This window comes from Sporosarcina sp. P25, from assembly GCF_002743235.1.
Lineage (GTDB): Bacteria > Bacillota > Bacilli > Bacillales_A > Planococcaceae > Sporosarcina > Sporosarcina ureae_B.
The window spans coordinates 1-57,671 of the sequence record NZ_PDYV01000014.1 but is presented as its reverse complement, the minus strand read 5'-3'; the positions used below and the strand labels follow the sequence as shown (position 1 = coordinate 57,671).

Genomic DNA, 57,671 nt, shown 5'->3' with positions numbered 1-57,671 from the left:
GATTGCGAATAAAACAGGCGGCTTATCTGGACCTGCTATTAAGCCAGTTGCAATTCGCATGGTCTATGAAGTAAGCCAAGTGGTTAATATTCCGATCATTGGAATGGGTGGCGTTACATGTGTCCAAGATGTTGTGGACTTTTTGTCTGCCGGCGCAAGTGCAGTAGCAGTGGGTACAGCTAACTTCGTTGACCCATTTGTTTGTCCAACAATAATCGAGCAACTACCTGCAAAATTGGATGAACTAGGAATCAATCATATTTCAGAATTGGTTGGAAGGAGCCATCGTGTATGAACCACTCCCCAATTATCGCTTTAGATTTTGATTCAGCTGAAAAGACATTCGATTTCCTACAAGCATTTGATCACTCGGTCAATGTCAAAGTAGGAATGGAATTGTACTATAAAGAAGGACCCGCTATGATTGCACGATTGAAGGAAGAAGGCTATTCCATCTTTTTAGACTTGAAATTGCACGATATTCCGAATACAGTAAAATCGGCAATGAAAGTATTGGCTTCACTTGAAGTGGATATGGTCAACGTACATGCGGCTGGCGGGAAGACGATGATGGAAGCAGCACGTGAAGGACTTGAGGCTGGAACTGCTATGGGCGTTCAGCGACCTGCATTAATCGCAGTAACTCAACTGACATCAACAGATGACCGTCAAGTGAAGGAAGAACAATTAATTAGTGTACCGCTTCGTGAATCAGTGGAGCATTACGCAAAGCTGACTTCATTTGCGCATTTGGACGGTGTAGTTTGTTCGGTACAGGAAGCCAAAATTATTGAAGAAGTATGCGGCAAGGAATTCTTCAAAGTAACTCCTGGTATTCGCTTGGCACAAGGTGATGTCCATGACCAGAAGCGAGTGGCAACCCCGGCAAAAGCAAGGCAGGAAGGCTCTACACATATCGTAGTAGGCCGTGCCATTACAGGAGCCGATAATCCGCTTGAAGCATACAAACATGTAAAGACATTGTGGGAGGGAATTACATCATGACTAGAGAAAAAGAAGTTGCACATATCTTGTTAAATGTAGGAGCAGTAGCAATTAATCCGGAAGAGCCGTTCACATGGGCTTCGGGAATCGAGTCGCCTATCTATTGTGATAACCGCTTAACAATGGCAGATCCGGTAGGGCGCAAAGAAATTGCCGAAGGGCTTGCGGCATTGATCCGCGTTCATTATCCTGAAACTACAGTAATTGCAGGAACTGCGACAGCGGGTATCCCGCACGCAGCATGGGTTGCAGATATTCTGAAGTTGCCGATGGTCTATATTCGATCTACTGCTAAAGCACATGGTAAGAGTCGTCAAATCGAGGGCAAGATCGAGCCGAATGCGAAGGCCGTTATTATTGAAGATTTAATTTCAACAGGCGGAAGCAGCTTAAATGCAGCGAATGCATTGATTGCAGAGGACGTGGAAGTTTGCGGAATCGTCTCGATCTTTACATATGAGTTGCAAAAAGCTGACGAGAAGTTTGCGGAGGCGAAACTAACTTACCATAGCTTGACAAACTTTGCGGCGCTTGCTGAAGTTGCGAAGGAAGAAGGCGCGGTTAAGGAAGAGTCAATGAATGAATTAATGGAATGGCATACGAAGTTGAAGCTTGGTACGCTGTAATGAAAAAACGGTTCCCATAATGGGAGCCGTTTTGCTTTCTAGAAGAAAGAGTGGTGAGTGGGTGGGCAACGTTGATCGACGTTCCAGGCGGACGCTTTCCTGCGGGCATGGCTTGAGCCGCTTCCCTCACTTCGTTCAGTCCAGGGTCTCAAACTCATGCTATTCCCGCGGGAGTCGCCGCCTTCCACTTACGATCAACTGGTGTCGTTTTTTAATGTGGAACGATGATGCATTTTTAAAGAAAAAAAGACAGAACAGAAACCTATAATAATAGGAATTCACTTCTGTCTTAAGATGTTCAAAACATATAGCTATACAGTGCATTATTTCCGTAATTTACGTACTAAATCCTCGTCAGGTGTAACGAACACGGTTTTCTGTTCAAAGTAGATAACGAAGCCTGGTTTTGCGCCTGAAGGCTTTTTGACGTGGCGGATTTGTGTGTAATCGACTGGCACGGAAGAAGATTCACGTGCTTTGCTGAAGTATGCGGATAGCCCGGCTGCTTCTTCGATTGTTTGGGCGTCTGGGTCGATGTCGTGAATGACGACGTGTGAGCCTGGTATATCTTTTGTGTGTAGCCATACGTGATCCCGAGCCGCCAGTTTGAATGTCAGGTAGTCATTCTGTTTGTTATTTTTCCCAACTGAGATCGGGATACCTGTGGAAGATACGAAGGCTTCCGGTTGTGGCTTTTTCAGTTTTACTTTCTTTTTACTTCTACGAGCACGCATGAATCCAAGTTCTACTAATTCTTGACGTATTTCTTCTATGTCGATTGGAGAAGCTTGGTATACTTGCTGTCTGACCATTTCGAAGTATTCGATATCGTCTTTCGTTTTTTCAAGCTGTTCTGCAATCCGAATAAGTGCAGTTTTTGCTTTTGCGTAACGTGAGAAATAGCGTTGTGCGTTATCAATTGGTGACTTTCTTGGGTCGAGTGGAATTGTGACGGTTGTGCCTTGTTCGTAATAGTTTTCTACAGTCACTTCTTTATCGCCTTTATGCAACATGTAGCTGTTGGCGGTCAATAATTCACCATATAATTTCAATGTATCCAAGTCTTGCGCTGTTTCTTGTTCTTTTTGTAGTTTCTTTGTTTTGTTTTCCAATTTGGCAATCTCATTAGACAACCAACGTTCTAGATCAATAGCCTGAGATTTTACACGTTCCCGTTCTGCTCTGGCAAAATAGACTTTGTCGAGCAAATCCCCTAAAGTAGGAAACGATTGTGTTATGCCTTCCGCATGAGTTAATTCAATTGCGGAAAACAAAGTTTTTCTATCATTTTCTATGACAGTTGGTTTCATGGCACCCGAGCTGAAGCTCTCAAGAAACGATCGCCACACAGTAAATGATTGGTTATTATCGTCTAAACGATATAATAATTCCGCGGCTGTTAATGGTGAAAAGCCTGCGAAATGTTTTACTACATCTTTCGGTTCCTGCAGTGCACCTACCTGTGTAGTGAATTCTGCCTCGGTTACTTCAAACGGATCTAATTTATTTTGTGGAGGTGCTGGAATATAAGGTTGTCCAGGTAAAACAGTACGGTAACTGTTAACAGAAGGCGGTAAATGTTTCATGCTGTCAATAATCATATCGCGTGAAGCGTCGAGTAAAATCAAATTACTATGTCGTCCCATGATCTCAATGACTAATTTCCGTTCAATCTGGTCACCCAGCTCGTTTCGAGCCTGAACGTGAATATTTACAATCCGGTCATTCTCATGCTGTTCAATCGATGTAATCATCCCGCCCTCAAGTTGTTTGCGTAATACCATACAAAACAACGGTGGCTCAGAAGGATTCGTTAACACTTCATCAGTCAACTGTAATCGTGAAAATGAAGGATGTAGTGATACTAATAATTTATGATTTCTATTAGTGGCGCGGATTTGAAAAATGATTTCCTGTGAATTCGGCTGATGAATCTTCGAAATCCGACCAGTCTTCAGTTGCTGCAGTTCGCTTACTATTGCTTTTGTAAATAAACCATCAAATGCCATACGGATTCCTCTTTCATTTCGTTTTGTTCCATTTTAGCACTCATCGTATGATTATGGTATAATATGAACAGATTGCACACATGGACCTTTTCAGTTTAACTATAAAATTCTAGTATCTTCTGGACTTTCTTGTTAAAGTTAAATGTTAGGAAGCGTTACTAGTTGATTGAAGCGTAAGGTGGCGACTCCTAAGGGAACAGCATGCGTCTTGAGACCCTGGACTGAACGAAGTGAGGGAAGCGGCTTCCCTGGAAAGCGTCCGCCTGAAGCGTAAATCAACGGTGCGTAACAAGTATGACGTGCTAATGAATACATAACAAAGAGGGATTATATGTACAAACATCGAGGACTCCTAATCGTCCTTTCTGGTCCATCCGGCGTCGGAAAAGGAACTGTACGAAAAGAACTATTTTCAAGTCCGGACACCAACTACGAATACTCCATATCCATGACGACAAGAAACCCGCGTGAAGGTGAAGTTGACGGCGTTGACTACTTCTTCCGTTCAAAAGAAGTATTTGAAGAAATGATCGGAGAAGGAAAACTTCTCGAATATGCAGAATATGTAGGGAACTACTACGGAACACCACTCGACTACGTCAACGCAACACTCGACGCGGGTCGTGATGTATTCCTGGAAATTGAAGTAGTCGGTGCGGCTCAAGTGCGTGAGAAAGTACCAAACGGCCTGTTTATTTTCTTAGCGCCTCCAAGTTTAAGTGACCTGGAAACTCGTTTGATCGGGAGAGGTACGGAAGCATCTGACATCATTGCAGACCGTGTATTAAAAGCGAGAGAAGAACTTGAAATGATGCATCTGTACGACTATGTAGTAGAGAACGACGAGGTCTCCAAAGCATGTGATCGGATCAATGCGATTGTTACGGCAGAGCATTGCAGAAGAGAACGTGTGGAAAAGAGATACTTACAAATGTTGGAGGGAGAATAAACTATGTTATATCCATCAGTTGATTCACTAAAAGGAAAAGTTGATTCTAAATACACACTGGTTACACTGGCAGCTAAGCGTGCGCGTGAACTACAAGAAAAACATGACGAAACGCTTCATTCATACCGGTCAGTAAAAAGTGTTGGTAGGGCTCTCGAGGAAGTAGCAGCGGGCGTCTTGATCAACGTAGCGGCAGACGAATCCATTATTTATGAAGACGAAGTTTGATTTGATATAAAAAACAACTCCCTTGGAATTCAACCGTTCTCAGGGAGTTTATTATTTTTAGAAAGGACGAGAGTTCCATGAAGATAGATAATAAAAACATTTTACTCTGCGTAACAGGTGGTATTGCGGTTTATAAAGCTGTTGCACTCGTCAGCAAATTAAGTCAGGCAGGCGCGAATGTAAAAGTCGTGATGACGGATTCCGCGAAAGAATTTGTACAGCCATTATCCTTTCAAGTCATGTCACGCAATGATGTATATTTTGATACATTTGATGAAAAAGATTCTCGCGTTATTGCGCATATCGATTTAGCGGACTGGGCAGATTTAGTGGTCGTTGCGCCTGCTACGGCTAATGTGATCGGTAAGCTTGCCCATGGAATTGCAGATAATATGGTGACGACTATTTTACTTGCAACTCAAGCAGACGTTTGGATTGCACCTGCAATGAATGTACATATGTATGCCCATCCTGCTGTTATGCGTAATATTGAACAATTACATATGGATGGCTATCAATTTATCGAACCGTCAGAGGGGTTTTTAGCTTGCGGTTATGTAGGTAAGGGGCGTTTGGAAGAACCTGAAAAAATTACCGAGTTAATTACCGAGTATTTTAATGAAGTATCCTATCAACCTTTACGTGGTAAGAAAGTTGTCATTACAGCTGGACCGACTCGTGAACGTATAGATCCTGTCCGCTATGTATCTAATTTTTCAAGTGGCAAAATGGGTTACGCAATGGCAGAAGCAGCACAGCAGCTGGGTGCTCATACCGTACTAATTTCAGGACCAGTTGAGCTATCCGTTCCATCTGGAGTCCATGTGATAAATGTAGAAAGTGCCGCTGAAATGTTCGATGCTGTAATCAGTCAGTATGATGATGCATCCATTGTAGTAAAATCGGCAGCTGTTGCAGACTATCGGCCGAAAAACATACATGACCAAAAAATGAAGAAAAAAGATGGCGATGATGTACTTGAATTGGAACGGACGACCGATATCTTAAAAACACTTGGAAAGCGCAAAGAAAATCAATTACTGATTGGCTTTGCAGCTGAAACGACGGATGCGATTGCCTACGGACAAAAGAAATTAGAATCTAAAAATCTAGATTATATTATCGTCAATGATGTCACGGATCCTGGTGGCGGTTTTGGTAGTGAAACAAATGTCGTGACATTGCTATCTAGAGAAGGAGAAACTATTCCTTTTTCTGCAATGCCAAAAGTGCAACTAGCAAAGCGATTATTTGAAACCATACTTCAGCATGAAAGTAGTAAGTTGCATGATCGCTGAAGTCATTGTAGATGTAGCAGCCTATCCAATTGACCGGCCATTTGATTATGCAGTTCCTATCGATTGGGAACATGTAATGGAGCCAGGATTACGGGTAAAGGTTCCTTTTGGTCCACGAAAAGTAGCGGGCTATGTGACAGGTATCAAAGAAGAGAGCGAATTAGATCATAATAAAATTAAACCGCTCGCAGAAATTATAGATTTAGAGCCGGTGCTGTCTGCAGAATTATTAGCCTTGTCGAAGTGGATGGCAACGGAAACGATTGCCTATGAAATCGATGCACTGCAAGTCATGTTGCCTGCAGCTATGCGCGCCAAATATGAAAAGATCATGACAGTGATCAAACCGGAAGAGCTTGATGACTCATTCCGCGCATTTTTGGGGAACCGCCCGCACGTCACATTAAAAGCACTTCAAGATGCGAATTTATTAAATGAAGTAAAGAAATATAATGAGCTAGGGATTGTCGAAATTGATACGGCGATCCAGCAGAAAACTAAAATGAAAAAAGTTCGAATGATTCACGTGCCGGATGCGAAACAACTTGAAATGGCTTTGGAAGAAGTACATCCAAATGCAAAAAAACAACAAGAACTACTCCGTTGGCTATTGTTGCATCCGACAGAATCAATAGAAGCGAGTCAGATCCTCAATGAATCTGGCGTTACCGCTTCTGTTTTGAAGTCACTTGTAGATAAAGCGATAGTCGAACAATCGCAAGTGGAAGTGTACCGTGAATTAGCAACACCCCAAATGCAAGATAGCGGTAAACCGGAGCATCTAACAGACGAACAGCAAATCGCTCTTTCCGCTATTGAACAGTCGAGTGACAACAACATCCAGGAAACCTTTTTACTTCATGGTATTACAGGGAGTGGGAAGACGGAAGTTTATTTACAGGCTATCGATCATGTGTTGAAACAAGGAAAAGAAGCGATAGTGCTAGTACCTGAGATCGCATTGACACCTCAAATGACGGCCAGATTTAAAGGACGGTTTGGAGAATTAGTTGCAGTTTTGCATAGCGGTTTATCCGCAGGCGAAAAATATGATGAATGGCGCCGGATCCATCGGGGTGAAGTGAAAGTTGCAATTGGTGCACGTTCAGCCGTATTTGCTCCCTTCACAAATTTAGGATTACTGATTCTCGATGAAGAACATGAATCTACCTATAAACAAGAAGAATCACCAAGGTACCATGCACGGGATGTTGCAATCTGGCGTGCCGAATACTATCAATGTCCTGTTATTTTAGGGAGTGCGACACCGTCACTTGAGTCTTATGCTCGGGCTTCTAAAGGAGTGTATTCATTATTAACACTATCCAAACGGGCAAAGAATCAAGCTTTGCCAAGTGTGGAAGTGGTGGATATGCGAGAAGAACTTAAAGTAGGAAACCGTTCGATGTTTTCTGTAGCGCTGGCTGAAGGGATTCGCGAACGATTGACACGAAAAGAACAAATTGTCCTGCTGCTTAATAAACGTGGATTTTCAAGTTTCGTTCTTTGTCGTGATTGCGGAACAGTTGTCGAATGTCCAAATTGCGATATTTCATTGACATATCATCGAGCAAGCGAGAGTTTGAAATGCCATTATTGTGGTCATGAAGAACGAGTACCTTCCGAATGTCCGGAATGTACAAGCGAGCATATTCGGTTCTTCGGAACTGGAACACAAAAAGCACAAGAAGAACTATATAAATTAGTACCTGAAGCCCGCGTAATCCGGATGGATATCGATACGACGAATACAAAAGGCGCTCATGAACGTTTGCTATACGATTTTGGCGAAGGAAAAGCAGACATTTTACTTGGAACACAAATGATAGCCAAAGGGCTGGATTTTCCGCGTATAACTTTAGTGGGGGTATTGGCAGCCGATACATCTCTTCATTTGGCCGACTTCCGCGCCGCCGAGAAAACATTTCAATTATTGACACAAGTGAGTGGTAGAGCGGGGCGAGATCAATTGCCTGGTGAAGTGGTCATCCAGACATATGATCCGGAGCACTACGCGATTGAATTATCCAAAACACAGGATTATGTCCCTTTTTATGAAATGGAAATGGGTAGAAGAAGACAACTTGGTTATCCACCATACTATTACGTGACGGTTGTACAGTTTAGTCACGAAGATGTATTAAAAGCAGCTGACTATGCACATAAAGGCACTGAATTTATGGCGGAGCGACTATCACAAGGTACAGTTATCATAGGACCAACAGCAGCTGCCATCAGTCGCCTCAACAATAGATATCGATACCAAAGTTTGATAAAATACAAACATGAACCCGCACTTATACCGGTTCTGCAACAACTTTTAAAACACTACAAAACGAGTTGGGCAAAAGACGGCTTGGTCATGTCGATTAACCGTGAACCAACATCGATCTTTTAACCTTTCTTCGAAGAAATGAGGAAATTATTTTGACTATATTGAAAATCATCAAGCACCCATCATCTATTCTTACGACTCCATGTAAGGAAGTAACTGTATTTGACGATGAATTGGGTGTCTTACTTGATAATATGCATGAAACGATGATAGAACATGACGGCGTGGGCATAGCCGCACCACAAATCGGTAAATCGATTCGTGTGGCGATTGTAGACTTCGATGAAGGACAAGATATCATTGAAATGATCAATCCTGTCGTCACGGCAACTGGAGGATCTGAAGTAGAAGTTGAAGGATGTTTAAGTTTCCCTGGATTGTTTGGAGAAGTAGAGCGTCCTTTCCATGTAAGGATTGAAGCACAAGAACGTAATGGTAAGCTATATGAATTAGAAGCAGAAGGCTATGAAGCACGTGCCATCTTACACGAGATCGATCATTTGAACGGTGTTCTATTCGATAAGAAGATTCAACGTGTCGTTGATCCATCTGAATTCGAAGACGAAGAGGAGGATGACGAATGACAAAACTCATTTTCATGGGAACACCTGAATTTTCTGTAGGTGTTTTGACGATGCTATATAATGAGGGATATGAAATCCTAGCTGTCGTAACACAACCGGATCGTCCCGTTGGCCGTAAGCGTGTTTTGACACCACCTCCCGTAAAGGAAGAAGCAATGCGTTTAGGTCTACCTGTCATTCAGCCTGAGAAGCTTAAAGGCTCTGCAGAGTTGGAAGAAATCCTCGAACTAAAACCGGAGTTAATAGTAACAGCTGCATTTGGTCAATTGCTTCCGAATGAACTACTCGAGGCACCGAAACTCGGTTGTATAAATGTCCATGCTTCTTTATTACCTAACTACCGTGGCGGCGCACCGATTCATCAGGCGGTTATGGATGGTAAGAAAAAAACGGGTGTCACGATCATGTATATGGCGGAGAAACTGGATGCGGGTGATATCATTTCACAAGTCACCACTCCAATTGAAGAAACAGACGATACGGGGACGATGTTTACAAAACTATCTGTAGCAGGAACTACATTACTAAAAGAAACATTACCCTCTATCATTGATGGCACGAATGAGCGAACAGTTCAGGATGAGACACAAGTGACGTTTGCAAGAAACATATCAAGAGAACAGGAACGAATTGACTGGACGAGTTCAGCTAGGTCGATCTATAACCAAGTACGAGGGTTACACCCTTGGCCAGTTGCCTATACAAAGTTTGCTGGTGATCAAGTGAAAATTTGGTGGACTCAGATGGAAGAACAACCATCCAGTGCGTCACCTGGAGACATCATCGGTCTAGAAAAGGACCGTATTATTGTACAGACAGGTGAAGGTGCACTGGCAATTACAGATTTACAACCAGCCGGAAAAAAACGAATGACAGCTACCGTATTCTTAAATGGAATCGGATCAAAATGGCAAGTGGGAGACAAGTTTGAATGACAAATTATAAAAAGAAAATTTGGCGTGGCAATGTACGTGATGCGGCATTATCCATGTTGATGCAAATTGAAGAAGAGCAAGCGTATAGTAATTTATTGCTTCATAAAACGATTGAAATCTATGACCTTCAACCAAAAGACCGAGCATTATTGACGGAATTAACTTACGGTACATTACAACAACAAATGACACTGGATTATTATTTAGCACCATTTGTTAGAGGGAAACTACAACCGTGGGTACGACAGCTACTTCGTCTATCCGTTTACCAAATCATTTACCTATCTAAAATTCCTGAGCATGCCGTTGTCAATGAAGCAGTAAAAATTGCCAATAAGCGTGGACATAAAGGTGTTTCATCGATGGTCAATGGAATACTGCGCTCAATTTTGCGTGAAGGCGTACCTTCTTTAGATGAAATTGAAGACCCTGTCGCTCGTTTGTCTATTGAGACAAGTCACCCTGAATGGTTGATTCGAAGATGGATTGAGCAATACGGCATGGAGCAAGCAACCGCTGCGGCAGTTGTCAATAATCAGCCGCCGATCACAACTGCGCGTATCAATAAAACAAAAACTAATATAGGCGAAGTAATCGGCTTACTAAAAAAAGAAGGAATTACTGCAATAGCGGGTACTCTTTCTGATAGCAGTATCCAAGTAGAGTCAGGTAACCTCGCTTCTACAGAAGTGTTTAAACAAGGCTTGCTGACAATTCAAGACGAGAGTTCAATGCTTCCAGCTATCGCATTACAAGTGGAACCAGGTATGCGAGTATTGGATATGTGTGCCGCTCCTGGTGGTAAAACTACACATATTGCAGAACGTATGAAAGATGAAGGAGAAATTCAAGCACATGATCTGCACCCCCATAAATTACGTTTAATTGACCAAAATGCAGAGCGTCTCGGTTTGACTTCCATTCATACAAATAGCGGAGATAGTAGAGAGTTATTAAAAACATATGAACCTCAATCTTTTGACCGAGTACTAGTAGATGCCCCGTGTAGTGGGTTAGGGGTTATTCGTAGAAAACCTGAAATTAAATATAAGAAAACGATACAAGATATTGAAAATCTAACAGTCATTCAAAAAGAACTACTCGAAGTTGCCTGTCAGTTGGTGAAAAAAGACGGTCTCTTAGTTTACAGTACATGCACGATTGATAAATCCGAAAACGAAGAGATAGTGGAATGGTTCTTGAAAAAGCAGCCAGACTTCGCACTCGTTCCACTCCATATTCTTGAAGGCGACCATGAGTACCGCTATTTGCAAATATTACCGCACGACCATCAAAGTGACGGTTTCTTTGTAGCGACGTTACAAAGAATCAACTAACCAGACCCATTGGAATGGAGGGTAGTCTATGGAATATGAAATACGCTCAGATACAGGACAGAAACGAACTGTGAATGAAGACGAAGCAGCCGTATTCGTTCATTCTGAAAAGCAGACGATACTCGCAGTCATAGCAGATGGAATGGGCGGTCATAAGGGCGGAGATTATGCTAGTGCTACGGCGGTGCGTATGATAGGCGAGCTATTCATGTCTGCCGACAAAGAAGTCGTAACGGAGCAGGATTGGATTGACTTGTTGTATGATGCGATAGTGGATATTAACCAGTTTTTGTATACTACTGCGCAGGAAGATGACACGTATAAAGGCATGGGAACAACGCTAGACCTCGCATTGATCTTGGATGATCACTGTGTAGTTTTTCATGTGGGAGACAGCCGGATTTATCAAGTGACAGGCAAAGCAATTCGGCAAATTACAAAAGACCATTCTTTTGTTAATGTACTGATTGATAGCGGAGAAATTACGGAACAAGAAGCCGAAGTGCATCCGCAACGTAATTGGATTATGAAAGCGGTAGGTTCGGAGAAATCCATCGTACCTGACCGTTACACATTTTCATTACTGTCACATTCGTTTTTATTACTTTGTACAGATGGTTTAAGCAATAAAATCGAAAAAGAAACTATGCTTGATATTATGTTAAATGAAAATTCATTAGCAGAAAAAGCGGATGAGTTCATAGACTTAGCGAACCAGCGTGGTGGGGAAGATAATATTACTGTCATACTACTGGCTATTCCTGAAATTGAGGTGAATCCCGTATGATTGGAAAGCGAATCGGTAAACGATACGAAATTATTCGGGTGATCGGTGACGGAGGTATGTCCAGAGTTTACTTGGCACACGATATAATCCTCGACCGCGATGTGGCGATCAAAGTATTGCATTATGATTTTGCCAATGAAGAAGAGTTAAAAAAACGATTCCAGCGGGAAGCACTTTCCGCTACGAGCCTGACACACCCTCATATTGTAAATATTTTTGATGTTGGCCAAGAAGATGAACTCCATTACTTGGTGATGGAATACATAGCCGGCAAAACACTGAAAGACTATATCCATACTCATGGCGCATTGTCGGCAGAACAGGCTGTGTCTATTATGAAGCAACTTGTATCTGCTATATCACACGCTCATCATAACGGTATTGTTCATCGTGACATTAAACCTCAAAATGTATTGATGAACGGTGAGGATGATGTGAAGATAACAGACTTTGGAATTGCCATGGCGTTGAATTCTACAGCACATACGAAGACGAACTCTGTTATTGGAACTGTTCACTATCTGTCTCCTGAACAAGCTAGAGGCGGCATGGCTACGAAACGCTCAGATATATATTCACTCGGAATCGTATTTTATGAATTACTTACTGGACAGTTACCGTTTTCCGCGGAGACAGCTGTGGCGATTGCGTTAAAACACTTACAAGAAGAGACCCCATCCGTCCGGGATCAATTTCCTGAAATACCTCAAAGTGTAGAAAATGTTATCCTAAAGGCGACAGCTAAGGATTCATCCTATCGCTATGCGTCTGCAGATGATATGTATGATGATTTACTAACGGTCCTATCTCAAGACCGATTGAATGAAAGTAAATTCGCCTTGCCGTTTGATGATGACAAGACAATGGCTATTCCTGCCATTAAAGATGCTTCAAAATCCACCGTTATTGAAGACACAATGAAAGTAGATCCCGTAAAACCTGAACCGCTAGCACCTGTAAAAAAGAAAAAAAAGAAATGGCCATATGTTTTAGCGGGTAGTCTGTTGCTACTAGCATTACTGACACTGCTATTGGTGATGATGATGAAACCGAAAGAAATCATTGTACCTGAAGTAGTAGGGGAAGAAGAGCTTGTTGCTGCAGAGATACTTGAAAAAGAAGGCTTTGTCATAGATGAGCGTTTTGAAGAGACATCCGATGAATACACAGCGGGACAAGTCATTAAAACAGTGCCTCAAGCCGGAAAGAAACGTAAAGAGGGAGACGGCGTGAAATTATTTATTAGCGCTGGTAAAGATCCTATGGTGCTTAGTGATTATACGGGTCGTAACTTTGAAGCGACAAAACGCTTTTTAGATGGTTACGGATTTTTACCTATTGAATCAGTCGAAGTCTTTTCCGACGAGCCGAAAGGAACAATTCTCAGCCAGCAACCTGAAGCAGAACAGTCTGTTATTCCGGAAGAAACTAAGTTGATCTTCACTGTAAGTAAAGGCAGGGAGTTGCAATCTCTTGATGATTTGTCAGGTATGTCCGCTAAACAACTAGAAGACTATGCGAATACATCTGGACTGAAGATCCACATCGTCAGTGAAGAACATTCGGATAAAGTGGATAAAGGATATGTTATTTCACAAAAGCCTTCTAAAGGTGAAAAAATGGAAAAAGGGCAACGAGTGGATGTCGTGGTTTCGAAAGGGCCTCCGTCCAAGCCGGTTAAATTGTTGGTAAAGACTGTGACGATTCCATATGACTATCCCGAAGAACCGACAGTTGAAAATGATGAAGATGAAATAGATTCAGAAACAGACCCGAAACCTCAATCGGAAATCATTCCTCAGAAAGTCCAGATTTATATACAGGATCGCACACACACGATGAATGATCCTATGGAGGAATTTGAGATTACTGAAGATACGACACGTAAGATTACGATCGAACTTCTAGAAGGAGAGCGTGGAGGTTATAAAATCATGCGCGATCAAACAGTGATTGAGGAAGATAAGTTCAACTATGCAGATTTAGAATAGAGGAGGAGTTCGATGGCTGAAGGCCAAATCCGAAAAGCGATCAGTGGGTTTTATTACGTAGAACATAAAGGGAATTTAATTCAATGTAAAAGCCGTGGGGTTTTTCGATTAAAGAAAATTAATCCTTTGGTAGGAGACTTCGTTACGTATGTACCTGACGGAGCCAATGATGCGACGATTACAGATGTTCATCAAAGGAAAAGCGAGTTAGTTAGACCGCCCATTGCCAATGTAGATCAAGTATTACTGGTTTTTTCGGTAGTGGAACCAAATATGAGTCTTCGTTTACTAGACCGTTTCTTAACAGTCATTGAATCACATCAATTAGAACCAATTTTGTATATTTCTAAAGAAGATATCGCCAACCCTAAGACGTTGGAAGAAAACGAAAAAAATCTCGCATATTATCGACATATCGGGTATACCGTTCTACGTAATGTAGAGAATAAGCATTCTTTGCTTGAAACACTTCGCCCATATTTTAGCGGTAAAACTACCGTACTTGCAGGTCAGTCAGGTGTGGGAAAATCCACGTTATTGAATACGATATTACCTGAACTGCAACTAAAAACCGGTGTGATCTCAGATGCGCTTGGTCGAGGAAAACATACTACACGTCATGTAGAGTTATTGGAAGTGGCAGATGGCTTGGTCGCTGATACACCTGGGTTCAGTTCTCTGGATTTCGAACATATCGAAAAAGAAGAACTGCGGGATTATTTTGTGGAGATTTCAGAAGCTGGTGAAGGTTGTAAATTTAGAGGATGTCTTCATGTGAAAGAACCAGGTTGTGCAGTGAAAGCCCAAGTAGAAGAAGGCATAATTTTGGAAGGTCGCTACGAGAATTATTTGCTGTTCTTGCAAGAAATTACGGATAGAAAGCCGAGGTATTAATTATGATAAAAATTGCGCCATCTATTTTAGCTGCAAACTTTGCAAAGCTTGGTGAAGAAGTGAATGAAGTCGAAAAAGCAGGTGCTGAATTAATTCACATCGATGTAATGGACGGACATTTCGTACCGAATATCACAATGGGCCCCATTGTCGTCGAAGCGTTGCGTCCGTTGACGGGGCTACCGCTTGATGTCCATTTGATGATTGAAAATCCGGACGATTATATCGAGGCCTTTGCGACAGCGGGTGCGGATTATATTACTGTACATGTAGAAGCATGCCCTCACTTGCATAGAACATTGCAATTGATTAAATCGACAGGTGCGAAACCAGGTGTTGTATTGAATCCGCATACACCGGTTGAGCAAATCATGCATGTACTTGAAGATATTGACATGGTATTGTTTATGACAGTCAATCCAGGTTTTGGCGGACAGTCGTTTATTCATTCCGTGCTACCAAAAGTGAAGCAACTTTCTGATATGATCAAAGAACGAAATCTTTCTATTGAAATCGAGATCGATGGGGGGATCAACGAAGAAACAATTAAGCCTTGTGTGGAAGCGGGTGCGACTATTTTTGTTGCAGGTTCGGCAATTTACGGTAAAGAAGACCGTGCAAAAGCACTTCAAGCTATTAAAGCAGCCGGTGAAAGTGTGATGGCGAAATGAAATATGCCATCGTGTGTGCAGCGGGCCCTATAGATGAAGTGGTTAACTTAGCTGAATACGATCAAGAAGATACTGTGTACATCGGTGTAGATCGCGGTGCGTTGTATTTATTGGAAAAAGGTATTCAGCCCAATGAAGCAGTTGGCGACTTTGATTCTGTGACGAAAGAGCAGTTTGAACAGATTCACTCGAACGTAGAAATTGTCCATCATGTGAATGAAGATAAAGATGAGACAGACACAGAACTGGCTGTACAGCGAGCGCTTGCATATGAACCCGATTATATCGTCTTGACTGGCGTGACAGGTGGTCGCTTGGATCACTTACAGTCTGCTTTGCATTTATTGTATCGTATGCAAGCAGAAAATCGTAAAGTGAAGTTCAAAATACACAATACTACGAATGATATCCGTGTCATGCTTCCTGGTGTAAGACGTGTAAAGAAAGATTCACGCTATCCGTATACTTCCTTTTTTTCGTTCGGCCCCGTCGTGACAGGGTTGACGTTGACAGGATTCAAATATGAAACGGTGAACGAACGATTAGAAATTGGTGTAACACGTTTTACAAGTAATGAAACAGTGGCGGATGTTTGTACTATCTCCTTCCGTGAGGGCATATGCTTAATGGTAAGGAGTTCAGATTCCTGAAAGGAGTTGGGGGATTTGCGAGTATACACATTCACGCTTCCGAAGTTTGTCAGTAACATTGTAAGAAAGTGCGCAGTAGCTTTCCAAAAGGACAGCCGTACTAAAACAACCGTTGCTGCCAATCCAAAAGCCGCCAAGACAAAAAAACGCAAAAAAGAAAAATCACAAAGCGCCTAATAAGGTGCTTTGTGTTTTTTTGTTTTTAGAAAGGCAAAAAAGCGCCTTTCTGGTAATTCCTCCAACATCTGTCGAGGCTACCCAGGCGCTTTCATCTTTAGATTACATCTAGCTTCAGACGGCAACCGCTCGGGACACTTCAGGCTAGAAGATAAAGGCAAAAACCGCCTTTTTCTTCTAGCCTTCCAGTGCCTGTCGCGGCTAGACGCCGTCTTCAGCTTTAGATTATTATACTCGTTGTACTTTGCCTGATTTTAAAGCTCTTGCAGATACCCAAACGCGTTTAGGTTTGCCGTCGATTAGGATTCTAACTTTTTGAAGGTTAGCGCCCCAAGTGCGCTTGCTAGAGTTCAAAGCGTGAGAACGAGTGTTTCCAGAACGTGCTTTACGTCCAGTAATAACACATTGTTTAGCCATTTTAGTTCCTCCTCGTGAATTTATTTAGCGATTCACGTTACAATTCGCATACCATAGTACTTTATCATAAGCATCGTATCGATGCAACAATTTTTTTTGATACTTTCAAGGTTTTTTCCTTTACACTATATTTTAACGGTTTCAATACTTTCATTCCTGATGATTTCCCGTATAATGTACGTATGATGTGTCTAGAGATGGGGAGGAGAAGAGGAATGTCAATCGAACTGAAAAATGAGCATGGTACGATAGATATTACAAATGATGTAATTGCGCAAGTAGTCGGAGAGGCTGCGGTCGAGTGTTATGGAATTGTGGGGATGGCTTCCCAACACCAAATTCGCGATGGGCTTACAGAAATTCTTCGCAAAGAAAACTATTCTCGCGGCGTGATTGTACGTAACGAGGGAGATGCATTCCATATCGATATCTACGTCATCATGAGTTATGGCACGAAAATTACTGAAGTGGCCTATCAAGTACAATCCAAAGTGCAATATATAGTGAAAACCACGTTAGGTTTATCAGTAAGTTCAATAAATATTTTTGTTCAGGGAGTTCGTGTAACGAACGTGTAAAAGGAGGCCTTTAAGTCAATGACTTCAATCAATGGATTGCATTTTGCGAAGATGGTAGAAATGGGTTCGCATCATCTTCATCAAAATGCGGATTATGTGGATTCTTTAAATGTATTCCCGGTGCCAGATGGCGATACGGGAACGAATATGAATTTATCCATGACATCCGGTGCAAAGGAAACAGAAAGAAATGCTCAAGAACATATCGGTTTGACGGCACAGGCATTTTCAAAAGGGTTACTTATGGGTGCCCGTGGAAATTCAGGTGTGATTTTATCCCAGTTATTCAGAGGATTCAGCAAGCAAATTGAGAATGAATCGGAAGTAAACGTAAAGCAATTTGCGGAAGCACTTAAATACGGTGTGGATACAGCCTACAAAGCTGTTATGAAGCCTGTAGAAGGAACTATTTTGACAGTCGCCAAAGATGCAGCTAATGCGGCGGTTGAGCACGTAGAAGATGCATCGGATTTAACAGCCTTACTAGAAATTATTGTGCAAGAAGCTAAAGCTTCGCTGAAACGGACGCCTGATCTACTGCCAGTGTTAAAAGAGGTAGGAGTAGTAGATAGTGGTGGACAAGGGCTCGTATATGTGTATGAAGGATTTTTGGCATGTCTAAAAGGTGAGGACTTACCTGAGAAGGTAGTTATGCACTCAATGGATGATTTAGTGATGACAGAGCATCACCGCAGTATACAAGGTTTCATGAACTCAGAAGACATCGAGTTTGGCTACTGTACGGAATTCATGGTCAAATTGGATTCGGGTAAGTTGCTCGACAAACCATTTGATGAGGCAACGTTCCGTCAAGACTTAAGCGAACTAGGTGACTCACTGCTCGTCATTTCAGATGATGAAGTAGTAAAAGTACATATTCACACTGAAGAACCTGGAGATGCTTTATCTTATGGGAAAAAATATGGTTCATTGACGAAGATGAAGATCGATAATATGCGTGAGCAACACAGTGATATTATGGAACGAGATGAAGCGTCAATAGCAAAACCTATCCAGCATAAATACGCAATTGTTACGGTTTCGATGGGTGAAGGAATTGCAGAACTTTTGAAAAGTATCGGAGCATCTGCCGTGATTGAGGGCGGTCAGACGATGAATCCTTCAACGGAGGATATTGTCAAAGCAATTCAGGAAATCGGTGCAGAACGAGTATTGATCTTGCCGAATAATAAAAACATCATCATGGCAGCTGAGCAAGCAGCTGAAGTATTGGAAATTGAAGCGGCGGTTGTGGCGACGAAAACCGTTCCGGAAGGCTTGGCGGCTATTTTGGCATTCAACCCTGAAGCTACAGTAGAGAAGAATGCGAAAGCAATGTTACAAGCGGCATCTGCTATTAAAACCGGTCAAGTCACTTATGCCGTTCGTGACACATCGATTGATGGTGTAACGATCCGTAAAGATGACTTCATGGGAATCGCACAAGGGAAAATCACTAGCTCCAATTCTTCATTAGAGGGTGTGACAAAGAACCTCATTTCTTCTATGATTGATGAAGAAGATGAGATCGTCACGATTATTTATGGTGAAGATGTAACGCGTGAAGAAGCAGAAAAGATTAGTAGCTATATCGAAGAACAATTCGAGCATGTGGATATAGAATTGTATGCAGGAAAACAGCCGCTCTATCCATATATTATCTCTGTTGAATAAATACATTACGTTGTCCTGTAAGTAGGGGCAACGTTTTTATTATCCCGCCTTTTCATGGTAGACTAAAAAGAAGAACATTCGTTTTCTAATGAGATATGGGAAGGAGGTATTCTTCACGTGGAGAACATCTTGAAAAATAGTGTAGGTACAGTAAAAGGGATAGGGAAAACAACAACTGAACAATTCGAAAAGCTAGGAATTTTGACGATTGAAGATTTGTTATATACTTTCCCGTATCGCCATGAAGATTTTCGTATGAGAGATTTGACTGAAACGCCGCATGGTGAGCGTGTCACAGTAGAAGGCCGAGTAGAGTCCGAACCGGCAGTGTTTTATTCAGGGAAAAACCGCTCCAGAATGCAAGTTCGTTTATTGGTCGGCCATCACTTGGTGAAAGCTGTATTTTTCAATCAGCATTACTTAAAAGACCGTCTGCACACGGGAATGCAAATAAGTATTACGGGAGCATGGGATCGTGGTCGTCAGACGATTACGGTGAATCGTCTACATGCCGGTGAGCAAACTGATTTTGAGCCGGTTTATAGTTTGAAGGGGATTATGCATCAAAAAACGTTTCGTCGTTATATGCGCACAGTAATAGACTTAACAGCCCAAGACATAGAAGAGACACTACCGCGTGAGATGTTGGAAGTATACAAGCTGCCTTCTATAGCCCAAGCACTAGAGATGGTCCATTTCCCGACTAAAGCTGAAGACGTTAAGCATGCTCGAAGACGTTTTGTTTATGAGGAATTATTACTTTTTCAGTTGAAAATTCAAGGAATGAAAAAACTACGCAAAGAACAAGAAAAAGGACTTGTTATTCAATATGATTTGGATTTGCTAAAGAAGTTCATCAGTACGTTGCCATTTGAATTAACGAATGCGCAAAAACGTGTGGTGAATGAATTATGTGCAGAACTGAAATCACCACTGCGTATGAATCGTTTACTGCAAGGAGATGTGGGGTCAGGTAAGACAGCTGTCGCAGCCATAGCTCTGTATGCAGCGGTTACTGCAGGATTCCAGGGGGCATTGATGGCGCCAACAGAAATATTAGCTGAACAACACGCTGAATTATTAGCCAACTGGTTCGAACCATTCGGTGTAACTGTTGCTTTTCTTGCTGGATCTACGAAAGCGAAAGCCAGAAAGGAGTTGTTGGAACGCTTAGAAGCTGGGGAGATTGACTTGCTGATCGGTACGCATGCGCTCATCCAACCTGAAGTGCAGTTTCATAAACTGGGCTTTGTCGTGACAGATGAACAACACCGTTTCGGAGTGCAACAACGTCGTGTCTTGCGAGATAAAGGCTTAAATCCAGATGTACTATTCATGACTGCAACTCCTATTCCAAGAACATTAGCGATTACGGTATTTGGGGAAATGGATGTTTCGATCTTAGATGAACTACCAGCAGGACGAAAAGAAATTGAAACACATTGGTTGAAAGAAGACTCTTTACTGCCTGTATTACAGAAGATGGAAAAAGAGTTGCGTGCAGGAAGGCAGGCGTACGTCATTTGTCCGTTGATCGAGGAATCCGATAAATTGGATGTCCAAAACGCAGTCGAGGTGCATGCAGAATTGAACAATTATTTCGGTGGTCGCTATACTGTAGGCTTGATGCATGGTCGATTGCCTTCAGCTGAAAAGGACCAAGTCATGCGGGAATTCAGTGAAGGACAGTTAAACATCCTTGTTTCCACGACAGTTGTAGAAGTAGGTGTCAATGTACCGAACGCAACTTTCATGCTGATTTATGATGCCACGAGATTCGGTCTGGCTCAGTTACACCAATTAAGGGGACGTGTAGGACGAGGATCAGATCAGTCGTATTGTGTATTGCTCGCTAATCCGTCGACAGAAGAAGGAAAGATGCGAATGCAATCGATGACAGAAACAAACGACGGATTTATTTTAGCTGAAAAAGATTTGGAGCTGCGCGGGTCAGGAGATATTTTTGGTAAGAAGCAAAGTGGAATGCCAGAATTTAAAATGGCTGACTTGGTCCATGATTTCAAAGCACTCTCTATAGCGCGTGATGATGCGGAACGTTTGTTAAATTCGGATGCATTTTGGACAAATGACGAGTATGCAACGTTACGCGGACGTCTTGAGCAGTCGGGCGCACTCACTGATAAGCGGATAGACTAATAGACGTGAACGTAGTAAATTCGATAACCTCTTGCAATCTGATTTACCTCTTTATATACTTAGTGTTAATACCAAGTGCTAATCTAGAGGGGTGTAGTAATTGAGAGTTCCGAAACAGGAGAGGCAACAATTACTCGTAACGCTGCTTGAAAAAGATCCATTTCTAACAGATGAAGACATTGCCAGGCATTTTTCCGTGAGCATCCAAACCGTGCGGCTGGATCGGTTAGAATGTCGTATTCCGGAATTGCGAGAGCGGTTAAAATCCGTAGCATCTCAACAAATGTTAGGTACAGTGAAGTCTATGCAAGCTGAAGAAATCTTTGGAGAAATTGTTGATGTGGAATTGGATAATAAAGCGATTTCAATTTTTGATGTAAAAGAAGTGCATGTATTTAAACGAAATGGTATTGCCAGAGGTCATCATTTATTTGCACAGGCGAATTCATTAGCCGTAGCTGTCTTGGATGATGACTTAGCATTGACGGTTCGTTCCTCACTGCACTTCCAAAAGCCAGTTAGAGCTGGTGATCGGGTAGTGTCTCGTGCTACTGTACGCAAGGAAACCTTGAAAAATAAAAGTACGGTAGTCGATGTCCTGTCGACAGTGGAAAGTGAACCTGTTTTCTCGGGGGAGTTTCAAATGTATCGTACAACAAAAAAAGGCGGGTAATTACATATGATTATTGCAGTAGACGCAATGGGTGGAGATAATGCACCAGAGGAAATTGTGAAAGGAGTATTACAGAGCCTTCATGCATTTGATGACATTAGAATACATATATTTGGTGATGAGCAAAAAATGGCACCATTCCTCGAAACACATCCGCGCCTTCAAGTAGTACACTGCTCCGAAATCATTGAACCTGATGATGAGCCAGTGCGTGCAATTCGAAAGAAAAAAGATGCATCCATGGTCCGTATGGCGCAAGCGGTAAAAGATGGCGAGGCACAGGCATGTGTGTCGGCTGGTAATACAGGTGCTCTCATGGCGGCAGGACTCTTTATCGTTGGTCGCTTGGAAGGTATTCAAAGACCAGCACTGGCACCGACTTTACCGACGATTGACGGTAGCGGATTCGTGTTATTGGATGCTGGGGCGAATTCAGATAGTAAACCTTCGCAGTTGGCGCAGTTTGCCGTCATGGGCAGTGTTTACGCCGAGAAAGTTCGCGGCATTGACAAACCACGTGTGGGCCTATTAAATATCGGTACAGAGGCTGGAAAAGGTAATGAGCTGACAAAACTTGCCTTTGAAGAGTTGCAAGCTGCACCTATACACTTCATCGGTAACGTGGAGTCGCGTGACTTGTTAAATGGTGTGGCAGATGTCGTTGTCACAGACGGCTTTACGGGGAATATGGTGTTGAAAACTATTGAAGGTACGGCAATGAATGTATTTTCCATGATCAAAGAAGTGTTCATGTCTTCGTTGAAAACCAAGCTTGCGGCTGGATTAGTCAAAGATGATCTAAAAGATTTGAAGAATAAGATGGATTACGCGGAGTATGGTGGAGCGGGCTTATTTGGTTTGAACCATCCTGTCATCAAAGCACATGGTTCGTCGAATGCCAACGCACTTTTTAATGCGGTTCGCCAAGCAAGAACCATGGTACAATACCAAGTATGCGAAACAATTAAAAAAACAATCGGAGAGGAAGAGGAATCTTGAGTAAACTGGCATTTGTTTTCCCGGGACAAGGCTCACAAGCTGTAGGGATGGGGAAAGTATTCACAGAGAAGAATGAAGCATGTAAGGTATTCTTGCAAAAAGCTGATGAAGCTCTTGGTTTTGAACTGAGCTCATTGATGCTAGAAGGTCCTCAAGATGAATTGACGTTGACTTATAACGCTCAACCAGCTCTACTCACGGTGGGTGCGATGATTGCAGCGCGTTTGGAAGAAGAAGGCATTACGCCAGACTATACAGCGGGACATAGCCTGGGTGAGTATACCGCCCTTGTTGAATCCAAAGTTCTTTCATTTGAAGATGCGGTAGTTGCTGTTCATAAAAGAGGTCTGTATATGAATGAAGCGGTACCAGCAGGTAAGGGTGCCATGGCGGCCATACTTGGAATGGATCGTGATGTATTGGAGTCGATCACATCGAACATCACAGAGTCGGGACATCCTGTGCAACCAGCCAACTTAAACTGCCCTGGCCAAATTGTTATTTCCGGTGCCAAAGAGGGTGTGGATAAAGCATGTACAGCCTTGAAGGAAGCGGGTGCGAAACGTGCACTGCCATTGAATGTAAGTGGACCTTTCCACTCCGTTCTAATGCAACCAGCAGCTGGAGAGTTACAAAAGACGCTCGAAGGTATTGAAATGAAGGATGCAGTAATTCCGATCATCGCGAACGTTACGGCAGATGAAGTAACAAAGCAGAATGAAATAAAAAAATTACTGGTTGAACAACTGTACTCCCCGGTCCGTTGGGAAGAGTCTATTGAAAAATTGCTTGAATTGGGTGTTACTCGTTTTATAGAGTGCGGACCTGGAAAAGTATTGAGTGGATTGATCCGTAAAATAGACCGTACTGCTAAAGTATACCCAGTATATGATGAAGAAACGCTTGAAAAGTTGCTTGAAGAAGCGAAAGGATGGTCATGATGGGAAGATTCGATGGAAAAACGGCAGTAGTCACAGGAGCTTCTAGAGGGATTGGGCGCACGGTCGCATTACGCTTAGCTTCAGAAGGTGCAAAGGTAGTCGTCAATTATAGCGGTAGCCAAGATCGTGCAGAAACTGTAGCGGCTGAAATTCGTTCAGCGGGCGGAGAAGCGCTCGTATTCCAAGCGAATGTCTCCGATGCTGAACAAGTGAAAGCAATGATGGATGAGACGATTAAACAATTCGGAAGCATTGATATTCTCGTCAATAACGCTGGCATCACCCGAGATAATTTATTGATGCGCATGAAAGAAGACGAGTGGGATGATGTATTGTCAATTAATTTAAAGGGTGTTTTCCTTTGCACTAAGGCCGTCACGCGTCAAATGATGCGTCAGCGCGCAGGAAGGATCGTCAATATGGCTTCTGTTGTAGGGGTTGTAGGAAATGCAGGGCAAGCAAATTACGTGGCGGCTAAAGCAGGAGTTATTGGTTTGACGAAAACAACTGCAAAAGAATTGGCGGCACGTAATATTTTAGTAAATGCCGTTGCTCCAGGATTCATCACAACTGATATGACAGACGAATTGGGTGATGATATGAAAGAGCAATTATTGTCAACGATTCCTTTAGGGAAACTTGGAAGTGCTGAAGATGTAGCGGGAACTGTGGCATTCTTACTATCTGACGAAGCGCAATATATTACCGGTCAAACTATCAATGTCGACGGCGGTATGGTGATGTAAAAGAACTACTTCTTTGAAAGCACTATTTATGGTTGCGTAACGGGGGGGCTAACCTCTATAATTCAATAGTAGCTAATGAGCTGACTTTGGCCTTGAGAGGAGGTGACTATGTTGTCAACAGTACTTGAGCGCGTAACAAAAGTAGTTGTCGACCGTCTAGGCGTCGATGAAAGCGAAGTAAAACCTGAGGCTTCTTTCCGTGAGGATCTTGGAGCTGATTCACTAGATGTAGTAGAACTTGTTATGGAATTTGAAGATGAGTTTGAAACGGAAATTTCTGATGATGATGCAGAGAAAATTGCAACTGTCGGAGATGCAGTAACGTACATTACAGCAAAAGTAGGCGAATGACCTTTTTGGTGAGACACTTTCTTCCTTTCATCTGAAAAGGAGAAAGCGTCTCTTTTCGCTTTACAAGTGTGTACAGACTATTAATAGATGAGAGGCAGAGTAGTTTATGAAAAATAAAAGAACTTCTAAAGAAACGGTATCACACCCTACATTGCCACAAGCTGTACGCGAGAAATTCAGCACACTCCAGCAGAAACTAGGCGTTCAATTTCGGGATGAGAATCTATTGTATAATGCATTTACCCATTCATCCTATGTCAATGAACATCGCCGCAAGAAGTTTTCTGATAATGAACGATTAGAATTCCTTGGAGATGCTGTATTAGAACTTGGGGTATCTAAATTTCTATTCCGTACAGAACCGGCAAAAAGCGAAGGAGAACTGACGAAACTTCGTGCAGCGATTGTTTGTGAGCCATCACTTGTTAAGTTTTCAAATGAATTGAACTTTGGAGACTATATTCTTCTTGGCAAGGGTGAAGAACTAACTGGTGGAAGAATGCGTCCTGCATTATTAGCGGATGTATTTGAAGCGTATATTGGTGCGCTTTACTTGGATCAAGGCATGGAAGTCGTTGAAGAGTTCCTAAAGCGAATCGTTTTTCCGAAAATTAGTATCGGAGCTTTTTCGCATGTGACAGATTATAAGAGTCGCCTGCAAGAATTGGTGCAGCAAAAAAATAACGGACCCCTTCAATATGAAGTCATTGAAGAAAAAGGTCCTGCACATGCGAAAAAGTTTGTTACAGTCGTTAATCTTAATGAACAACGACTTGGAAAAGGAATCGGCAAATCCAAGAAAGAAGCCGAACAGGAAGCTGCCCGTCGTGCGATAGAACATTTATTGATGCAGACAACCGAAGGGGAGAACTAATCGTGTTTTTGAAGAGGCTGGAAATCGCAGGCTTTAAATCTTTCGCGGAAAAAATCCATATAGATTTCGTACCGGGAGTCACGGCGATCGTAGGACCTAACGGAAGTGGAAAAAGTAATATTATTGATGCGATTCGTTGGGTGCTCGGTGAACAATCTGCAAAATCATTGCGTGGTAGTAAAATGGAAGACGTCATTTTCGCAGGCAGTGATTCTCGGAAAGCAGTTAATTTTGCAGAAGTCACACTCATTTTGGATAATACACAAAATTTATTTCCGCTTGATTACACTGAAATCAGTGTAACTAGAAGGGTTTTTCGATCTGGAGACAGTGCGTATCTACTGAACGGTCAGACTTGCAGGTTAAAAGACATCACCACGCTATTTATGGATTCGGGATTGGGTAAAGAAGCATTTTCTATTATTTCGCAAGGTCGTGTAGATGAGATTTTAAATAGCCGTGCTGATGAAAGACGCAATGTCTTTGACGAGGCGGCGGGTGTATTAAAGTATAAAACACATAAACTACAAGCGGAACATAAATTATTTGAGACGACGGATAATTTAGATCGCGTACTGGATATACTAAAAGAAATCGATGATCGACTTGTTCCCCTAGAAAAAGAAGCAGGTCTGGCTCGTAAAGCGTCTACATTGCGTTCTGAACTTCGCGAAGCGGATGTTCGTTTACTCCATCACGACGCTTCTTCTTTGCAACAGCAGATTTCTGAAATAGCAGCAGTTGTGAAAAATGATGAAGCCGAACAGCGAAAGATTTCGGATACTCTCACACAATATGAAAAAGATCTGGATATTGATAAGAAAGGCCTTGTGAAAGTAGAGCTTCAACTGGATGAGTACCAAAACGAATTGATCAAACAGACTGCAGAAGTTGAAAAGTGGGAAGGTAGAAGATTGCTGTCCGTTGAAAAGACTCGAAATACGAAGCAACAAGTGGAGCGTATTAGACAAGAGTTGCAAACAGCGGAAGAAACTCAACGAATGGCTAAAGACAAACATCGTGCTATGCAGATGAAGCAGAAAACTGCTCAGCGTGAGCTTGAAGAAGTTACGAAAGAAAGTAAGCAAGTCACGGCTATGTTGAATAGTTCATTAAAAGAAACGGAACAGCAAATTGAACAGTTGAAATCTGTTTATATTGAGCGGCTCAATGAAGAGGCTACTGTGCGCAGTGAAATCAAGCATGTAGAAGAGCGGCTTCAGGGAGAAAAATCTTCTACAGAAAAGATTACCGTTCAGACTACTTTACTTTCCGAACGAAAACAACAACTAGCTAAAGAACAGCAGGAGAAAATCCAGCAAAAAATGACTGTTCAAAAACAGCTAGATGAGCTAGAAAATTCCGCTAAAGCTTGTCAACAACAATTAACAGCAGAAGAACAACGTTTATCTACGCAACAGCAAGTTCTACAGAAAGCATTGCGTAAACAATCCGAAATGCAAGGAAGACTTCGTGCTCTGGAAAGTCTTGAAAAGGATTTTTCAGGGTTCTATTCAGGTGTCAAAGAAGTACTTCATGCGAAGAAACAGCAACGTATACAAGGGATCGAAGGAGCTGTAGTGGAACTCATTACGACGGAACCGGCTTATACAAAGGCAATCGAAACAGCTCTTGGTGGTGCTATGCAACATATCATTACCACGACTGAGCATGATGCAAGACGGGCCATCGGTTATTTAAAAACGAAAAATTTCGGTCGCGCTACGTTTCTTCCTATGGATATCTTAAAGCCACGTGAACTTCCTATGAATAGCCGGCAAGTACTTTCTCAACAGCACGGCTTCATCGGTACAGCATTTGAACTCATTCAAACGTCCGCAGCATATGAGTCAGTTGCCAAAAATTTATTGGGTCAGACGATTATTGCTAATGATTTAGAAACTGCATCAGGTTTAGCTAAAACAATAGGACACCGCTATCGTATAGTGACACTTGATGGGGATATTATAAACGCTGGCGGTTCATTGACAGGTGGCGGTGCGAAAGGTCAGTCCACGCTGTTTTCCCGCAAGGCTGAACTGGAGACTCTTTCCAATCAACTGCAAAAAATGGATCAATCTATTCAGCAGGCTACCGCACTAACTTCAGAAACTCGCAATTTAGTTGGTGCGAGTTTACATCTTCGTGATCAATTGCGTGTAAAGTTAGAAGAAACCCAACAGAAAAAGTCCCTAATCCATGCGTCATTACAAGAAACTGAAATGGAATTGCGTTCCGTCGAAATGGAAATATCCACAATTGAAATCGGACGTACAGATACTGTCTCTGCAGAAAAGCAGTTGTCGACTAAAAAACAAGATTTACAAATCCGACATGAAGCATTGAAAAGGGAACTTCAAGAGACGTTGGAAAAGTTAGAAGGTTTAGAAAGACTAGTAGAGAATAGACGCGAAGAACAGCAGTCCTTGCAGAAGAGATTACATGACTTACAGCAAAAAAGTGCAGTATTGAAAGAGCAGAACGCCTATCATTCAAGCAGTATATTAGAAACAATCACTCAAATAGATGAATTAGACTTGATAATTAATCGTTTGCAAGAAGAACAGCATTATGTGCAGGAGTTTGTCATTGGCAAGGAATTAACACCTGAAGAAATAGAGAAGCAAAGTCAGCAAGCGAATGACACAAAAAAATACTTACAACAAACGATCGAGATGGAAAAAGCTGAGCGTGTTAAGCAAGCTAAACGTGTTCGTGATCATGAACAGCGTATTAAAACGATCAGACAACAAGTAGGTACTATTTCTGAGCGTTTGAATACACTAAGGATCCAGTTATCCAGACTCGAAACACAATATGAAACGGTCAGAGATCGATTGGATGAAGAGTATGGCTTACGGCCGAATGAATTGCATCTTGAAGCATTGGATATTCCGCTACTTCGCAAAACGGTAGAGAATTGTAAGCAACAACTAGCTAAGATAGGACCTATCAACCCGAATGCAATTCAGGAATTTGAAGAAGTTTCAGAACGTCATGAGTTTTTACAATCACAACGTAATGACTTGGTTGAAGCTAAAAACACGTTGCAAGAAGCAATGGCAGAAATGGATCAGGAAATGAAGAGTCGCTTCGAGACAACGTTTGAAGCAATCCGCAGTCATTTTCGTCGCGTGTTTAAGGACATGTTCGGTGGAGGAGAAGCAGATCTTGTATTAACGGATCCAACCAACTTACTGACTACGGGAATTGATATCATGGCACGACCTCCAGGAAAGAAGTTGCAGAATTTACGTTTGTTATCTGGGGGGGAACGTGCATTAACTGTTATTTCCTTGCTGTTCTCTATTCTAGAAGTTCGCCCCGTGCCTTTTTGCATTTTAGATGAAGTGGAAGCGGCACTGGATGAAGCGAACGTGGTACGATATAGTAATTATTTAAAGAAAGTTTCGGACCAGACGCAATTCATCGTGATCACGCATCGAAAAGGTACGATGGAAGGTGCAGACGTCCTGTACGGCATTACGATGCAAGAATCGGGTGTTTCGAAATTGCTTTCTGTTAAACTATCTGAAATGGCAGAAGAAATCAGTAGCTAAGGAGTGAAATGAATGTCTTTCTTTAAGAAGATAAAAGATAAAATATCAGGAACGAACGAAGCGGTAGCAGAGAAGTTTAAAGATGGATTGACGAAGACGCGCGATTCATTTACATCGAAAGTTAACGATTTAGTGTTTAGATTCCGTGTCGTCGATGAAGAATTTTTTGAAGAACTGGAAGAAGTGTTACTTCAAGCGGATGTTGGTTTTGAAACAGTTATGGAATTGATTGATTTGCTAAAAGAAGAAGTGCAACGTAAAAATATTAAAAACACGACAGGTATGCAGTCATTGATTTCTGAGAAGCTTGTAGAAATTTATAATTCAGGTGAAACAGTTTCCAGCGAATTGAATATCGAAGAAGGTAGATTGAACGTAATTTTGATGGTTGGCGTAAACGGCGTAGGTAAAACGACAACGATCGGTAAAATGGCTGCCCGCCTCAAAAAAGAAGGCAAAACCGTTATGTTGGCTGCTGGAGATACATTCCGAGCAGGTGCGATTGAACAGCTTGTTGTCTGGGGAGAGCGCACGGGCGTAGAAGTCGTTCGTCAGGCGGAAGGTTCAGATCCAGCTGCCGTTATTTTTGATGCGGTGAAAGCAGCTAAGAAGCGTAACGTTGATGTTTTAATCTGTGATACAGCTGGTCGCTTACAAAATAAAGTGAACTTGATGAATGAGCTGGAAAAAGTACACCGCATTATTGGCCGCGAAATTGAAGGCGCGCCACATGAAGTATTGTTAGCGTTGGATGCGACGACTGGACAGAACGCATTAATCCAAGCGCAGACATTTAACGAAGTAACAAATGTTACGGGTATTGTATTGACGAAACTAGACGGTACAGCAAAAGGCGGTATCGTGCTCGCAATTCGCAATAAGCTCGATATTCCGGTGAAGTTTGTCGGTCTTGGTGAAGGTATTGATGATTTACAACCGTTCGATCCGGAGAAATATGTCTATGGATTATTTGCGAACGGATTAGAAATGGAAGAAACTGAAGAACATGGAAACGAAATCGAAGAAGACAAGTAAAATCACTTGACAGCAATACGTGTGCGCGATACTATATAATAGTGACTGAAGGAGGTCGTGATCTTGCTTGAAAAAACGACAAGAGTGAACTTCCTCTTTGATTTTTATCAATCATTATTAACTGACAAACAACGTTTATATATGCAATTATATTATTTAGATGATCTTTCTCTCGGTGAAATCGCTGAGCAATATGGCGTATCGAGACAGGCTGTGTATGACAATGTGAAACGGACTGAGGCTATGCTCGAAGATTACGAGAAGAAACTCAATTTGTTTGAAAAGCATGAAGGTCGACTTGAAATTGTAGAGTTGCTAGAAGAAATGGTACCTACTGAAAATTCAAATCGCTTCATGAAATTGCTACATACCTTAAAAGACTTTGAATAGGGGGGATTGTCTATGGCATTTGAAGGTCTAGCCGAACGCCTGCAAGGAACAATGAATAAAATTACAGGCAAAGGTAAAATTAACGAAGCTGACGTAAAAGAAATGATGCGTGAAGTGCGTTTTGCGCTAATTGAAGCAGACGTTAACTTGAAAGTCGTTAAACAATTTGTCAAGACGGTCAGCGAGCGCTCAGTAGGTCAGGACGTAATGAAAAGTTTGACACCTGGTCAGCAAGTAGTGAAAATCGTAAAAGACGAATTAACGAATCTAATGGGTGGAGAACAAAACCCCATTCAATTCGCACGTAAATCACCTACAGTCATCATGATGGTAGGTTTGCAAGGTGCTGGTAAAACAACAACTACCGGTAAATTGGCTACAGTTTTACGTAAAAAACATAATAAGAAACCTTTGCTTGTGGCAGCAGATATTTATCGCCCAGCAGCGATCCAGCAACTCGAAACTTTGGGAAAACAGATTACCGTACCTGTATTTTCTATGGGCACCGATCAGTCACCTGTTGAAATTGCCCGCAAAGCAATGGAAGAGGCGGAACGTGAGCATAATGATGTGGTAATCATTGATACTGCAGGTAGACTCCATGTGGATGAAGCGCTCATGCAAGAATTGAAAGATATTCGTGAGTTAACTAATCCCGATGAAGTATTTCTCGTAGTAGATGCCATGACAGGTCAAGATGCAGTCAACGTGGCAAAAAGTTTCGATGATACAATCGGAATCACTGGCGTCATTTTGACAAAACTTGATGGGGACACACGTGGTGGTGCGGCGTTATCGATTCGTACCGTTACAGAAAAACCTATCAAATTTGTCGGTATGGGCGAGAAGATGGATGCACTTGAACCATTCCATCCAGAGCGTATGGCGTCACGGATACTTGGTATGGGCGATGTCATGTCTTTGATTGAAAAAGCACAAGAAAACGTGGACGAGGATAAAGCGAAAGAGTTAGAGCAGAAATTGCGCACTCAAAGCTTTACACTTGACGACTTTCTTGATCAAATGCAACAGGTAAAGAAGATGGGACCACTCGACGAAATCTTAAAAATGATGCCGGGCGCGAATAAGATCAAAGGACTCGACAATGCCAAAGTGGATGAGAGTCAAATGGGTCGTGTAGAAGCAGTTATTTATTCCATGACGCTTGCTGAACGCGAGAACCCAGAAATTATTAATGCGAGCCGCAAAAAAAGAATTGCTGCAGGATCTGGAACTTCTACACAGGAAGTCAACCGTTTGCTAAAGCAGTTTGAGGAAATGAAGAAAATGGTTAAGCAAATGACCAATATGCAACAAAAAGGTAAGAAGAAAGGTAAAATGCCTGGTTTTGATGCGTTTTTTAAATAAAATAGAGGGTGTTAAGAAAAAAACCTTTACAAACAAATAAAACCTTGGTAATATACTATCTTGTGTGAAACTATTCGGAGGTGTAGATAATAATGGCAGTTAAAATTCGTCTAAAACGTATGGGAGCTAAGAGATCTCCTTTTTATCGTATTGTAGTAGCTGATGCACGTGCACCACGTGACGGCCGTCAAATCGATCAGGTTGGTACATACAACCCGCTTACAAAGCCAGCAACAGTTGAAATCAACGAAGAATTGGCTTTGAAATGGCTTCAAGATGGAGCAAAACCATCTGATACAGTTCGTAACTTGTTCTCAGAACAAGGTATCATGGAAAAATTCCATAACGCTAAATACAGCAAGTAATTTGGAGGGGTGGACATGAAGCAGCTGATTGAAACAATTGTAAAACCGTTAGTCGATTACCCGGACGACGTGAAAGTGGTATCTGAAGAACAGTCTCAACGAGTCGTTTATCGGTTATCAGTGAATGCGGAGGATATGGGTAAAGTGATCGGGAAGCAAGGTCGTGTGGCAAAAGCGATCCGTACGATTGTTTACTCAGCAGCAGGCAGCCACCACGGCAAAAAAGTGTATTTGGATATCTTGGATTGATCCAAAAGGAAGGAGCCCCGGTTCCTTCCTTTTTTGCACGTATAAATACTTTTATTCATATAATGGAGGCGAAATAATGGAATGGTTTAATGTAGGCACGATTGTTAATACGCATGGTATTAAAGGTGAGGTTCGTGTGATGTCCAAAACAGATTTCCCGGATGAGCGATATGAAGTGGGAAGTGAGCTCGCGATCTTCATGCCGAAAAGCAAAGCACCTACGTTTGTGAAAGTGATCAGTCATCGTAAACATAAAAACTTTGATTTACTGATGTTTGAAGGCTATCCGAATATTAATGACGTCGAGAAGTTCCGAAATGGCGTGATCAAGGTCTCGGAGAAAGAATTGACGGAACTAGAAGAAAATGAATTTTATTATCATGAAATTATTGGCTGCCGTGTGATTACAGAAACTGGAGACGAGATCGGTACGGTTTCAGAAATTATCGAAACAGGTGCTAATGACGTATGGGAAGTAACGCCTGCTGAAGGCAAACCACATTATATCCCGTATATCGAAGATGTTGTAAAAGATATCGATATAGATAAGCAGATTATCACAATTGAATTGATGGATGGTTTGCTTTCATGATGAAAATCGATGTGCTCTCTCTGTTCCCAGAGATGTTTGAGGGTGTACTCCATTCTTCAATCATGAAAAAAGCGCAAGAACAACAAGCCGCATCGTTTAAGGTTACAGATTTTCGTGATTACGCAACAAACAAACATAGAAAAGTCGATGATTATCCGTACGGTGGTGGTGCGGGAATGGTACTAAAACCCGAGCCTCTCTTTGCGGCTGTAGATGCTGTCACTAAACAAAGCACTAGCAAGCCACGTGTTATCTTAATGTGTCCGCAAGGCGAACGGTTCACGCAGAAGAAAGCGGAAGAACTTGCGAAAGAGCAACATCTTGTTTTCATTTGTGGTCACTATGAAGGATACGATGAGAGAATTCGTGAACATTTGGTTACGGATGAAATCTCACTTGGCGACTTTGTATTAACGGGCGGAGAAGTGGCTTCTATGGCCATCATTGATAGTGTAGTACGGTTACTCCCTGACGTTCTAGGTAATAATCTGTCAGCTGTCCACGATTCATTTTCAACGGGTATGCTGGAACATCCACAATACACTCGACCCGCTACATTCAACGGCCTTGAAGTGCCTCCTGTGCTGTTGTCGGGCAATCATGCAGAGATTGATAAGTGGAGAGAAGAGCAGGCATTTCTTCGCACGGCACAACGCCGTCCTGAACTATTGCGAGAAGCACCGTTAACTGAATATCAAAAGAAACTTTACGAGCAATGGTTACAAAAAAGAGACTAAATTTGCTTGATTCGTTAACAGGCGTGTGCTATGATTTATTAAGCGCTTTTTAAGAGCGCCTATTTTACTGTTGTTCCGCTGCAAAGCAAAACGTGCAAGAGCATCAGAAAAGAAGGAGAGAAAAAACATGCAAAAACTAATTGCAGATATTACAAAAGATCAGTTACGCACTGAACACCCTTCATTCCGTCCTGGCGATACACTTCGCTTGCACGTGAAGATCATCGAGGGAACTCGTGAGCGTATCCAGTTATTCGAAGGTATTGTTATCAAACGTCGCGGTGGCGGAATCAGCGAAACTTTCACTGTACGTAAAATTTCAAATGGTGTTGGAGTGGAACGTACATTCCCATTACACACGCCTAAACTAGCTCAAATTGAAGTAACTCGTCGCGGTAAAGTTCGTCGTGCGAAGTTGTACTACCTACGTAAACTACGTGGTAAAGCAGCACGTATTAAAGAACTCCGTTAATAAGATAAACAGAAACGAAGGGGGCCTTGCACTTGGCCTCCTTTCTTTTTGCTCAGAAAGACAATTGGCTGTACAATAATAACAGACAGGGCAGGAGGCTGGATTGATGGAAGAGAAAAAAACGAGAAGTGAAGGACTGGAATGGATCAAAGCATTGTTAATCGCGTTTGGATTGGCCGCCATTATTCGTATCTTTTTATTCACACCAATCGTCGTTGACGGTATTTCTATGATGCCAACATTGGAACATGGTGACCGCATGATCGTTAATAAAATCGGCTATACAATTGGTGAACCGCATCGTTTCGATATAGTAGTATTCCATGCACCTGAACAGAAAGATTATATTAAACGTGTAATTGGACTGCCAGGGGATACAGTGGAGTATAAAGACGATGTACTATATATAAATGATGAGCCGTATGAAGAGCCGTACCTTGATCAATATAAGTCGGAAGTACAAGATGGTACGTTGACGGAAGATTTTACACTGCAGGATGTACCGCAAATCGATGCAAAAACAGTGCCTGAAGATCACATATTTGTAATGGGTGATAACCGTCGGAAAAGTAAAGATTCTAGACATATAGGTGTTGTAGCAATCGATGAAGTCATCGGCAGTACCAGTGTGGTATTCTGGCCAATTAAAGATATTGGTCTTGTGAAATAATGAAAGGAGACGATTCGAATGACTATTCAATGGTTTCCGGGCCATATGGCGAAAGCGAGACGAGAAGTCTCAGAAAAACTCAAGTTAGTTGATATAGTATTTGAATTAATTGATGCTAGACTGCCGCTTTCATCACGTAATCCCATGATAGATGAAGTAACGCATCAGAAACCAAGATTGCTTATTTTGAATAAAATGGACTTGGCGGATGAAGTACAAACTAAACGATGGATTGCCTATTTTGAAAAGCAAGGCTTACGAACAGTTGCGATCAATTCATTCGAAGGTAAAGGTCTCCAAACAGTCACCAAAGCTGCCAAAGAGATTTTGCAACCGAAATTTGACCGCATGAAGCAGCGAGGTATACGTCCTGGAGCAATCCGCGCAATGATTGTCGGCATTCCCAATGTCGGAAAATCTACTTTGATTAACCGATTAGCGAAGAAGAACATCGCTAAAACAGGAAACAAACCAGGTGTAACTAAAGCGCAACAATGGATTAAATTTGAGAAAGAATTAGAGCTCCTTGATACACCAGGAGTGCTGTGGCCGAAGTTTGAAGACCAGCAAGTAGGTTATAAGCTGGCGTTAACAGGTGCAATTAAAGACTCTGTATTGAATATGGAGGAATTAGCAGTATATGGATTACGATTTTTGGAGTCCCATTATCCTGAAAGACTGGCACAGCGCTATGAAATGATAACAGTGGGGGATAATGTTCAATCATTGTTCGATAAAATCGGTGAACGTCGAAAAGTATATACTGTTGGTGGAGAAATTGATTATGACAAAGTAGCAGAAATGATCGTACAAGACATCCGTGACCAGCAAGTAGGTAAGTTAACATTCGATTTCCCTGAAGAATTCGAATAAACCAGAAGCAACGATTTGGAACTCTGTTTCCAAAACGTTGCTTTTTTGTCGAAAAAATCATTTAGAAACCGATATAATACTTAGATAATCATAATTCAGATGGACAGGTGAAGAAATTGACAACGATACAGCAAATAAAGCATCAATTAATGGAGTTACAAGAACCGAATGATTGGCTTATAGAACTTGAAGCCGACACGAGAAAAGGCGTCCAGCAAGCGATTATTCAATGGCGCGCCCGCTACGAAAAAAAACAAGCGCTTATTCAAGAATTTCAAAAGAAAATCGCATTTGATGACTCATATAGATCCTCACGCGTTTTATTTGTTGCGGGAATTGACGAAGCGGGAAGAGGACCTTTAGCGGGGCCAGTAGTTACAGCTGCGGTTATACTACCTGAGGATTGTTCCGCCCTTATTGGATTGGACGACTCGAAAAAAGTTTCTAAGGAGAAAAGGCAGGAATTTGCCCGACTGATTAAAGAACAAGCTGTGGCGTACGCTATACACGTGCAGCCTGTTCAAGTAATTGATGAATTGAATATATATCAAGCAACAAAGCAATCGATGGAGATAGCTATAAGTGAACTTGAAATAGCGCCACATGTAGTTATAGCAGACGCTATGAATCTACATACACCGTGCCTATGCTACTCCGTCATAAAAGGAGATGAAAAAAGCTTAACTATCGCGGCTGCTTCTATATTAGCTAAAACAACTCGTGACGCACTGATGAATGAATTACATGACGAGTTTCCTTGGTATGCATTTAATGAAAATGCGGGATATGGAACTGCGAAACATCTACAAGGACTTGAAACGCATGGACTTTGTGAACATCATCGCAAATCGTTCGAACCGATTAAAACGATGTGGAGGGATCGACAATGAATTTACATTCATTAGCTGCTTCATCTACAAGGACTACCATGGAAACTCAACCGCTATCCCTGAAAGAAGGACAAATGATTCACGGAAAGATTACACAATTATTTCCTGGTCAAATGGCGCAAGTACAAGTTGGAAATCAGCAGTTATATGCTAAATTGGAAGTGTCCATGCAAGCAGGAGATAATTATTACTTCAAGGTCAACGGCACTGAACCTGAGTTACAGCTGCAGATCATTTCTGGTCCGATGCGCGGTGAAGGCCAGTCGGCACAACTGAACCAGTTAATGGAGTCGTTAAATGTACCCAAAACACAGGAAATGAAAGATATTCTCGCGACGATTATTAAGCAAAAAATTCCTATGACAAAAGAAAATATACTAGAAGCTGTCAATCTTCTGAAATCATTACCGGATGGAATGAAAGCAGAGGCACTAGCGACACTCGGTAAAATTGCTGAAGCAAAACTACCATTTACACCAGCTGTATTTCAGTCGCTCCTACAAGCGCAGACGAGCACGATTACGCAGCAACTGACAACATTGCTAGCTTCTATACAAAGCGACGCTAATCTTCCTTCAGCGATGCGTGAGCAACTCCTATCGACCATTCAATCTCTTTCTTCTCCTTTAAGTCAAGTGATAGGGAAAGAACTGCTTAATCAAAGTTTATCTCAATTGCTAAATCCACAAGCTACTCAAGCAGATCGATTTGTAGCTCTGCAGTTATTGAAAAGTTCTGCTATACTACCCGCACAAACATCGTTGGCCAACTTGCCTCAAGTGTTAGTTGATTTGGTCACGAAAGTGAGTACGGGACCTACCAATGCTACTAGCAACATGATGAATCAAGCAGACCAGGGTAAAGCGATACAGTCTATAATCAGTCAACTGGGTCAAACGCCTGTTACAAATCAACAAACAATAAAAGCGCTCGTACAAAATGTCACGCAGCAATTACCCAACCAAGTACTACCGGAATCTGTAAAAAACGCGTTGCAGACTGTGATTAATCAGTTAACTCAACAACCGATGACAGATAGCTCTAAAGTTGCAGTCGTTGAGCAATTCAGTAAATTATTTACCCAAGCTCAAGCTGCAATTACTCCGGCTACGATGCAAACAGTTCAAAGTACAATTAGTCAAATTAGCCAATCAGCGGTAACTGACCAAGAATCAATTAAAGGGAACGTGCAAAACCTGACACAACAGCTAAGTAGTACTTCAGCTTTACCCGACTCGATGAAAAAAGCATTACAAAATGTATTGGGTCAATTTGTGCAGCAACCAATGACAGAGGGGGCAAAAACAGCACTAGTCGAACAACTCAGTCAGACATTGGTCCAACAAGCGAGTAGACAAGATGTGCCATTACAGCAACAAACTGTGATGAAAGAAGTACAACAGTCAGTTCCATCGCTCATAGTGTCGCTTGATAAAGTGGATGAAGCCATGCGTGCATTAATGCAAATGGCTGAAAAGTCGGAGAATAGTCAAGTGAAACGATTGCTTCAGACAGCCGAAGCTCAAGTATCACAGACGATGAATGGAGTTGTCATGAAAGAGGCTATACAAAACGTATTCAGTACATTAGGTGTGAATTACGAGGCGATGCTCGGAGGGAAAGAACCTGATATAGCGAATTTGGCAAGCGCATTAAAACCACAATTACTGGCTATGCTACAGGATCCGTCGCTTTCACCGCCACTGCGTGATGCAGCGGAAACAATGGTACTTCGCCTGAATGGAACATTACTACAATCAGGGGATACAGGCGCGCAACAACAGCTGATCATGCAACTACCACTAGAAATGTTTGGCAAAAAGATCGATGCTACGTTGCAGTGGAATAGCCGAATGAAAGAAAATGGGAAAATTGACCCGGCTTTTGCGAGGATATTATTTTATTTGGAATTGGAATCACTGTCGACAACCTTGGTTGATATGCATGTGCAAGACAAAGTTGTAAACTTGACGATTTTTAATGATTTGCCTTCTTTAAAAACGGTGGGACCCGCTTTTCAAGATCAATTAAAAGACGGCCTTGAAGGAGTTGGCTATAAACTGTCGGGCATTACTTTCAAGCCGTTCATGGAAAAACAGCTAGATGTCAAAATAACAGCTGGCGCATTCCCGTTGGATGAGGGAGGAGTAGATTTTAGGATATGAGAGAAGAACAACGTTTTACTAGAAAAGAAGCTGTTGCGCTGTCCTATGACCCTGAAGTTTCAGATGCTCCAAAAGTAATAGCCAAAGGAAAAGGACAAATTGCCGAGAATATTCTTCAACGTGCGCAAGAACATTCAATTCCCATACAACAAGATCCGAGTCTGCTGGAATTACTTGGACAATTAAATGTCAACGAAATGATACCTGAAGAACTATATTTAGCCGTATCGGAGGTATTTGCTTATGTCTATCGTTTAGATCGTGAGAAAGGTGGTATGAATTAAAAGTAGGCTAAGTTGTTGGAAATTAAAGAATTTTGATTTGCAATAGCGATTCTTGGACAACGTGTGACAGTTTGATTACAATAAAACAGTAGTTGAACTTCAAGCAATTGTAAAATGAATGGAGGCAGTACGTATGAACATCCATGAATATCAAGGGAAGCAGTTATTGAGAGATTACGGAGTAGCTGTTTCAAAAGGCCGTGTCGCGTTTTCTCCAAAAGAAGCAATGGCAGTGGCAAAAGAGATTGGTACAGTACCTATTGTGGTAAAAGCCCAAATCCATGCAGGTGGACGAGGTAAAGCAGGCGGAGTCAAAATTGTAAAAACTCTTGACGAAGTGCGTTCAGTAGCAGCCGATTTAATTGGTAAGCAACTCGTAACACACCAAACAGGTCCTAAAGGACAAGAAATAAAGCGTCTTCTCGTTGAAGAAGGAATTGATATCGAAAAAGAATTTTATATTGGTCTTGTCGTTGACCGAGCAACAGATCGTGTAACATTGATGGGATCTGCAGAAGGCGGCGTAGAAATCGAAGAAGTGGCAGAACATAGCCCTGAAAAGATTTTCTATGAGGTAATCGACCCAGTAGTTGGATTGGTTCCTTTCCAAGCGCGTCGTATGGCGTTCAATATGGAAATTCCTAGCAACCTAATCAATAAAGCAGTCAGCTTTTTCTTAGGTTTATATAAAGTGTTCAGCGAAAAAGATGCATCTATCGTTGAAATTAATCCACTTGTTGTTACAAAAGACCAGCGTGTACTTGCGTTGGATGCGAAATTCAACTTTGATGACAATGCTACATTCCGTCATAAAGATATTATGGAATTACGCGATTTTGATGAAGAAGATCCTAAAGAAATCGAAGCATCCAAGTATGACTTGAGCTATATTTCTCTTGACGGCAATATCGGCTGCATGGTAAATGGAGCCGGTTTAGCGATGGCTACAATGGATACGATCCATTTCTATGGCGGAGAACCCGCTAACTTCTTGGATGTTGGGGGCGGTGCAAAGAAAGAAAAAGTAGCAGCCGCTTTCAAAATCATCTTATCCGATCCAAAAGTTAAAGGTATTTTTGTTAATATCTTTGGTGGAATCATGAAATGTGACGTAATTGCTGAAGGTGTTATTGAAGCAGCTAAAGAAGTTGGTCTTCAAGTACCTCTTGTCGTACGTCTTGAAGGAACGAATGTAGAACGCGGGAAAGCCTTGTTGCAAGAATCCGGCATCAATATCGTTGCAGCGGATTCCATGGCAGAAGGCGCGAAAAAAATCGTTGAGTTGATAGGATAAGAAAGGCAGGTACAAATCATGAGTATTTATGTAAATAAAGATACAAAAGTAATTGTACAAGGAATAACAGGTTCCACTGCCCTGTTCCACACACAGCAAATGTTGGAATATGGTACGAAAATTGTCGCTGGCGTAACGCCTGGCAAAGGCGGTCAGACGGTGGAAGGAGTTCCAGTATTTGACACTGTGGATGAAGCAGTAAAAGAAACAGGTGCAACAGTTTCCATTATTTACGTACCTGCACCATATGCGGCGGACGCAATTATGGAAGGCGTTGATGCGGGACTAGAAATGACTATCTGTATTACAGAGCATATTCCGGTCTTAGATATGATCAAAGTGAAACGTTATATGGAAGGCAAAAAGACACGATTGATTGGCCCGAACTGTCCAGGTGTTATTACGGCAGACGAGACGAAAATCGGTATTATGCCAGGCTATATTCATACTAAAGGGCATGTGGGCGTAGTTTCCCGTTCAGGTACACTAACTTATGAAGCGGTTCACCAGTTAACACAAGAAGGCATTGGTCAAACTACAGCTGTCGGAATTGGTGGAGACCCGGTAAATGGTACGAACTTTATCGATGTCTTGAAAGCATTCAATGAAGATCCAGAAACATATGCAGTGGTCATGATCGGTGAAATTGGTGGTACTGCAGAAGAAGAAGCGGCTGCTTGGATTAAAGAAAATATGACGAAGCCTGTAGTAGGCTTTATCGGCGGTCAGACTGCACCTGAAGGTAAGCGTATGGGACACGCAGGTGCTATAATTTCCGGGGGTAAAGGTACAGCTGCTGATAAAATCAAAGCTCTAGAAGAAGCTGACGTTCAAGTCGCAGATACACCTTCAGTCATAGGTGAAACGTTAATTAAAGTCTTGAAAGAAAAAGGACTATACGAGAAATGTAAAACGAAGTAAACTGAAAGGAGTAGCTTAATTGCTACTCCTTTTTTCGTGCTCATGCTTGTAGTGTCGAACAGAGGAGAATTCGATGCTCTATACCAATCAGCACCTACATTTACTGTATGTCCATTATATCCATCCGGTACCCTTTAATCGTTTTTCGAAGATTTTGGACGAGAACCCTTTACTAGAAAATTTACATTCATACTCAGCTCTTCAATGGTCGCATATTTTTAATTTGCCTGTAGAAAAAGTGAAGCAATTCCCAGAGAGATATGAAGAAATTTCCCGTCTTCCTATAGTAGAAATACTGAAGAAAAACAATGTGATCCCGATCACATATTTTCATTCGGATTATCCCGAAGAATTAAAGCAATTATGCGATCCGCCATCGGTTCTTTATACTAAAGGGAATAAGCTTTTATTGAAAAAACATCCTCGTGTTGGCATAATCGGCTCCCGTACAGCTACGGGTTATTCTCAAAAGGCGCTAGAATTTATTGTGCCACCGCTTGTTGATCGTCAGATTCCAATTGTTTCAGGATTAGCCGCTGGAGCTGACACGATGGCTCATCAAGCTGCTATCGACTTTGGCGGGGAAACAATTGGTGTATTGGGTCATGGGTTTTCTCACATGTATCCGAAAAGGAATCAAAAAATAGCTGAAGAAATGGCCGAAAATCATTTACTTGTGACAGAGTATCCACCGTACTTTCCGCCAGCAAAATGGACATTTCCTATGCGAAATCGGATTATCAGTGGTTTGTCTAGCGCACTAGTCATTACAGAATCTGTCGAAAGAAGCGGAACGATGAGTACAGTCGAGCATGCTCTTGATCATGGAAAAGAAATATTTGCAGTTCCTGGTGCTATAGATTCCCCTCTTTCTGCGGGCCCCAATAAGCTGTTGGATGAAGGAGCCAAGCCGTTGTGGAGTGGTTATCAAATTGTAGATTCTTTACTATAAATCGGCATATCCTCTTTTTGTAAAATGTTTAAAAGGTTGCTTTATTTGAAAAACTGTTATACATTTTGCAACAGATATTCTTTTGCTGAATAAATATAAAGAAATCTCTCTGAGGAGGGAACGATATGGCAGATTACTTAGTAATAGTGGAATCGCCTGCGAAAACGATTGAACGTTACTTAGGAAAGAAGTATAAAGTTAGTGCATCACTTGGTCATTTACGTGATTTACCCCGCAGTCAAATGGGTGTAGATACCGAAAATAATTATGAACCGAAGTATATTACCATCCGAGGAAAAGGACCGATACTTCAAGATTTAAAAAAAGAAGCAAAAAAAGCGAAGAAAATTTTCCTCGCAGCTGACCCGGATCGTGAAGGGGAAGCGATAGCTTGGCATTTATCACATCAGTTAGGTGTAGATATCGAGTCAGATTGCCGCGTAGTCTTCAATGAAATTACAAAAGAAGCAATCAAAGAATCTTTTAAACACCCTCGTCCTATTAACATGGATTTAGTGGATGCGCAGCAAGCAAGAAGGATTTTGGATAGGTTAGTAGGCTATAACATCAGTCCAATCCTTTGGAAGAAAGTGAAGAAAGGGTTATCCGCGGGGCGTGTGCAATCAGTTGCTTTGCGTTTGATCATCGACCGGGAAAATGAAATCAATGCATTCGAACCGGAAGAGTATTGGTCCATCACTTCACAATTCGCTAAAGGTGATAAAACTTTTGAAGCGCAATTTTACGGCGATACAGTAGAGAAAGTGAAACTGACGAATCAAGAACAAGTAGAAAATATCGTCAATTCAATAAAGCCGGACGAATTCGATGTATCCAAAGTAGTGAAGAAAGAACGTAAACGTAATCCAGCGTTGCCGTTCACTACCTCATCTCTTCAGCAAGAGGCAGCACGTAAACTGAACTTCCGCGCGAGGAAGACGATGATGCTAGCGCAACAATTATATGAAGGAATTGCAATTGGAAAAGAAGGTACAGTTGGTTTGATTACTTATATGCGGACCGACTCGACAAGAATCTCTGATACCGCAAAAGAAGAAGTGAAATCCTTCATCCATACGATGTACGGTGAAGAGTTTATTTCAACTAGTACGAAAAAAACGAAAGCTAAAGCGAAGACGCAGGATGCGCACGAAGCCGTAAGACCTACTTCAGCTATGCGGCCACCAGATGCCATGAAAGCGTTTTTAACAAGAGACCAACATCGTCTTTATAAACTAATTTGGGAACGTCTCATCGCAAGTCAAATGGCACCGGCTGTTTTGGATACAGTGACTGCAGATTTCTTAAATGGAGATATTCGTTTTAGAGCGTCGGGATCTCAAGTGAAATTCCCAGGCTTCATGAAAGTTTATATCGAAGGCAATGATGACCAACAAGAAGAAAAAGAAAATATATTACCACCGCTTGAAGAAGGTGAGCGTATTAAATATGCAGATGTGGATCCGAAACAGCATTTCACACAGCCGCCACCTAGATATTCGGAAGCACGTTTAGTGAAGACGCTTGAAGAGCTAGGTATAGGTAGACCTTCTACGTATGCACCCACACTCGACACCATACAAAAGCGTGGCTATGTCACACTAGATGCCAAGAGGTTTATTCCGACAGAACTTGGAGGAATCGTCCATCAGGCAGTAAATCAATACTTCCCTGATATCATCGACATCGAATTTACGAGACAGATGGAACAACGCCTTGACCATGTAGAAGAAGGCACAATCGAATGGCGAACAGTGATTGATGATTTCTATCGTGATTTTGAAAAACACGTAGAAGTAGCCGATGCCGAAATGGAAAAGATTGAAATTAAAGATGAGCCGGCAGGTGAAGATTGTGAAAAATGTGAATCTCCGATGGTCTATAAGATGGGCCGTTACGGAAAATTCATGGCATGCTCTAATTTCCCGGATTGTCGTAATACGAAAGCTATCATCAAACCAATTGGTGTAAAATGTCCAAAGTGTAAGGAAGGCGAAGTTGTCGAGCGTAAAAGTAAGACGAAAAGGATATTCTTTGGTTGTGATCAATATCCGGAATGCGACTATGTTTCATGGGATAAACCGATTTCGAGGCCGTGTCCAAAATGTCAGCATACAATGGTTGAAAAGCGTCTGAAAAAAGGCGTTCAAATCCAATGTATTGAATGTGATTATAAAGAAGAACCACAAAGCTAATAAGATAGAAATAATTCAACATAATGAGAAAGAGGTAGTTGTAATGACGCAAATTGTAAATGTGATTGGTGCAGGATTAGCTGGAAGTGAGGCTGCTTGGCAATTAGCTAATAGGGGAGTCCAAGTGAAACTATTCGAAATGCGCCCTGTAAAGCAAACCCCTGCCCATCATACAGATAAATTTGCGGAGTTAGTGTGTAGTAACTCGTTACGTGCCAATAACCTGACGAATGCGGTAGGTGTCATCAAAGAAGAAATGCGTCAATTGAATTCATTGATTATCCAAGCTGCGGATGATTGTGCGGTACCTGCTGGCGGTGCGCTTGCAGTAGATCGCCATGAATTTGCTGGCAACGTCACTGAAAAGGTCCGGAATCATCCGAACATAGAAGTGATCAATGAGGAAGTGATAAAAGTACCGGAAGGAATTACGGTCATCGCATCCGGTCCACTGACGTCTCCGACTTTAGCTGAAGAAATTAGACAGCTAACTGGTGAGGATTATTTATATTTCTATGATGCTGCGGCTCCCATCGTAGAAGCTGATTCCATCAATATGGATAAAGTTTATTTGAAATCACGCTATGATAAAGGGGAAGCAGCTTATTTAAACTGCCCTATGAATGCGGAGGAATTTGAGCGTTTCTATGAAGCTTTAATCTCAGCTGAAGTGGCTCCTTTAAAGGAGTTTGAGAAAGAACTTTACTTTGAAGGATGTATGCCGATTGAAGAGATGGCAAAGCGCGGTGTGAAAACTATGTTATTTGGTCCTTTAAAACCGGTTGGACTTGAAGATCCTAAAACAGGGAAAGAACCAAAAGCTGTTATTCAGTTACGACAGGATAACGCGGCGGGAACACTATATAACCTGGTAGGATTTCAGACGCATCTCAAATGGGGCGCTCAGAAAGAAGTATTGAAACTGATACCTGGATTAGAAAATGTCGATATCGTACGCTACGGTGTGATGCATCGTAATACATTCATCAACTCTCCTAGAGTATTGAACTGCACGTATCAGCTGAAATCACAACCAACCATCCTGTTTGCAGGTCAGGTAACAGGTGTAGAAGGCTATGTTGAATCAGCAGGATCAGGATTGATTGCAGGTATTAATGCGGCACAATTAGCAAAAGGTGAAAAGCCGGTTCGGTTTCCGAGAGAGACGGCACTCGGGAGTATGGCGCGTTATATCACGGAAGCTGATCCACATAACTTCCAGCCGATCAACATCAATTTCGGATTATTCCCTGAGCTGAATAGGCGATATAGAACGAAAGCCGAACGAGCAAACAAACATGCGACACGCGCATTAGATGCATTACAAGAATTTAAATCAACGACGAACATATAACTAACATCTTTACTTTAACGACTTAAGGTCGGACTGAAGATAGAACTCCATCTAATAGGAGTTCTATCTTCAGTTTTTTTAGTTGTAGTGACATTGTGCAACTTCCTAGATGGTATAACGTCTTACATTTAGGGAAATGATGAACAATAAGATATATGATTACTTAGCTAGTAAAGTAATTTGACTGTTATGTGACGGAAATAGTTCTTTAATCTAAAAATGCTAAAGAAGCAGTTTTTCAAAGTTGCCCAAAATTCCTTGCTAATGTATAGTGTTTAATGGACTACATTCGGCTTTGATAGTTTATTTCGTACTATATATAATCAACAATCTTTCAAGTCTTCAGGTGCACATTGTACGATGATAAATTCGTATCGAGGTGATAAAATGATTCCTGAAATAAATCAATTGGCAGAAGAATATGTATCTTATATTCGACTAGAGAAAAACTACTCATCCTATACGGTCGCGGAGTATGAAAAAGATCTTCGGGATTTTTTATTGTTCCTGCAAGAAGAGGGAATCGGGAAGTTGGAGGATGTCGACTATCCCGTAGCTAGATTATATGTTACTCGTCTATATGATCAATCTTATGCAAGAACAAGCATTTCTAGGAAAATATCAGCCATCCGATCATTTTTTAAATTCATTAATGCCCGTTACGGAATAGAAGATCAAGCATTTCGATTATTGTATCATCCGAAGCAAGAAGAACACCTTCCTGCTTTTTTCTATCAGCAAGAGTTAGAAAAGCTTTTTGAAGTTACGATGGGTGAGGATTTTCGCTCTTTACGAGATCGTGCTTTACTCGAGTTGCTTTATGCGACGGGGATCCGTGTCGGGGAACTAGTAGAAATCGAAGTGCAAGATGTGGATCATTATTTAGGAATTGTAAAAGTAATGGGTAAAGGACGAAAAGAACGTTTTGTGCCATTCGGGAGTTTTGCAGAGGAAGCATTGCGAAACTACATAGACAGTAGTCGACCACGATTGATAAAGCAAAAGAAACATACAAAATTGTTTGTTAATTTGCGTGGAGATCCTTTGACGGCTCGTGGCGTGCGCTATGTATTAGATGACTTAATGAAGAGAGCATCGTTGCATACCAATATTACGCCGCATATGATTCGCCATACGTTTGCGACACATTTGCTTGGCGCTGGAGCAGATCTTCGGTCAGTACAAGAGCTACTAGGACATAGCCATTTATCGTCAACTCAGGTCTATACCCATATCACAAATGAACACTTACGCCAGACTTATTTACAAACGCACCCTCGTGCTTAGGAGGAACTATAATGAAATTTCATGCAACAACGATATTTGCTATTCATCATGATGGGCAATGTGCCATGTCAGGTGATGGGCAAGTGACGATGGGCGAGTCGGTCGTCATGAAACATACAGCGAAGAAAGTTCGTAGATTATTCAACGGCAAAGTCTTAGCTGGTTTTGCTGGTTCCGTAGCGGATGCTTTTACGCTATTTGACTTATTTGAAGCTAAACTTAATGAATACGATGGAAATCTTCAACGCGCGTCAGTTGAACTGGCTAAAGAATGGCGTGGAGATCGAATCTTACGTAAGTTAGAAGCGTTGTTACTTGTTATGGATGAAAATACGCTATTACTTGTTTCAGGTACTGGTGAAGTGATCGAGCCGGATGATGGGGTATTGGCAATCGGTTCCGGAGGTAATTATGCACTAGCGGCCGGACGTGCACTGAAGAAGTATAGCAGTGAATTAACAGCAGAAAAAATCGCTGAAATTTCACTTGAAACAGCTGCTGATATTTGTGTGTTCACCAATCATAATATTATCGTGGAGGTGCTTTAAGTGATGAAGCAAGAAATGACTCCTAAAGCGCTAACAGCGTATTTAAATCGTTATATTATAGGACAGGAAAAAGCAAAAAAAGCTGTTGCGGTTGCTATGAGAAATCGTTATCGTCGTATGCAATTGACTGCTGAAGAACAAGAAGAGGTCATTCCGAAAAACATTTTGATGATTGGACCTACCGGTGTCGGGAAAACAGAAATTGCAAGAAGAATTGCAAAGTTAATTCACGCGCCTTTCGTAAAGGTCGAAGCAACAAAGTTTACGGAAGTGGGATATGTAGGACGAGATGTGGAGTCAATGATTCGCGATTTAACTGAAGTCGGAGTAAGAATGGTAAAAGAAGATATGCGCGAAGCCGTAAAAGAGCAGTCCCAAAAGTTAGCGGAAGAACGTTTAGTCAAGCTACTGGTACCTGAGGCGAAAAAGAATACTGAAGGTCAAAATCCTTTCGAAATGTTTTTCGGTCAAAAAACACAGCCTGAACCCGAAAAAACAGAAGATCAATCCGAGATTAGACGAAAGCGTTCAGACATCGCTGAGCAACTTGCGAAGGGTCAAATTGAAGAAAAAATGGTGACGGTAGAAGTACAAGCGCAACAACCCTCTTTATTCGATGCGTTGCAAGGGTCTGGTATGGATCAAATGTCAGGTATGCAAGACGCTTTATCATCACTTATGCCGAAGAAGAAAGTTCAGCGTCGCATGAAAGTAAAGGATGCAAGAATTGTACTGGAAGCGGAAGAAGCGGATAAGTTGATTGATCAAGATGAAGTGTCACGTAAAGGAATTGAATTAACGGAACAGGCGGGAATTATTTTCCTTGACGAAATGGACAAAATAGCGAGTAGCAACCAAAAGTCTTCTGGAGAAGTGTCTCGTGAAGGTGTACAACGTGATATTTTGCCGATTGTGGAAGGTTCTACAGTCACAACGAAGTATGGCGCTGTTAAGACAGATTATATATTGTTCATTGCTGCTGGAGCATTCCATATGTCGAAGCCGTCTGATATTATTCCCGAGTTACAAGGTAGATTTCCAATTCGTGTAGAATTAGACAAATTGACAAAAAATGATTTTGAGCGCATACTGCGAGAACCGGATTTTTCTTTATTAAAGCAATATGAACGCCTTCTTGCGACAGAAGAAGTTGAAATTGAATTTACGGATGAAGCGATCAGTAAGTTGGCTGAAATTGCATTTGAAGTAAATAATGAAACAGAAAATATTGGTGCAAGAAGATTGCATACGATTTTGGAGAAGTTGTTAGAGGATTTATCATTCGAAGCAGCAGAAATCGGGCCTGCATCTATCAAGATTACACCAGCATACGTAGATGAAAAGCTGGATGGAATTGTAAAAAACAAAGATTTGTCACATTTTATTCTATAAGGAAGTCGTAATAGTTTATTTAACGATTGAAAACCTTTAGAATATTCATTAAAGTCAGAAGAAATCCTTGAGGAGGAACAATAGAAATGAGCTTATTAGTCAAAACAAGAAAAATCAATGCAATGTTACAAAAAGGTGCAGGCGGTCCTGTTAACTTTAAAGAGATGGCAGAAGAGCTGAGCGATGTAATTAATTGTAATGCGTTTATCGTGAGTAGAAAAGGTAAATTACTTGGTTTAGAAATTCATCAGCAAATTGATAATGATCGTATGAAAAAAATGTTCGAAGATCGTAAATTCCCTGAAGAGTATACAACTCGTTTATTCCAGATTAATGAAACGTCTCCAAATATCGATATTGAGAGCGAACATACTGTGTTCCCTATCGAAAACAAAGAGTTATTCCAAGAAGGTTTAACTACAATTGTACCTATCATTGGTGGCGGCGAGCGCTTGGGTACTTTGATTCTTGCGCGATTAAGAGATGGTTTTACAGAAGACGATCTAATCCTTGCTGAATATGGTGCAACAGTAGTGGGTATGGAAATCTTGCGTGAAAAGTCTGAGGAAATTGAACATGAAGCGCGTAGCAAAGCGGTTGTACAAATGGCGATCAACTCATTGTCTTACAGTGAGCATGAAGCGATTGAACATATCTTCAAAGAGCTAGACGGAAATGAAGGATTGCTTGTAGCATCTAAGATTGCCGACCGTGTAGGAATTACACGTTCAGTAATTGTCAATGCACTTCGTAAACTTGAAAGTGCTGGTGTTATTGAATCGCGTTCTTTAGGAATGAAAGGTACGTATATTAAAGTATTGAACGATAAATTCCTAGAAGAGCTTGAAAAACATAATTCATAATAATAGTAACACTTTAGAGAAAAGTGTTTAGAAACTGAAGGAATTTCCGTGCTTACGGATTTTCTTCGGTTTTTTATTTTGATCAATAAATGATCTCTTTTACTAATTGGGATTCATGTTGCTTAATAGATACTCACTAAGAAGTATTAATTTGATTAGTAATAATGAGTAGAAAGTGGGAGAGTGTGGAAGTCTTACATTATCTGAGAGAGCATTTTAAATTACACAATACGACACAATGTGCCATATCAACAGTGAAACACCAATTCCTAATTAAAGGAAAAACAAATTTATATACTACTAAGTAATTAGTAGTAATCTATTGACTACTCTGAAATTTTAACAGTAGTTACTTTATACTATTAAAAGTTTTAGAAAACATTGGACAAAAATCATTAGTCTCCGCTACAATAGAGAAGTAGAAAATTAAGGAATCAATTTTTATTAAAGATAGTATTAAAGAATAGTATGAAGTGAGTAGAATTTTAGAAAAACCGCGAAAAATGACCTAAATGAGAGAAAGGTGGGGAAATGATGGAGATTTATGGTGGTGCCATCAACCTGCTTGAAAAAGGATTGAATTACTCATCAGCAAAAGGTAAAGCAATTTCGCAAAATATAGCGAATGTAGACACACCCAACTATAAAACTAAAAATGTTAATTTTAAAGAAGTGTTTTCCAACGCGAATAGTAAAGGCTTAGAGGCATATAAGACTGACTCGAAGCATTTAGATTTTACACATTCCACGACAAGTAAGACATTCGATATATCGAACTTACGATACCGACAAGATCGCAATGGTGTGGATATGGACAAACAACAGGCAGATTTAGCGGCCAATCAAATATATAACTCCGCTTTAATAGAGCGATTAAATGGGAAATTTAATTCACTACAAAGTGTTATTAAAGGAGGACGTTGATCATGAGTATATTTCATAGTCTGAACACGTCGACTTCTGCATTAACTGCTCAACGTTTACGTATGGATGTCATATCTTCCAATATGGCGAATGTCGATTCAACTCGGGCCAAGCAAGTAAATGGCGAATGGCAGCCGTATAGAAGGAAAACAGTCACATTACAACCGATGGAAGGACAGTTCTCTTCATTCTTGCAAGCAGCGAAGGGTGTTCACTCACATGGGAATGCAGGGAAAGGTGTGGCCGTAACACGTGTGAAAGAAGATCGGGAGACTCCATTCAAATTAGTATTCGATCCTTCTCATCCAGATGCGAATGAAGAAGGTTATGTGGAAATGCCAAATATCGACCCTTTGCGCGAAATGATTGATTTAATGTCTGCAACGAGATCATATGAAGCGAATGTAACAGCGTTGAATGCAAATAAATCAATGCTAATGAAAGCACTGGAGATCGGAAAATAATAGACTAGTATTATATTAGGAGTGAACTAGATGGCGATACAATCAATTACAGGTGCTATGCCTGCGATGTCAATCCAGCAACCGGAAGTGAAAGCACAAAAAACACCTTTCGAAGCTCAACAGAATTTCTCTGCAATGTTAAACGACGCGATTCACCAAGTAAACCAAACACAACAAGTCTCAGATGCTATGACGACAAAACTTGTTAAAGGTGAAGATGTTGACTTACATAATGTGATGATCTCGGCACAAAAAGCTAGTATTGCCTTAAATGCAACAATGGAAATGCGTAATAAAGTGGTAGAAGCATACCAAGAAATCATTAGAATGCCTGTCTAATTGATAGAAAGCACTAGGCATAAATGGAATCAGGCCTAGTGAGGCTGACCGGGGGATTAGAATGAATGAAAGATTGACAAAGCTCAGAATGGATCTCAAGACCTTCTGGGAAAGTCGAACGAAAAACCAAAAAATTATATATATAACGATAGCCGCCGGCATTATTGCGCTGGCAATTTTTTTAACAATCATTATGTCCCGTACTACATATGTAACGCTTTATTCAGAAGTGTCGCCATCTGAAATTGGACGTATAAAAGAAGTCCTAGATGGACAGGGAGTACCTTATCTAGTAGAACCGGGTGGGACCGCAATCTCAGTACCTGAAAAACAACTAGATAATCTACGTGTATCACTAGCGGCAGAAGGATTCCCAGATTCCGGTCTAATCGATTATTCGTTTTTCTCGGATAATGCTGGTTTCGGTACTACGGATAATGAATTTAATATGATTAAGCTTGCTGCGATGCAAACAGAATTAGCTAATCTAATAAAGGGTATAGAAGGTATTAAGGACGCGAAAGTAATGCTTACTTTACCGACAGAGGGAATCTTCGTAAATGACACGACATCAGAGGCTAGTGCAGCGATTATGTTGAAGACGAATCCCGGACAAAATTTTTCAGAACAACAAATTACATCACTATATAATTTAGTCTCAAAGAGCTTGCCAAATCTATCTAATGAGAATATCGTCATCCAGAACCAATATTTTGAGTACTTTGATTTGAAAGATTCAGGAGATTCTTACGGAGCTAGTGTGACGGATCAAATGGGCGTGAAAAAAACGATCGAGCGCGACTTACAACGACAGGTTCAAATGATGCTTGGTACGTTGATGGGACAAGATAAAGTAGTGGTGTCCGTTACGACAGATATCGACTTTAAGAAAGAACAACGTGAAGAGAATCTTGTGACACCTGTAGATCCAGAAAACATGGAAGGTATTGCATTAAGTGTGCAACGGATAACTGAATCATTCTCGGGTACGAATCCGGCAGTAGGTGGTACACCAGAAGCGGAAGATCCGACAGATAATCGTACTACCTATGTTGAAGGTGAAGGTGGAGACGGAGATTACGAACGTCTAGAAGAAACGATTAATAATGAAGTAAATAGAATCAGAAAAGATATAGTAGAGAGTCCATATAAGATAAGTAATATCGGTATTCAAGTTATGATTGAACCTCCTACTGCTGATGATCCAACCTCATTGGCACCTGAAGTTAGACAAGATGTTGAACGGATTTTAGAGACAATAGTACGTACTTCATTGGATACAGAAGTAGCTGGAGAATTGACGGAAGAAATACTAGCTGAGAAAATAGCAGTTTCGGTTCAACCACTTAAAGGGAAAAATATCGCGTTTGAAGATACGAAGACGGTCATCCCTTGGTGGGTATATTTGATTGGCGGAGTATTACTACTAGCAGTTATTGTTCTAGTTGTGTTGTTCTTGCGCAAGAGACGCAATGAAGCGGAAATGGAAGAAGAGTTGGCTATAGAACAAGCGCAGGCTCAATTTGATTCGGTGCAAGTCAATGATATCAACATGGAACAAGAAACAGAAGCGACAGCACGAAGAAAACAACTAGAAAAAATGGCTAAAGATAAACCAGAAGAGTTTGCGAAATTATTGCGAACGTGGATTGCCAAGGAGTAACGGAGGGGTTTAGTTGGTTAAGAAAGATAAAGACATGTCTGGAAAACAAAAAGCTGCTCTTTTGCTTATCTCATTGGGGCCTGAGGTTTCGGCTTCAGTTTATAAGCATTTGAATGAAGAAGAGATTGAGCAACTGACGTTAGAGATTTCGGGTGTGAAAAAAGTAGAATCCTCTGTAAAAGAAGAGATTATTGAAGAATTTCATAACATCGCTCTTGCACAGGATTATATTTCTCAGGGGGGGATTGGCTATGCCAAGACAGTACTTGAAAAAGCACTCGGAAAAGAACATGCCCAAGCAATCATTAACCGTCTGACATCTTCACTCCAAGTGCGACCGTTTGATTTTGCGAGACGCGCGGAACCATCACAAATACTAAACTTTATCCAAAATGAACATCCACAGACAATTGCATTGATTTTATCTTATTTGGAAGCCGAGCAGGCAGGATTAATCTTGTCGCAGCTTCCGCAAGAAATGCAAGCGGATATAGCCAAACGTATAGCTACAATGGAATCAACTTCTCCTGAAGTAATCAGTGAGATAGAAGCAGTTCTTGAACGAAAATTATCATCTACTGTAACTCAAGACTTCACCGAAACAGGTGGAGTAGACGCAGTCGTTGAAGTGTTAAACGGCGTAGATCGTTCAACGGAGAAAACGATTCTCGATGCTCTTGAAATACAAGATCCTGAGCTGGCCGAAGAAATACGCAAGAGAATGTTTGTTTTCGAAGATATTATTACGTTGGATAACCGTTCAATTCAACGTGTTATCCGTGACTGTGAAAATGAAGATTTAATATTAGCGATGAAAGTATCTAGTGAAGAAGTGAAAGATATACTATTCAAGAACATGTCACAACGTATGGCAGAATCTTTCAAAGAAGAAATGGATGTAATGGGTCCCGTGCGACTTCGTGACGTGGAAGAAGCGCAGTCTCGAATCGTAGGAATCATCCGCAGACTCGAAGATGCAGGAGAAATCATCATAGCGCGTGGTGGAGGAGATGACATAATTGTCTAATCTGTTTCGTTCTGAGCGAACTGTTATGAATCAAAGTCCTACGAAAGCAATATCAATACGCAATTTGCAATCGATGGAACCTGCCGAAGTAGTGGAAGAGCCAGTAAGTACAGGCATGATGTTCATGGAACGCAACCGCTTATTACAGGAAATGGAACAACGGAAAAGCATTGTGGATACCGAAATCAAACAGCGATTGGAACAAGCGGCAGCGGATATCGAATCGATGTATGCCGCTTGGGCAAATGAAAAAGAAGAACTGCAACAACGAGCATATGACGAAGGGTTTCAAGTCGGATTCGATGATGGACGCAATAAAGCAATAGCGGAGATGCGTGAAATGGTAGAGGCAGCGAACGAAACTACTACATTAGCATACGAGAATGCAACGCAATATTTACTCAATCAAGAACGAGTAATTTTGAATATCGGGATGCATTCGGCGGAACGAATCATTGATAAAGTGATAGAAGAGGACGATGAGACCTATTTATCAATCGTGCGTAAAGGAATTAAAGAAGCACAAGAAAGCGAAGAGATAAAATTATTCGTACCGACTGAACAGTTTAATATGGTAACGACACATCGCACTGAACTTGCTTCAATCTTTCCACCCGAAACTCCATTCCTTATTTTTGTCAATGAAGATTTCAATGCAACAGATTGTTTTATCGAAACGAACCATGGTCGAATCGTAGTGAGTGTAGATGAGCAACTGAATGAACTGAAAGAGCAATTGGTGAAAATCATGGAAGATGGTGTGTGAATTTGAAAAGAGCCGAAGATTTGATTCCGATCATTCCAAATATCAACACCTTGAAAAAATATGGTCGGGTAATACGAGTTGTGGGATTACTAATAGAATCTAAAGGTCCTGAATCGTCAATCGGAGACGTATGTTTCATTCATTTGAACGTTCCTGAAGGGGGACGTTCTCTAATACAAGCAGAAGTTGTAGGATTTAGGGCAGAAATCGTCATGCTGATGCCTTACACGGATATACGCAATATTTCAAGTGGCTGTCTAGTCGAAACGCTAGGTAAGCCTCTTGAAGTAAAGGTAGGGATGAATCTACTAGGGAAAGTCCTCGATTCTTTAGGGAAGCCTATTGATTCAAGCCCGTTACCTAAAGGCTTGGCAACTGTTCGTACAGAAAACAGTCCACCAAACGTTTTGACACGTCCTACTATTAATGACAAGTTAGCTGTAGGAGTGAAAGCCATTGACGGTATGCTGACTGTAGGTAGTGGTCAACGTGTAGGGATTTTCGCAGGTTCCGGTGTCGGCAAAAGTACTTTGCTAGGTATGATTGCACGCAATACGGAAGCGGATATTAACGTGATCGCTCTCATAGGCGAACGTGGTCGTGAAGTCCGTGAGTTTATCGACAGAGACCTCGGGCCGGAGGGTTTAAAGAAAACAATTGTAGTCGCGGCGACTTCTGATCAGCCCGCTCTTATGCGAATTAAAGGTGCCATGACAGCAACAGCTATTGCAGAGTACTTTCGAGATAAAGGCTTGAACGTCATGTTGATGATGGACTCCGTCACACGTGTAGCCATGGCACAGCGTGAGATTGGTCTTGCGGTAGGTGAACCGCCTGCAACACGGGGATATACTCCCTCCGTTTTCGCTATTTTACCTAAACTTTTGGAACGTAGTGGAACGAATGAAAAGGGGGCTATCACCGCATTCTATACAGTGCTGGTTGACGGCGATGATATGAATGAGCCGATAGCGGATGCCGTACGGGGCATTCTTGACGGTCATATAGTCTTAGACCGTACGCTTGCCAATAAAGGTCAGTATCCTGCGATCAATATTTTGAAAAGTGTCAGTCGTCTAATGAACCATATTGCAGATCCTGACCATTTGACAGCAGCTGCGAAATTACGCGAACTGTATTATGCTTACGATAAATCTGAGGACTTAATTAATATTGGTGCATATAAAAAAGGGACGTCACGAGAAATCGATGAAGCGATTGAGTATGAGCCAATCATTACCGACTTTCTGAAACAGAAATTTAATGAGAATATTCAATTGGAAGATACGGTAAATGAAATGATTGCGTTAGCTTCTGGAGGAGGAGAACGTAGATGACTTCTTTCCGTTATCGTTTTGATAAAGTACTGAATTTACGTGAACAAGAACGTGATGAAACAGAAATGGCATATAAAGAGGCGATTGAAGAGTTTGAAAAAATCGCAACCCAACTGTATGACCAAATGAAAAAGAAAGAAAATGTCTTGGAAGAACAGCAACAACGAATGACTACAGGTTTTTCCATTGATGATTTACACAGTTATTCTCGATTCATTAACACACTCGACTTAACCATTGATCATATTCAGCAAGAAGTGATGAAATCCCGATCGAAAATGAATTGGTATGAATCCCAATTGCTGGAGAAAAATATCGAAGTGAAGAAGTTTGAGAAAATGAAAGAGATTGGGAAAGAACAATATAATGCTGAAATGGAACACGTAGAGACAAATCGAATAGACGAACTATCAACGATGAAGTTTCGTTCAAGAGAAGACGGGTGGTAAAGTGGCTAATTTGAAAAAGAAAAAAGGGGCGGGAGAATCAGCTGATAGGCAAAGCAAAAAGTCGATTGGTTTTTTCCAAATATTGCTTGCATGGATCATCATACCTCTTATGTTCACAATGGCTGTCGTTTTAATCATAGCTAAAGTAGCTGATGTAAACGTCTTCGATCAGGCGAAAGAGTGGACATCAAAAGTTCCATTCCTTGAACAAAAAGCACCTGATGAAAAGTAAAATGTACCCTATAAGATAGACACTTTGAAAAAAGTCTATCCTATAGGGTACTTTTGTTTATAATGAATAAAAAGATGTGGGAGCGGATGAATGTGACTGAACGATTGTTTACCTTAAAAGAACAAGCA

General features: G+C 41.4%; 59 protein-coding genes (1 of these 59 running past the window's edge). 57 read left to right on the top strand and 2 right to left on the bottom strand.

Translation table 11 applies throughout. The features are described 5' to 3' along the window. The 3 genes in view from CSV70_RS12250 to pyrE are tightly spaced (each overlapping or abutting the next) and all read left to right on the top strand, a layout consistent with a single transcriptional unit that may run on beyond the window. Positions 1-295 carry the final stretch of a dihydroorotate dehydrogenase gene (locus CSV70_RS12250; RefSeq protein WP_099628688.1) on the top strand. It extends 620 nt beyond the left edge of the window, so only the last 295 of its 915 coding nucleotides appear in the window; its start codon lies beyond the left edge, outside the window; it ends in the stop codon at positions 293-295. Then, on the top strand, positions 292-1,005 hold the full coding sequence (gene pyrF, locus CSV70_RS12245) for an orotidine-5'-phosphate decarboxylase (RefSeq protein WP_099628689.1): 714 nt from the start codon (positions 292-294) through the stop codon (positions 1,003-1,005). Before CSV70_RS12250 ends, pyrF begins: the two co-directional genes overlap by 4 nt. After that, positions 1,002-1,631, top strand: a complete 630-nt coding sequence (gene pyrE, locus CSV70_RS12240; protein WP_085133190.1) for an orotate phosphoribosyltransferase — start codon at positions 1,002-1,004, stop codon at positions 1,629-1,631. The genes pyrF and pyrE overlap by 4 nt, the downstream gene beginning before the upstream one ends. Before the next feature lie 323 nt (positions 1,632-1,954). Here the strand turns inward: pyrE and CSV70_RS12235 are convergent, their stop codons facing one another. After that, positions 1,955-3,640, bottom strand: a complete 1,686-nt coding sequence (locus CSV70_RS12235) for an Rqc2 family fibronectin-binding protein (RefSeq protein ID WP_099628690.1) — start codon at positions 3,638-3,640, stop codon at positions 1,955-1,957. A 331-nt stretch (positions 3,641-3,971) separates the two neighbouring features. Here CSV70_RS12235 and gmk point away from each other — a divergent pair, with 331 nt between their 5' ends. From gmk to spoVM, 13 genes are all read left to right on the top strand, one after another. Beyond that, complete coding sequence (gene gmk, locus CSV70_RS12230) at positions 3,972-4,589, top strand: guanylate kinase (RefSeq protein ID WP_085133192.1); 618 nt, start codon at positions 3,972-3,974, stop codon at positions 4,587-4,589. Positions 4,590-4,592: 3 nt separating this feature from the next. After that, the gene (rpoZ, locus tag CSV70_RS12225; RefSeq protein WP_085133193.1) at positions 4,593-4,817 is read left to right on the top strand and encodes a DNA-directed RNA polymerase subunit omega; all 225 of its coding nucleotides are present in this window, start codon (positions 4,593-4,595) and stop codon (positions 4,815-4,817) included. A 77-nt stretch (positions 4,818-4,894) separates the two neighbouring features. Then, positions 4,895-6,115, top strand: a complete 1,221-nt coding sequence (gene coaBC, locus CSV70_RS12220) for a bifunctional phosphopantothenoylcysteine decarboxylase/phosphopantothenate--cysteine ligase CoaBC (protein WP_099628691.1) — start codon at positions 4,895-4,897, stop codon at positions 6,113-6,115. After that, positions 6,105-8,513 carry a primosomal protein N' gene (priA, locus tag CSV70_RS12215; RefSeq protein ID WP_099628692.1) on the top strand — a complete coding sequence of 803 codons (2,409 nt, stop codon included), beginning with the start codon at positions 6,105-6,107 and terminating at the stop codon, positions 8,511-8,513. Before coaBC ends, priA begins: the two co-directional genes overlap by 11 nt. 29 nt (positions 8,514-8,542) lie before the next feature. After that, entirely contained in the window at positions 8,543-9,034 is a 492-nt protein-coding gene (gene def, locus CSV70_RS12210) for a peptide deformylase (RefSeq protein ID WP_085133196.1), read from the top strand. Then, complete coding sequence (fmt, locus tag CSV70_RS12205; RefSeq protein ID WP_099628693.1) at positions 9,031-9,969, top strand: methionyl-tRNA formyltransferase; 939 nt, start codon at positions 9,031-9,033, stop codon at positions 9,967-9,969. Before def ends, fmt begins: the two co-directional genes overlap by 4 nt. Next, a complete protein-coding gene (gene rsmB / locus CSV70_RS12200) occupies positions 9,966-11,306 on the top strand; it encodes a 16S rRNA (cytosine(967)-C(5))-methyltransferase RsmB (RefSeq protein WP_085133198.1) in 1,341 nt (446 codons plus the stop codon). The genes fmt and rsmB overlap by 4 nt, the downstream gene beginning before the upstream one ends. A 28-nt stretch (positions 11,307-11,334) precedes the next feature. Beyond that, positions 11,335-12,093, top strand: a complete 759-nt coding sequence (locus tag CSV70_RS12195; protein ID WP_099626348.1) for a Stp1/IreP family PP2C-type Ser/Thr phosphatase — start codon at positions 11,335-11,337, stop codon at positions 12,091-12,093. Further along, entirely contained in the window at positions 12,090-14,084 is a 1,995-nt protein-coding gene (gene pknB, locus CSV70_RS12190; protein WP_099628694.1) for a Stk1 family PASTA domain-containing Ser/Thr kinase, read from the top strand. The genes CSV70_RS12195 and pknB overlap by 4 nt, the downstream gene beginning before the upstream one ends. A gap of 12 nt (positions 14,085-14,096) precedes the next feature. After that, entirely contained in the window at positions 14,097-14,978 is an 882-nt protein-coding gene (rsgA, locus tag CSV70_RS12185; protein ID WP_085133201.1) for a ribosome small subunit-dependent GTPase A, read from the top strand. 2 nt (positions 14,979-14,980) lie between these two features. Next, entirely contained in the window at positions 14,981-15,649 is a 669-nt protein-coding gene (gene rpe / locus CSV70_RS12180; protein WP_085133202.1) for a ribulose-phosphate 3-epimerase, read from the top strand. Beyond that, positions 15,646-16,299 (top strand): thiamine diphosphokinase, encoded by a 654-nt coding sequence (locus tag CSV70_RS12175; RefSeq protein ID WP_085133203.1) that lies wholly within the window; start codon positions 15,646-15,648, stop codon positions 16,297-16,299. The genes rpe and CSV70_RS12175 overlap by 4 nt, the downstream gene beginning before the upstream one ends. Positions 16,300-16,305: 6 nt before the next feature. Continuing rightward, on the top strand, positions 16,306-16,476 hold the full coding sequence (gene spoVM / locus CSV70_RS16935) for a stage V sporulation protein SpoVM (RefSeq protein WP_369822360.1): 171 nt from the start codon (positions 16,306-16,308) through the stop codon (positions 16,474-16,476). A gap of 228 nt (positions 16,477-16,704) precedes the next feature. Here spoVM and rpmB read toward each other — a convergent pair whose 3' ends face one another. Beyond that, positions 16,705-16,893, bottom strand: coding sequence for a 50S ribosomal protein L28 (gene rpmB / locus CSV70_RS12165; RefSeq protein WP_029052334.1), 189 nt, complete (start codon positions 16,891-16,893; stop codon positions 16,705-16,707). Between the two features lie 215 nt (positions 16,894-17,108). On the opposite strand from rpmB, the gene CSV70_RS12160 reads away from it, so the two are divergent. The 41 genes from CSV70_RS12160 (at position 17,109) to CSV70_RS11960 (ending at position 57,543) form a co-directional block, all read left to right on the top strand. Continuing rightward, the gene (locus CSV70_RS12160) at positions 17,109-17,471 is read left to right on the top strand and encodes an Asp23/Gls24 family envelope stress response protein (protein ID WP_029052333.1); all 363 of its coding nucleotides are present in this window, start codon (positions 17,109-17,111) and stop codon (positions 17,469-17,471) included. Positions 17,472-17,489: 18 nt separating this feature from the next. After that, complete coding sequence (locus CSV70_RS12155; RefSeq protein ID WP_099626353.1) at positions 17,490-19,145, top strand: DAK2 domain-containing protein; 1,656 nt, start codon at positions 17,490-17,492, stop codon at positions 19,143-19,145. Positions 19,146-19,262: 117 nt separating this feature from the next. Continuing rightward, positions 19,263-21,302 (top strand): ATP-dependent DNA helicase RecG, encoded by a 2,040-nt coding sequence (gene recG / locus CSV70_RS12150; RefSeq protein WP_099628695.1) that lies wholly within the window; start codon positions 19,263-19,265, stop codon positions 21,300-21,302. A gap of 100 nt (positions 21,303-21,402) precedes the next feature. Continuing rightward, entirely contained in the window at positions 21,403-21,975 is a 573-nt protein-coding gene (gene fapR, locus CSV70_RS12145; protein ID WP_085133207.1) for a transcription factor FapR, read from the top strand. A gap of 6 nt (positions 21,976-21,981) precedes the next feature. Then, positions 21,982-22,974 carry a phosphate acyltransferase PlsX gene (gene plsX, locus CSV70_RS12140; RefSeq protein WP_099626355.1) on the top strand — a complete coding sequence of 331 codons (993 nt, stop codon included), beginning with the start codon at positions 21,982-21,984 and terminating at the stop codon, positions 22,972-22,974. Further along, positions 22,971-23,915 (top strand): ACP S-malonyltransferase, encoded by a 945-nt coding sequence (gene fabD / locus CSV70_RS12135; RefSeq protein WP_099626356.1) that lies wholly within the window; start codon positions 22,971-22,973, stop codon positions 23,913-23,915. Before plsX ends, fabD begins: the two co-directional genes overlap by 4 nt. Then, the gene (gene fabG, locus CSV70_RS12130) at positions 23,915-24,661 is read left to right on the top strand and encodes a 3-oxoacyl-[acyl-carrier-protein] reductase (RefSeq protein ID WP_085133670.1); all 747 of its coding nucleotides are present in this window, start codon (positions 23,915-23,917) and stop codon (positions 24,659-24,661) included. The genes fabD and fabG overlap by 1 nt, the downstream gene beginning before the upstream one ends. 111 nt (positions 24,662-24,772) lie before the next feature. Next, a complete protein-coding gene (locus tag CSV70_RS12125) occupies positions 24,773-25,012 on the top strand; it encodes an acyl carrier protein (RefSeq protein WP_085133672.1) in 240 nt (79 codons plus the stop codon). A gap of 106 nt (positions 25,013-25,118) precedes the next feature. Beyond that, complete coding sequence (gene rnc / locus CSV70_RS12120; protein WP_085133210.1) at positions 25,119-25,886, top strand: ribonuclease III; 768 nt, start codon at positions 25,119-25,121, stop codon at positions 25,884-25,886. Positions 25,887-25,888: 2 nt separating this feature from the next. Further along, a complete protein-coding gene (smc, locus tag CSV70_RS12115; RefSeq protein WP_158232371.1) occupies positions 25,889-29,446 on the top strand; it encodes a chromosome segregation protein SMC in 3,558 nt (1,185 codons plus the stop codon). Positions 29,447-29,458: 12 nt separating this feature from the next. Beyond that, on the top strand, positions 29,459-30,481 hold the full coding sequence (gene ftsY, locus CSV70_RS12110; RefSeq protein ID WP_099628697.1) for a signal recognition particle-docking protein FtsY: 1,023 nt from the start codon (positions 29,459-29,461) through the stop codon (positions 30,479-30,481). Positions 30,482-30,544: 63 nt separating this feature from the next. Next, positions 30,545-30,871 (top strand): putative DNA-binding protein, encoded by a 327-nt coding sequence (locus CSV70_RS12105; protein ID WP_085133213.1) that lies wholly within the window; start codon positions 30,545-30,547, stop codon positions 30,869-30,871. Positions 30,872-30,883: 12 nt separating this feature from the next. Further along, positions 30,884-32,239 carry a signal recognition particle protein gene (gene ffh, locus CSV70_RS12100; protein ID WP_085133214.1) on the top strand — a complete coding sequence of 452 codons (1,356 nt, stop codon included), beginning with the start codon at positions 30,884-30,886 and terminating at the stop codon, positions 32,237-32,239. Positions 32,240-32,331: 92 nt separating this feature from the next. Beyond that, the gene (gene rpsP, locus CSV70_RS12095; protein ID WP_029052320.1) at positions 32,332-32,604 is read left to right on the top strand and encodes a 30S ribosomal protein S16; all 273 of its coding nucleotides are present in this window, start codon (positions 32,332-32,334) and stop codon (positions 32,602-32,604) included. Between the two features lie 15 nt (positions 32,605-32,619). Next, positions 32,620-32,853: a KH domain-containing protein gene (locus tag CSV70_RS12090; RefSeq protein WP_085133215.1), complete on the top strand. Its 234-nt coding sequence runs from the start codon at positions 32,620-32,622 to the stop codon at positions 32,851-32,853. Between the two features lie 76 nt (positions 32,854-32,929). After that, positions 32,930-33,445, top strand: a complete 516-nt coding sequence (rimM, locus tag CSV70_RS12085) for a ribosome maturation factor RimM (protein WP_085133216.1) — start codon at positions 32,930-32,932, stop codon at positions 33,443-33,445. Further along, positions 33,445-34,182 carry a tRNA (guanosine(37)-N1)-methyltransferase TrmD gene (gene trmD / locus CSV70_RS12080; RefSeq protein WP_099628706.1) on the top strand — a complete coding sequence of 246 codons (738 nt, stop codon included), beginning with the start codon at positions 33,445-33,447 and terminating at the stop codon, positions 34,180-34,182. Before rimM ends, trmD begins: the two co-directional genes overlap by 1 nt. Positions 34,183-34,309: 127 nt before the next feature. Then, entirely contained in the window at positions 34,310-34,654 is a 345-nt protein-coding gene (gene rplS / locus CSV70_RS12075) for a 50S ribosomal protein L19 (protein WP_085133217.1), read from the top strand. A gap of 106 nt (positions 34,655-34,760) precedes the next feature. After that, on the top strand, positions 34,761-35,324 hold the full coding sequence (lepB, locus tag CSV70_RS12070) for a signal peptidase I (RefSeq protein ID WP_099626358.1): 564 nt from the start codon (positions 34,761-34,763) through the stop codon (positions 35,322-35,324). A gap of 18 nt (positions 35,325-35,342) precedes the next feature. After that, positions 35,343-36,197: a ribosome biogenesis GTPase YlqF gene (gene ylqF, locus CSV70_RS12065; RefSeq protein ID WP_085133219.1), complete on the top strand. Its 855-nt coding sequence runs from the start codon at positions 35,343-35,345 to the stop codon at positions 36,195-36,197. A gap of 116 nt (positions 36,198-36,313) precedes the next feature. Next, a complete protein-coding gene (locus CSV70_RS12060; RefSeq protein WP_099628698.1) occupies positions 36,314-37,087 on the top strand; it encodes a ribonuclease HII in 774 nt (257 codons plus the stop codon). Then, positions 37,084-39,252 (top strand): hypothetical protein, encoded by a 2,169-nt coding sequence (locus tag CSV70_RS12055; RefSeq protein ID WP_099628699.1) that lies wholly within the window; start codon positions 37,084-37,086, stop codon positions 39,250-39,252. The genes CSV70_RS12060 and CSV70_RS12055 overlap by 4 nt, the downstream gene beginning before the upstream one ends. Then, positions 39,249-39,536: an EscU/YscU/HrcU family type III secretion system export apparatus switch protein gene (locus tag CSV70_RS12050; RefSeq protein WP_099628700.1), complete on the top strand. Its 288-nt coding sequence runs from the start codon at positions 39,249-39,251 to the stop codon at positions 39,534-39,536. Before CSV70_RS12055 ends, CSV70_RS12050 begins: the two co-directional genes overlap by 4 nt. A 133-nt stretch (positions 39,537-39,669) precedes the next feature. Beyond that, positions 39,670-40,830: an ADP-forming succinate--CoA ligase subunit beta gene (sucC, locus tag CSV70_RS12045; RefSeq protein WP_085133223.1), complete on the top strand. Its 1,161-nt coding sequence runs from the start codon at positions 39,670-39,672 to the stop codon at positions 40,828-40,830. Between the two features lie 18 nt (positions 40,831-40,848). Continuing rightward, the gene (gene sucD / locus CSV70_RS12040) at positions 40,849-41,751 is read left to right on the top strand and encodes a succinate--CoA ligase subunit alpha (RefSeq protein ID WP_085133224.1); all 903 of its coding nucleotides are present in this window, start codon (positions 40,849-40,851) and stop codon (positions 41,749-41,751) included. 73 nt (positions 41,752-41,824) lie between these two features. Beyond that, a complete protein-coding gene (gene dprA / locus CSV70_RS12035; RefSeq protein WP_099628701.1) occupies positions 41,825-42,703 on the top strand; it encodes a DNA-processing protein DprA in 879 nt (292 codons plus the stop codon). Between the two features lie 125 nt (positions 42,704-42,828). Further along, positions 42,829-44,898, top strand: a complete 2,070-nt coding sequence (gene topA, locus CSV70_RS12030) for a type I DNA topoisomerase (protein ID WP_099660785.1) — start codon at positions 42,829-42,831, stop codon at positions 44,896-44,898. Positions 44,899-44,941: 43 nt separating this feature from the next. After that, positions 44,942-46,252, top strand: coding sequence for an FADH(2)-oxidizing methylenetetrahydrofolate--tRNA-(uracil(54)-C(5))-methyltransferase TrmFO (trmFO, locus tag CSV70_RS12025; RefSeq protein ID WP_085133227.1), 1,311 nt, complete (start codon positions 44,942-44,944; stop codon positions 46,250-46,252). A gap of 387 nt (positions 46,253-46,639) precedes the next feature. Further along, positions 46,640-47,539 (top strand): tyrosine recombinase XerC, encoded by a 900-nt coding sequence (gene xerC, locus CSV70_RS12020; protein ID WP_085133676.1) that lies wholly within the window; start codon positions 46,640-46,642, stop codon positions 47,537-47,539. An 8-nt stretch (positions 47,540-47,547) separates the two neighbouring features. Then, complete coding sequence (gene hslV, locus CSV70_RS12015) at positions 47,548-48,087, top strand: ATP-dependent protease subunit HslV (RefSeq protein ID WP_099626362.1); 540 nt, start codon at positions 47,548-47,550, stop codon at positions 48,085-48,087. Positions 48,088-48,090: 3 nt separating this feature from the next. After that, the gene (hslU, locus tag CSV70_RS12010) at positions 48,091-49,479 is read left to right on the top strand and encodes an ATP-dependent protease ATPase subunit HslU (protein ID WP_085133678.1); all 1,389 of its coding nucleotides are present in this window, start codon (positions 48,091-48,093) and stop codon (positions 49,477-49,479) included. An 86-nt stretch (positions 49,480-49,565) separates the two neighbouring features. Further along, positions 49,566-50,342 carry a GTP-sensing pleiotropic transcriptional regulator CodY gene (gene codY, locus CSV70_RS12005; protein WP_085133229.1) on the top strand — a complete coding sequence of 259 codons (777 nt, stop codon included), beginning with the start codon at positions 49,566-49,568 and terminating at the stop codon, positions 50,340-50,342. A 534-nt stretch (positions 50,343-50,876) separates the two neighbouring features. Continuing rightward, positions 50,877-51,266, top strand: a complete 390-nt coding sequence (gene flgB, locus CSV70_RS12000) for a flagellar basal body rod protein FlgB (protein WP_099628089.1) — start codon at positions 50,877-50,879, stop codon at positions 51,264-51,266. Between the two features lie 2 nt (positions 51,267-51,268). Next, entirely contained in the window at positions 51,269-51,730 is a 462-nt protein-coding gene (gene flgC / locus CSV70_RS11995; RefSeq protein WP_099628090.1) for a flagellar basal body rod protein FlgC, read from the top strand. A 30-nt stretch (positions 51,731-51,760) separates the two neighbouring features. Continuing rightward, a complete protein-coding gene (gene fliE, locus CSV70_RS11990; protein ID WP_085133232.1) occupies positions 51,761-52,069 on the top strand; it encodes a flagellar hook-basal body complex protein FliE in 309 nt (102 codons plus the stop codon). Positions 52,070-52,130: 61 nt separating this feature from the next. Next, positions 52,131-53,732: a flagellar basal-body MS-ring/collar protein FliF gene (fliF, locus tag CSV70_RS11985; protein ID WP_085133233.1), complete on the top strand. Its 1,602-nt coding sequence runs from the start codon at positions 52,131-52,133 to the stop codon at positions 53,730-53,732. 13 nt (positions 53,733-53,745) lie between these two features. Next, complete coding sequence (gene fliG, locus CSV70_RS11980; RefSeq protein WP_085133234.1) at positions 53,746-54,759, top strand: flagellar motor switch protein FliG; 1,014 nt, start codon at positions 53,746-53,748, stop codon at positions 54,757-54,759. Then, positions 54,752-55,525: a FliH/SctL family protein gene (locus CSV70_RS11975; RefSeq protein WP_099628091.1), complete on the top strand. Its 774-nt coding sequence runs from the start codon at positions 54,752-54,754 to the stop codon at positions 55,523-55,525. Before fliG ends, CSV70_RS11975 begins: the two co-directional genes overlap by 8 nt. Positions 55,526-55,527: 2 nt before the next feature. Then, the gene (gene fliI / locus CSV70_RS11970) at positions 55,528-56,862 is read left to right on the top strand and encodes a flagellar protein export ATPase FliI (RefSeq protein WP_199092917.1); all 1,335 of its coding nucleotides are present in this window, start codon (positions 55,528-55,530) and stop codon (positions 56,860-56,862) included. Then, positions 56,859-57,311, top strand: a complete 453-nt coding sequence (fliJ, locus tag CSV70_RS11965; RefSeq protein WP_085133236.1) for a flagellar export protein FliJ — start codon at positions 56,859-56,861, stop codon at positions 57,309-57,311. The genes fliI and fliJ overlap by 4 nt, the downstream gene beginning before the upstream one ends. A gap of 1 nt (position 57,312) precedes the next feature. Beyond that, complete coding sequence (locus CSV70_RS11960) at positions 57,313-57,543, top strand: hypothetical protein (RefSeq protein ID WP_099679261.1); 231 nt, start codon at positions 57,313-57,315, stop codon at positions 57,541-57,543. The last annotated feature ends 128 nt before the right edge of the window (positions 57,544-57,671 follow it).

Excerpts from the sequence above, each read along its gene's own strand:
- pyrF (WP_099628689.1), top strand. The coding sequence starts at position 292 with ATGAACCACTCCCCAATTATCGCTTTAGATTTTGATTCAGCTGAAAAG.
- pyrE (WP_085133190.1), top strand. The coding sequence starts at position 1,002 with ATGACTAGAGAAAAAGAAGTTGCACATATCTTGTTAAATGTAGGAGCA.
- CSV70_RS12235 (WP_099628690.1), bottom strand. The coding sequence starts at position 3,640 with ATGGCATTTGATGGTTTATTTACAAAAGCAATAGTAAGCGAACTGCAG.
- gmk (WP_085133192.1), top strand. The coding sequence starts at position 3,972 with ATGTACAAACATCGAGGACTCCTAATCGTCCTTTCTGGTCCATCCGGC.
- rpoZ (WP_085133193.1), top strand. The coding sequence starts at position 4,593 with ATGTTATATCCATCAGTTGATTCACTAAAAGGAAAAGTTGATTCTAAA.
- coaBC (WP_099628691.1), top strand. The coding sequence starts at position 4,895 with ATGAAGATAGATAATAAAAACATTTTACTCTGCGTAACAGGTGGTATT.
- priA (WP_099628692.1), top strand. The coding sequence starts at position 6,105 with ATGATCGCTGAAGTCATTGTAGATGTAGCAGCCTATCCAATTGACCGG.
- fmt (WP_099628693.1), top strand. The coding sequence starts at position 9,031 with ATGACAAAACTCATTTTCATGGGAACACCTGAATTTTCTGTAGGTGTT.
- rsmB (WP_085133198.1), top strand. The coding sequence starts at position 9,966 with ATGACAAATTATAAAAAGAAAATTTGGCGTGGCAATGTACGTGATGCG.
- CSV70_RS12195 (WP_099626348.1), top strand. The coding sequence starts at position 11,335 with ATGGAATATGAAATACGCTCAGATACAGGACAGAAACGAACTGTGAAT.
- pknB (WP_099628694.1), top strand. The coding sequence starts at position 12,090 with ATGATTGGAAAGCGAATCGGTAAACGATACGAAATTATTCGGGTGATC.
- rsgA (WP_085133201.1), top strand. The coding sequence starts at position 14,097 with ATGGCTGAAGGCCAAATCCGAAAAGCGATCAGTGGGTTTTATTACGTA.
- rpe (WP_085133202.1), top strand. The coding sequence starts at position 14,981 with ATGATAAAAATTGCGCCATCTATTTTAGCTGCAAACTTTGCAAAGCTT.
- CSV70_RS12175 (WP_085133203.1), top strand. The coding sequence starts at position 15,646 with ATGAAATATGCCATCGTGTGTGCAGCGGGCCCTATAGATGAAGTGGTT.
- rpmB (WP_029052334.1), bottom strand. The coding sequence starts at position 16,893 with ATGGCTAAACAATGTGTTATTACTGGACGTAAAGCACGTTCTGGAAAC.
- CSV70_RS12160 (WP_029052333.1), top strand. The coding sequence starts at position 17,109 with ATGTCAATCGAACTGAAAAATGAGCATGGTACGATAGATATTACAAAT.
- CSV70_RS12155 (WP_099626353.1), top strand. The coding sequence starts at position 17,490 with ATGACTTCAATCAATGGATTGCATTTTGCGAAGATGGTAGAAATGGGT.
- plsX (WP_099626355.1), top strand. The coding sequence starts at position 21,982 with ATGATTATTGCAGTAGACGCAATGGGTGGAGATAATGCACCAGAGGAA.
- fabG (WP_085133670.1), top strand. The coding sequence starts at position 23,915 with ATGGGAAGATTCGATGGAAAAACGGCAGTAGTCACAGGAGCTTCTAGA.
- rnc (WP_085133210.1), top strand. The coding sequence starts at position 25,119 with ATGAAAAATAAAAGAACTTCTAAAGAAACGGTATCACACCCTACATTG.
- ftsY (WP_099628697.1), top strand. The coding sequence starts at position 29,459 with ATGTCTTTCTTTAAGAAGATAAAAGATAAAATATCAGGAACGAACGAA.
- ffh (WP_085133214.1), top strand. The coding sequence starts at position 30,884 with ATGGCATTTGAAGGTCTAGCCGAACGCCTGCAAGGAACAATGAATAAA.
- rpsP (WP_029052320.1), top strand. The coding sequence starts at position 32,332 with ATGGCAGTTAAAATTCGTCTAAAACGTATGGGAGCTAAGAGATCTCCT.
- CSV70_RS12090 (WP_085133215.1), top strand. The coding sequence starts at position 32,620 with ATGAAGCAGCTGATTGAAACAATTGTAAAACCGTTAGTCGATTACCCG.
- rimM (WP_085133216.1), top strand. The coding sequence starts at position 32,930 with ATGGAATGGTTTAATGTAGGCACGATTGTTAATACGCATGGTATTAAA.
- trmD (WP_099628706.1), top strand. The coding sequence starts at position 33,445 with ATGAAAATCGATGTGCTCTCTCTGTTCCCAGAGATGTTTGAGGGTGTA.
- rplS (WP_085133217.1), top strand. The coding sequence starts at position 34,310 with ATGCAAAAACTAATTGCAGATATTACAAAAGATCAGTTACGCACTGAA.
- lepB (WP_099626358.1), top strand. The coding sequence starts at position 34,761 with ATGGAAGAGAAAAAAACGAGAAGTGAAGGACTGGAATGGATCAAAGCA.
- ylqF (WP_085133219.1), top strand. The coding sequence starts at position 35,343 with ATGACTATTCAATGGTTTCCGGGCCATATGGCGAAAGCGAGACGAGAA.
- CSV70_RS12055 (WP_099628699.1), top strand. The coding sequence starts at position 37,084 with ATGAATTTACATTCATTAGCTGCTTCATCTACAAGGACTACCATGGAA.
- CSV70_RS12050 (WP_099628700.1), top strand. The coding sequence starts at position 39,249 with ATGAGAGAAGAACAACGTTTTACTAGAAAAGAAGCTGTTGCGCTGTCC.
- sucC (WP_085133223.1), top strand. The coding sequence starts at position 39,670 with ATGAACATCCATGAATATCAAGGGAAGCAGTTATTGAGAGATTACGGA.
- sucD (WP_085133224.1), top strand. The coding sequence starts at position 40,849 with ATGAGTATTTATGTAAATAAAGATACAAAAGTAATTGTACAAGGAATA.
- dprA (WP_099628701.1), top strand. The coding sequence starts at position 41,825 with ATGCTCTATACCAATCAGCACCTACATTTACTGTATGTCCATTATATC.
- topA (WP_099660785.1), top strand. The coding sequence starts at position 42,829 with ATGGCAGATTACTTAGTAATAGTGGAATCGCCTGCGAAAACGATTGAA.
- trmFO (WP_085133227.1), top strand. The coding sequence starts at position 44,942 with ATGACGCAAATTGTAAATGTGATTGGTGCAGGATTAGCTGGAAGTGAG.
- xerC (WP_085133676.1), top strand. The coding sequence starts at position 46,640 with ATGATTCCTGAAATAAATCAATTGGCAGAAGAATATGTATCTTATATT.
- hslU (WP_085133678.1), top strand. The coding sequence starts at position 48,091 with ATGAAGCAAGAAATGACTCCTAAAGCGCTAACAGCGTATTTAAATCGT.
- codY (WP_085133229.1), top strand. The coding sequence starts at position 49,566 with ATGAGCTTATTAGTCAAAACAAGAAAAATCAATGCAATGTTACAAAAA.
- flgB (WP_099628089.1), top strand. The coding sequence starts at position 50,877 with ATGGAGATTTATGGTGGTGCCATCAACCTGCTTGAAAAAGGATTGAAT.
- flgC (WP_099628090.1), top strand. The coding sequence starts at position 51,269 with ATGAGTATATTTCATAGTCTGAACACGTCGACTTCTGCATTAACTGCT.
- fliE (WP_085133232.1), top strand. The coding sequence starts at position 51,761 with ATGGCGATACAATCAATTACAGGTGCTATGCCTGCGATGTCAATCCAG.
- fliF (WP_085133233.1), top strand. The coding sequence starts at position 52,131 with ATGAATGAAAGATTGACAAAGCTCAGAATGGATCTCAAGACCTTCTGG.
- fliJ (WP_085133236.1), top strand. The coding sequence starts at position 56,859 with ATGACTTCTTTCCGTTATCGTTTTGATAAAGTACTGAATTTACGTGAA.